The sequence below is a fragment of the Enterococcus sp. DIV0546 genome (assembly GCF_051712785.1).
Classification (GTDB): domain Bacteria; phylum Bacillota; class Bacilli; order Lactobacillales; family Enterococcaceae; genus Enterococcus; species Enterococcus faecalis.
This window is the reverse complement of the sequence record NZ_JBIOPO010000001.1, coordinates 335,344-393,014: the sequence shown is the minus strand read 5'-3', so window position 1 is coordinate 393,014 and position 57,671 is coordinate 335,344. Positions and strand designations below refer to the sequence as shown.

Genomic DNA, 57,671 nt, shown 5'->3' with positions numbered 1-57,671 from the left:
CAGTATCAACTTAGCCCTTTCCACCATTAACGGCAAATGGAAATTATCATTAATGGATGAATTATTCCAAGGAACCAAGCGCAACGGTGAATTGATGCGTGCGCTCGACGGAATCACTCAGCGCGTCCTGACAGATCGCTTGAGAGAAATGGAAAAAGATGGCCTAGTCCATCGAGAATCCTTTAACGAACTGCCCCCTCGTGTGGAATATACGCTCACTCCGGAAGGATATGCTCTTTACGATGCCCTCTCTTCACTTTGCCATTGGGGCGAAACATTTGCCCAAAAAAAGGCGAGACTTAACAAATAAGTCTCGTCTTTTTTTATCTATTTTGGGTATTATGGGTAAACTTAAGATATTTTTGAAGTCCTTCTTGAATTGAATAAACGGGTGAAAAACCTAAGCCTTTCAAAGCAGAACTATCTGAAAGAGAATATTTTATATCGCCATCTCGTTCCTTTTGATAAGAAACTGGCAAAGAAAGTCCCACTAATTGGTTCATTTCTTCAATTAATTGATTAAGGGAAATGGCAACTTCGGTACCCACATTATAAACATGTCCCAACGCTTCACTTTTGGTTGCTACTAAATCTAATGCAGTTAGGACATCCTCAATGTAGATAAAGTCACGTGTTTGCTGACCATCTCCAAATATTTGAAATTGGCTCGCTTGCCCTTGCTCTAACTGGATATAACGATCCATCAAAATGGACAGGACACCAGAATAGGGTGAAGCAGGATTTTGATTGGGACCATAGACGTTAAAGAAGCGAACTGCGCTTGTAGGTACCCCATGTAAATGGTATTCATTGAGAACATAACGTTCAGCAGCAAACTTATCAATAGCATAGGGACTCAAAGGGCAAATCACCGAAGTTTCTCTTTTAGGCAACGTTGGCTCTGCACCGTAAACGGCTGCTGACGAAGCAAAAACAAAACGTTTGAGCTTTTTTTGATATTTTTTTATTGATTCCAGTATTTTCAATACACTTAAAAAATTGACCTCGTGGGTCTCTAGAGGCTGTGCCACAGAACTTGCCACGCTTGCCACGGCCGCAAGATGAAAGATATACTCAAACGAATGCTTTGAAAGTACTTCGTCCAATAATTGCTGATCCGTCACACTTCCTTTAATAAAAACCAACTGCTCATTTTGTTGCAAATTTGACACTTGCCCCATGGACAAATCATCAATCACAAAAACTTGATACTGTTGACTATAAAAATTAGCCAAATTAGAACCAATAAAGCCAGCTCCTCCAGTAATTAATAGTTTCTTCACCTCTTTGCTTCCTCTCTTTTTTTAATTTAATTCCACTTTTTTCGTGTTATTTTCTCTTTGGAATAAAAAAATGCAATATCGAATGAACACATAACTTACAATAGCCACAGCTAATAAGAGTTCAAAAGTAGACAAAATATTTAACAGACTCGTTAGGCCTATCTTTTCTGCAAATAAAGGTTTAACTTTGACTAATGCTGTCGCAGAAATCACTAATGGGAATGTAAAGGCAGCATAACTTGGATAGAATGTCACTTGCATAATTTTATATAGATTCACAACTACAATCCCATAAATACATTGAGATAAAATTAGCAAGAAAACAACTAATGGCATATACAAATGACCACCCATTGAAATGTAGCCAGCTAAACATAACGAACCTGGCGCTGTCATAATCGTCAATAAAGGAATGGTCGATTCAGGCATTTCTTTCGACTTCGTAATTCTCTTGATTAAAATTGGTAACAAGAGTAAATAAAAGAACAACGCTACCCAAAAAACAATTTTTCCCAACTCATTGATAAACAATTGAGAAGTATTAGGAATAACGCCAATGCCGACAAACGTAATAAACCAGCTTGGATAAATATGTTCCAGTTCGATTTTTGTTGGAAAAATATGCACCGCTACAAAATAAATCATTAAAATAAAATGTAAAATCACTGCGCCAATCCACAACACGTTAATCCAAGCAGCATTGGTAAATATCCGATCTAAGAAAACACAGATAACCATTAAAGCCATTGTAAATGTTGGTGATACCGAAGCAATAATTGGATCATCTAAGGTGCTTAATGCATGTTTCATTGTAAAAATAATTTTTAAAATAACTAAAATCATTAAGAGACTGCCAAGTACACAATAAATGGTCCCAATTGTTGCATATCCCAAGGAATAAAGTAAATTCCCCAAAGAAACCATCCCTAAAATTAGTCCGCAAATGGGAATCGGGACTTTCCGCAAGAATTTTTTCGCACTTTCTACCATTATGTAGTCACACTCCGTCTTTATTTATTATTATTGATATTAATCAAAAGTATGTTATTATACTAAATGAAATATTTATATTTGTAAAATAAATATTTTCAATACCAACTATTAAGATAGTAAATAGAAAGAGGCGATTTTATGTTCGAATGGATCAAAACATTTATTGCTGTGTATGAAACCAAAAATTTTAGTGCGGCGGCCAAACAATTGTATATTTCTCAGCCAACTGTTTCTTTGCAAATCAAGAAATTAGAGCAACACTTTTCGATCAAGCTGTTCTATCGTAATGGAAAACAATCGGTTATTCCTACCAAAGAAGCTGATTTTTTATATCCAAAAATGCTCTCGATTATTGAAAGCTTAACTACTTCTTTTGCGCAAGCTGCAGAAAAAGAGAATTTTAAAGAAGACTGCATTATAGCCTCTTCAAATACAGTTGCTATTTATTTATTGCCAGATATTATGGAGAGTTTGGTTACCGCTTTTCCACTCATCAACTTTTCAATTCAACTGATGAATTCAAACGAAGTCGTGGATATGGTTCAAAATAATCATGCCCACATTGGACTAATTGAAAAACCCATTGAAACCAAAAATCTACACAAAGAAATTGTTTATGAAGACCAACTAGTTCTAGCAGGAGATGCCGCTTCAAAATTTTGGCTCTTAAGAGAAAAGAACTCTGGCTTACGTTTTTTCAATGAGCTTTATCTCAACGAACACAGCATCAACTTACCAATTATCGAATTAAACAACAACGAAGTCCTGTTACAATTACTAAAAAATAACATTGGGCAATCAATTGTTTCTCGATTATCTATTTCCGATGAGATCCCCTGGCAACCAATTGATCAGTCCTTTGCTTCTCGAAAAATTTTCATTGTCCAGACCGATCACCATGCCAACACTTCCTTCTCTGAAGTTTATAACCGAATCGTTGAAAAAATTCGTGAACGACAAGCCTAAAAAACAGGATAACGACTTAGCTTTCGCTAAATCGTTTTCCTGTTTTTTATTTATCAGTTTCCTCTACCAATTCAAATTCAAAAGGTTCTAACTCAAATAGTTGGTGTAAAATTTGCTGGGTTTCTTGGAACACTTGTTGTGGCTCTTTACACAAAAGAGTGCTTTGAATGGTCTGTTTTTTTGATTGAAAAAGAATTCTCGTTTCCTCTTCCTTGAATACAACTTGATGAGTTTCCCTTTCAAACACCGTATATTCTTCGAACATTTCCATAACTAATTTTTGACGAAACCCTTCTTTGAGTGCTAATAAGGTTACTAAATCTGCAACAGTTAGCGTTTCTAACGCAATTGTTTCATCTTCTACATGAACAAGATAATTCGTACACTTCACATTCGGACAGGCATTGCAGCCGCCATTAATCAAGTCTGAGGTAGTTGTTATTTTCACCTGTTTCATCTTAATCCTTCTTTCCTACTTTTCGAGAAAAACACAAGGGGTCTCCTCAAAAATATTCAATAAAATATGATTGACTTCTTGAAAGACTTCTTCGTGATTTCGGCATTGTTTTTCCATTACTAAACGCAGATCATTCACAACAAAAGTCAACGTCGTCGCTTGTTGGGAAACATGTATACAACGGTTGCCTTTAACAAAACATTCTGTTTGTTCTTCAATGAATGGTTCTTTTTGATAGCCATATGCTAAAGCGACACATTCCAGGATTTCGTAGATTTCTATTTTTGGAAGTTCATAGCTAAAGCTACCGATAACTAGTTGAAAACAGTTCGGCTGTTTTTCATTATTGCTTGCATAATACACTGTTGTCGTTGTCATTTTGCCTCCTTATCTTCTCTATTTTCCTACTCTTATCATAACAAAAAAAGCACGCTTCCCTTATTTAAATTGTTAATAAAGACTATTACAGATTGGTATAACCACACCTGAAAAGTTCGTGATATAATTCACTAAGAAAGAAATATTACAGAAAGAAGAGATGAACGATGAAAGTATTTAACAAAAAAGTCGCAATTATTGGTACTGGTTTTGTTGGCACAAGTATTGCCTATTCCATGATCAACCAAGGGATTGCGAATGAATTAATCTTAGTTGATATTGACAAAGCCAAATCTGAAGGCGAAGCAATTGACTTATTAGATGGTGTGTCTTGGGGTCAAGAAAATGTAAACGTCTGGGCTGGCGACTATCAAGACTGCCAAGATGCCGATATCGTCGTGATTACAGCTGGCGCTAATCAAAAACCTGGGCAAAGTCGTCTAGATTTGGTTTCAATCAATGCAGAAATTATGAAAACAATTGTTAACAATATCATGAAATCTGGTTTTGATGGAATTTTAGTGATTGCCTCAAATCCTGTCGATGTACTGACTTATGTGGCTTGGCAAGCTTCTGGTTTACCTGTTTCAAGAGTAATTGGAACTGGTACAACTTTGGACACAACTCGTTTCCGCAAAGAACTGTCTCAACGTTTAGCGATTGATCCACGCAATGTTCACGGCTATATTATTGGCGAACACGGGGATTCTGAAGTGGCTGTCTGGTCTCATACCATGATTGGTACCAAACCTATTTTAGAAATTGTGGATACGACAGAGCGCTTAACTAGTGACGATTTACCAATCATTTCTGATAAAGTGAAAAATACAGCTTATGAAATTATCGATCGCAAACAAGCGACCTATTATGGGATTGGTATGAGTACTGCACGCATTGTTAAAGCCATTTTAAATAATGAACAAGCTATTTTACCTGTCTCAGCTTACTTAGATGGGCAATATGGGCAACAAGATGTATTTACAGGGATTCCTGCAGTCGTTGGCAATCAAGGTGTGACTGACATTATTGAATTGAATCTGAATGCCGCTGAAAAAGAACTCTTCCAAAAATCAGTGACACAATTAAAACAAGTGATGGCATCGTTACAACCGAACGCTTAGTAATTTTTAACTAAAAATAACACTTCAACTAAATTATTCTCTACCAAAATAGATTCTAATTCCCCTTTATCGTTCTTTTTGGTACCATGAAAGAAGAACTTCAACTAAAGCAGAAATTAGGAGGACAAAAAATGGTAATCCAAGGAGATACGTTAGAAAATAGCGCACGTCGTTTATTGCAAGAACGTGGCGTAACAATGAATGATTTAGCTGAACTTGTGTTATTTTTACAAAAAGATTATATTGATAATTTAACATTAGATACTTGTTTAGAAAGTGTTGATGCCGTGTTAACAAAGCGTGAAGTACACAACGCGATTATTACAGGTGTCCAACTGGATATTCTGGCAGAAGAAAACAAGCTACTCTCACCGTTACAAGAAATTTTAACGGAAGATGAAGGGCTTTATGGCATTGATGAAATTATGGCGCTCTCCATTGTAAATGTTTATGGATCTATCGGTTTTACGAACTATGGGTATATCGACAAGGTAAAACCAGGCATTTTAAAAGAGTTAAATGCGCATGATGGCGAACATGTCCACACATTCTTGGATGATATCGTAGGTGCAATTGCGGCTGCGGCAGCCAGTCGATTGGCTCACTCACAATCAGATTTAAGTGATATTACTAAATAAAAAAACTTGCCTCTTCATTTTTATGAGAAGAGGCAAGTTTTTTTATTTAGTTTTATTTGCTGGACTTCTCACAAGCTTTCTACTTAACAGTAATTATTTGCCGTGTTATGTTACAGTCAAGAATAAACAGCTAAAGGAGGTTATCTAGAAATGAAAAAGTTTTTACGCGTATTTTTAATTTTTATTGGGGTATTTTTTCTTGCAAGTTGCGGTTCAAAAATAGAGACAAAAACCTTTGTAGGTTCGCCACAAGATGGGATTGATTCCACCTTAACCTATACGTACCAAGGAGATAAAGTCTTAACGCAAACGGCTAAAAACATTGTTTCTTATGACAAGTTGGGGATTACAAAAGAAGAGGCAAAAACAGCGTTGGAACCCGTTTCTAAACAATATGAGGACATCAAAGGTCTTGATTACAAACTGACCTATGAGGACAAACAAGCCATCGAAAAATTGACGATTAATTATGAAAAACTTGATTATGATAAAGCCAAAAAAGTGGATGGTATCCAGATTGATGGAGATTCTTCTAAGGGAATTAGCATGAAGAAAAGCCAAGAATTGGTGGAGTCACAAGGTTATACAGAACAAAAATAATAAAAAGAAAGCGTGCGACAATGTCCATTGTCGCACGCTTTCTTTTTATTAATTACATTGATGTTGCCATCTTCACTGCTTGAATTGGGTCAAAATGGTGGATAGAGTAAACGACTGTACCGGCTTGCCAAACTACTGAGTTTCGATTATAGTCAGTGGTTCCTGCCACGTTCAATGTGATTTGACCAACGGTATTCGGTGCTGGTAATGTTTCTTGTTCCAAAATATTGACAACATTTTTCGCTAAATCATCAGGCGATTCACCATTGATATTTGAGGCCCGTACGACTAAACTCCAATTGCCTTCTTGCCAAGATAAGTAACTAGAACCTGCCGCCCCTTGTTTATAACCAGTGATATTGTAACCTAAATCTACTGGTTGACCGCCATTGTCAATGATTTGGTTCACTGCATTTTTTGCTTCGGCATCAGAGCCATATGTTTTTTTCTCAAAAGAACTAATTGGCGTTAACTGATTAACACGTGCATCATTCACTGGAATCGCTTCTTTTTCTGCATAATATAAAACACGGAAATTGTTTTGATCTGCTTGTGATGTTGTCGCTGCAGTTAAAAAGTTATTCGTTTGACTCGTTAAAATTGCCTGCGGTAAGCCTTGACCAGGAAACATGTTTGCTAGCTGGTTAAGCACTTGGTTGGCTTGGTCATCTGGATTCGCATTTTTCGCTGGTGATTGCTTCTCTGCTGAGCCATTATTTGCCGCTTCCTTCGTAGAAGAAGCTGTTGCTTTCGAATCAGCTGTTGTTGTTCCTGACGGTTTCGCATCACTAGATTTCGTTGCTGCTTTGCTACTTGATTCTTTTGTAGCAGATGTTTTTGTACTCTCGACTGTGGTACTTTCCGCAGCACTGGAACGACTATCCGTATTTTCTGTACTTTTTCCGCCGCCACATGCTGCTAAAGCAAGGGTTAAAAGAAAAGCACTAGAAATAAGCCCTATCTTTTTCATAAGAATTCCTCCTTGTTTTCCCTACCCTTATTGTACCTTAATCATGTGTATCCGTCACTTGTTTGTGTTTCGTTCTAGTTGGTTTAAATAACAAAAGTGGACGGTAGGATTCGAACCTACACCTCAACATTGAGCAAGAATAAACTACTGTTAGTCTCTATGAGTTTAACACCACGTTCATCCACCTATTTGATTGATCCTTTGTATCATAACTTAGAATAATTAAATTGCCTTTAAGGAGCTTCAAAGATTATATGAAGAATTGTAAAAAATCTGTGACGAAAAAACGATTGAACCAATCAGTAGATACACTGAGGTTCAATCGTAACCAATTGTTTAATTATCTGAAAAAACTCACAATTCAACGTTAGTCCCTGGTGCTTTTTTGTTTTCCCCTTGTTGTTTTTTTAAGAATATCCCCAAAATGACGGTGATAATGGGACAAAGCAATGGGAAAAAGGCATACGGTAAGTATTCTAGTGCACCAACTTTTAACGTTCCCATAATGAAGGTACCACTAACTCCCCAAGGAATTAACGAGTTGACTGCCGCCCCAGCATCTGCCAAAGTACGAGTTAAATATTTTTTATCAATACCTAAACGAGTAAATGAGGATTTAAATGTTTCCCCTGGTAAAATAATTGACAAATATTGTTCGCCAACTAGTAAGTTAATTCCCACAGAACTTAAAGCAGTTAAAGCGATTAATTTAGCTGGATTATTCACATAGCCTTTAATTTTATCAATTAAAGTAGCCACGATGTTAAACTTAATCAACAAGCCGCCCAAACCTAATGCCAAAATAATCAACGCAGCAGAACCTAACATGCTTTCAATCCCACCACGAGATAAAAGTGTATCAATACTTTGGTCCCCTGTATCTGCCACATAACCACTCATTAAGATGGTAGAAACTTTCGCTAAACTTAGGTGATGATCATTTATAAAAGCTAAGATGACCGCCACTGTAGAGCCGACTAGTAACGTTGGAATAGCCGGTACCTTTTTCCAAGCGAATAAGAATAAAACCGCTACTGGCAACAATGTAATCGGTGAAATCCAGAATCCTTGATGTAACGTTTGGACCATTGCATCAACCGATTGTAAATCCGCCGAACCAGATTGATGCCCCAAGAAGATATAGCCGACAATCGAAATAATAAACGCTGGAATAACAGTGTACATCATGTTTAGTATATGTTCAAAAAGGTTCACGCCACCAATTCCAGCAGCTAAGTTTGTTGTATCAGATAACGGTGAAATATTGTTCCCCAAAAAGGCACCTGAAACAACTGCGCCAGCTGTCATCGCATTGTCGAATCCAAGAATATGTCCAATACCTAGAAAGGCAATCCCCATAGTTGAAACAGTCGTAAAGGAGCTCCCTACCGTCACACCAACTAGTGCACAGACCACAAAAACGGTTGGTAAGAAGAACTTCACTGAGATAATTTTAAAACCATAGACCATAATTGTTGGAATCGTCCCAGATAAAATCCAAGTAGCAACTAAGACACCTATCAGCAAGAAAATAATAATCGGAATGATCCCTGGTTTAATCCCTTCCACAATGCCCTCGTGGATCTCATCCCAAGAAAATCCTTTCCATTTGCCATAAAGCAACAACAACATGAATACAAAAAGAATCGGTATGTGAGGGGTTAATTTTTGACCAATAATTAAGTACCCGAGAATCGCTAACAAGGCAATCAAAATGCCTAAACTTTCAGCGAACGAAACAGTGGGTTTCGTTGATTTCATATGAAAACCTCCTTTTATGGAAAGCGAAAACTGAAGCAATAATCGAACTTGCTTCAGTTTCCAAACGACAATTTACTATAGTCATCAGGTGAAGAGGCACTCAGCAAAATAATTGCTGGCCTTTTTATTCACCTAAATCTTCTTTTACTTCCGTTGCCCAACTTGCTTTTTTAAAGCGATTAATGATTAACGGAATCACAAACATAACAATAGTGATTAATGCAACTAAGACTGCATCAGTCACGGTTGTTGTACCTAATGTGGCGAAAATAACAATGATAACACTAAAAATTAACATTGCTGCCACTAAATAAGCTAAGCCATTACCTTTTTTACCAATTCGGTAAGGACGTAGTGTATCTGGTTGAGATTTACGTAATTTAATTAGGGAAATCGCAATCAATACATACACAATACTATAAATAATTGTTGTTGCATTTGTTAAAGTTAAGAATACAGCGTTGACATCATCCATTACCCCATAAAGTAAAGCGAATAATGAGATAACTACAGATTGTGTTAACACAACGTTACGAGAAACGCCATATTTATTTTCGCGATGGAAACCAAATTTTGGTGGCAATAAGCCATCACGAGCAACTTGAATAATTGTTTTTGATGGTCCAGTAACCCAAGCAGATAATTGTAATAACACGCCTAAGAAGACCATGAAACTAAAGATATTACCAATAATTGTTGGTAAACCTAAAACGTCACAATAAAGCAAAATTGGTTGTGTAATGTTAGACAATTCCATTTTGCCATTTGGAACAATATTAGCAACAAACATTGCATTAATAACGTTTAATAAGACTAAACCAATTAATGAAATGAAAACGCCTTTTGTATAATTTTTTGTTGCATCTTTCAAACGAGGAATATAAACAGAAGACATTTCAATCCCAACAAAGATAAACGCAATCCCTGCTAGATATTTAAATGTGTCCATATTTTCTAAGTTTGGTAAAACTTTTGACCAAGAGAAGGCACCTAAATAGCCGCCAGGTGTTAAGCCTACTTTAATCATTGAAAGAAGACCTAAAACAAACATAACTAATACTGGGATGTAAACACCTAGCCAAACACCAATATTTCCGCCAACTTTCGCCATGTCAAATTTTAAGTTCAAGATTGTAATAATCCAGTAAATCACTAAGATACAACCTAATACGAACCAATGATTTTCACCTAAGTGAACATTACCAAATGTATTACCTAGCAAAGGGCCTAATGTAGAAGCAACCATTACCATTCCTGGGAACATTTGCACCCATAGTAACCAAGCGACAACAAAACCCCATTTGCTACCTAAGGCAGTTTTAACCCAAAGTTGAGGGCCACCTTCTTGAGGAAGCATCGTAGATAATTCACCAGATATCAATGCGATTGGACCAGCAAAGAATAAGACCGCGAAAATTGTGTAAGAAATTAATGTCCAACCAACAGCAGCAAGTGTTGGGATACTACGTACAGTTGCACACAATGCCATTGTTAAACCGATAAAAGTACCTAATTCAATTTTTTTAACTTGTTGTTTATCCAATTTTGTACACTCCTTATAAGATTTTGGATAAGGAGCATGAATGACTGTTATACGCTGAGTAAAACAGTCATTCGACTGCCTCTTACCCAGACAAAGAATTGGTTAAGAGGTTAGCCATCTGGTTGATTTATCTCTTGAATAAGTCAACCAGACCAACGTTCCCTCGTTCGGTTACCATTTCTTTTTTCCGTTTAAGATTCAATTATTTTACGTCGTAAATTTGTTCTAATTTTTCTTGTAAAGCAGCTTGAATCTTAGGAGCGTAAACATCAAATTCTTCTTTATCGTTCATGTATGGAGTCATTACAGCAGCACGTAACACAGTTACTTTACCTGCACGGTTCCATTCTTCGTCACTAAATCCTAAGCTGTTTACAAATTTTAATGGGCTGTTGCCATAATCTGGAATAGCAAAGTCAGTATGTGAAGTAATGAATTCGTTGTTGTAAATATTTCCTTTAACGTATGATGCATAGTCATATACATCATGGTTTAATTTGTTCATTGCTACTAAATCATCGTTGCCTTTTTCTTTAAACACATAGTCAACCATGTTGAAGTCTGGATGAGTTAATGTGTGGACTTCGATTTCTTTGTCGCCAACTTTGAATGTTAAATCATTCAAGAAGTTATAGAAATGATGTGATCCTTCAATTGAAGCACCAATTAATTTACCATAACCTGCAACGTTTAAAGGTAAAACGTGATGTGCAGCCCATACAGAAGCAGCTGTTGCACCAGCTTTTGAACCTTCAAGGATATAAGCACCTAGTAACGCAGGAATATCGGCACCTTTTTCAAATACGTAAGTTGCGAAGTAAGAAATAACGTCGCGCATACGGATATCTTGGATAACGATACCACCAGCTGAATAAGGGATATAACCCATTTTATGAGGGTCAATTGTTACTGATTCTGCTAATTCGATTGCTTTATATGCATCATACACTTCTCTTGAAATGTGTTCTTTTTTCTCTTTGAAGACACCGTATTCTTCGTGAACATCTTGTAAATCTTCGTAAGGGATGAAGTTGTTGTCTTCGTCTAAGAAGATGGCACGTCCATAACCACCATAAGCAGCATCAACGTGTACATAATAGTAAATACCGTCTTTCATTAATTCATCGCGTAAAGCAATAATTTTATCGATTGAGTCAACGGCACCTTCTTCAGTAGAACCAACTACACCGACAACACCTAGCACTGGAATTTGTTCTTCTGCTAAGCCACGAACGATTTTTTCTAATTCGTTGATATCCATACGGTAGTTATGGTCAACTGGTACTGGGATAACTTGATCTAAACCGATACCGATAATATCAGCAGCTTTTAACCAAGAATAGTGTTTAGTTTGTGGAACTAACCATTTACCGATTGCTTGTAAATGTTTACCTGAACGAGCTGAATGAGCTTTGATTTCATCAATTTCATCTTCAGCTGATTCTAATAAGTCCATAATTTCTTTTGTTGGCATGTTCAATAGTTCCCAATCTGATTTGCCAGCAACTAATTCTGGTTTTACTTCTTTCATAGCAAATGGTAATGATTTAATGTTACGGGCATACCATAAGCCTTCTAAGTTAGCTAAAGAACCATCAGCAACGATGTGTCCCCAACCATTTTTGTAGCTCATTAAGTGAGCAAATTCATGTCCTACTTCTTCTTCCATTTGAGAAGTTGCTGGAGATGATTCATAGGCAACGTTGTTCCCGTTCCATAGCATTGCAAAGTTGTAAGCTAATAGAGAAGGCATTAATGTTTCTGAGTTCATATGTCCCCAATATCTACCTGCTGTATGCCATGGAACTGAATGTGTACGCATGCGAGAAGAGATTTCATTCAATACATCTTTCATATGGTTGACAGTTTTTTCGTAGCTTTCAGATGTGCGTTCTTGAGAAGAGATAACTGGCATGTCTTGTGGCATGTAGTTTTGACGCCATCCTAAATGTTCATCTACTAAGTCGATCAACAAGTCTTTATATAATTGTCCGTTTTCGGCTTTGTCCCCAATGAATAGTGCATTAAGGTTCATTTCGCCTTTTGCTAATTTTTCGTTTTTCATACGAAAATTCCTCCTTACAAATTTTAATGAATTAGATTTTGCATTCACAACTTACACCCAAACGGCTAAAGTGTAAAGAAGAAAAATAACAATGGTTATCATAGCTCTTTAATTTTATAATTTTTTCACAAGGTGTCTTGTCAGAACCATTATATAAAAAAATAAGAGTGGGATTGTGTGTACAATCCCACTCTTATTAGGTGTATTAACGGTTTCACCACTACCTGTAAGGAGAAATAGAATTTTAACTTTGATCAAATAATCACACGTCTTCTCTTCGTGAAATTATTATCAATTTCTAATCCATTACTTTTGCTAAAAAGTAATTTTTCTTCCCTTTCCGTACAACAACGAATTTTCCATCGAAATGTTGTGTTGGATCGACTGCAAAATCTAAATCGGTAACTCGGTCACCGTTAATACTTATAGCTCCTCCGCTCACATCTTCGCGAGCTTGACGTTTTGATGGTTCGATTTCTGTGTCAACTAACCAATCTACGATGTTTTTAGCATCTTTGGTAATTTCAACAGTTGGCACATGTTCTAACCCTTGCTCGATTTCCTCAATCGTTAAGTCTTTAATGTTGCCTGAGAAAAGAGCTTCTGAAATTTTTTGCGCTTCTTCTAAAGCTGCATCATCGTGAACAAATCGTGTCACTTCTTCAGCTAAGCGTCTTTGTGCTTCACGTTTACCTGGTTCTTTTTCAACTTTTTCAGCTAACGCATCGATTTCTTCTTTATCTAAGAAAGTAAAGAATTTCAAGTATTTGATGACATCACGATCATCTTGGTTTAACCAGAATTGGTAGAATTCAAATGGTGAGGTTTTCTTAGGATCTAACCAGATAGCGCCACCCGCTGTTTTCCCAAATTTTGTACCATCTGCTTTTAGCATTAAAGGAATAGTTAACCCGAATACTTTGGCTTCTGGTCCTTCTTTTTTACGAATCAAATCTAATCCTGCAGTGATATTGCCCCATTGGTCAGCGCCACCAATTTGCAATTGAATATTATGTTTTTTATGCAATGTGTAAAAGTCAATTGATTGAAGAATTTGGTATGTGAATTCTGTAAAGGAAATGCCACTTTCTAAACGACTAGCGACAATGTCTTTTGCCAACATCGTGTTGACATTAAAGTTTTTCCCGTAATCTCTTAAAAAATCTAATAAAGATAGTTCTGATAACCAATCGTAGTTGTTCACCATTGTTACCTCAGCATCTTTACCAAATAATTTTTTCATTTGGTTTGAAAGACTGTCCACATTATGTTGCACAGCTTCCATCGTTTGTAAAACACGTTCAGTTGTTCGTCCACTTGGGTCACCAATAGTTCCAGTTCCGCCACCAATTAAAATGTATGGGTGATGACCTGCTAATTGGAATCGTTTCATCATCATAAAAGGAATTAAATGTCCAATATGCATGCTATCTCCAGTTGGATCGACACCGCAATATAGCGAAATGCTCGTATTTTCTGTAAGTTCTCTTAGTCCTTCTTCGTTTGTTTGTTGATTAATTGCATCACGCCATGCTAGCTCGTCAATGATATTCATGTTATCACCCTCCATATTTATAATTATCTCTTTATAGGAAATCGTTCATTTAACGAAACAAACGATTAACACACTTGTTTTTACACGATATCCCGTGTTTATTTCTATGTATACACGGGTTCACGAAATTTTCTTTGGTCTGCCACGTATTCAAAAAAAGAATACAAAAAATCCCTAAGCCGTCGAAACGACTTAGGGACGAATTTCTCGTGGTACCACCCAAATTTATACATAGTTTAGTTTATTTAAAATACTATATACCTCTTAACAAATAACGCTGTTACCCGTGCCCTGTAGGCAGAAGCTCAAGAATGTAATTCGATAAATAACGTGTACTAGTTTCCAGCGCCACTAGCTTTCTGTAACAGTGGTTATTTCTCTACTGCTTTTCTGTCATTGCTTTGTATTTAACTTGTACATGTAGCATATTCCTTTTCGTTTTTTTTGTCAACACTCTTTGCTTAATTTTTTTTACTTTTATAAAAGATGTCCCTTTTTCACAAAAATAAAATAACAAATTCAAAATAATATTTATTTGTTTTAACAGCAAATACAGATAAAAAAATAACGAAAAAATTTAAAAAATATTCTTTAAAATTTTTTTGACTTTTTTTGTGATTTTCTATACTTTTATAAAATTTCCGAAGAAAAATGACGAACTTCTGATCCGAAGTTCGTCATTTTGTGAAAAACAGTTTTAAAGAATTGGTGAAAATAATCGTGAAATTTGTTGTTTAAAAATCAACCATTTTGACATGTCGCGAACAACTTCTGGAGTCATTGTTGTACATTTTTTTCGATCTTCTAAGAAAATTGCTTCTAATTGATCAATGATTTTTTTATCATATAACACAGCATTTGCTTCAAAGTTTAATTTGTAACTTCGGATATCTTGATTGGCTGAACCAACTGTGCAGACTTCATCATCCATAATCATTGTTTTCGCATGTAAGAAACCACCGTTATAAATTAAAATTTCAATATTTTCTTTCATCAATAAGCGGCCGTAATACTGTGTTGCTCGATAAATAAACGGATGGTCGGGCTTATCTGGAATCATAATTTTAACATCTACTCCTGAAGCCGCAGCAACCTTTAAAGCAGCCAAGACACTATCATCAGGAACTAAATACGGCGTTTGAATCCAGACTCTTTTCTTGGCAGAAGTAATCAATTTAATAAAGGCCAATTTAATTTGTTCACGGTCACTGTTAGGACCACTGGCAATCATCTGAATGGATGTATTTGCCTCTGGCACCAATGCTTCAAGTTTAAAGAAATAATCCAATTGATACGCCACACGATTTTTCTCGGGGGAAGAGACGTTCCAATCCATTAAAAAACGCATTTGCAGTAATGAGGCTGCTGGCCCTTGAATCCGTAAATGCGTATCCCGCCAATAGCCAAACTTTTTAGTCGTTCCGGCATATTGATCGGCAATATTAAAGCCGCCAATGTAGCCTACTTTTCCGTCAATAACAACAATTTTCCGGTGATCATGATAATTCAAACGAAACTTCAAAAGTGCTTTTTGAGAAGTAATAAATGTTTGGACAAAACCGCCGTTTTTTTTCAATTCATTCAAATGATGAACCTTGGTGCCCTTTGAGCCAAAGGCATCGTAAAGCAACCGCACTTCAACCCCTTCAGCCGCCTTTTCTTCTAATAAGTTCAAAATTTTGGTGCCGATATGATCCGTTACAAAGGCATAATATTCAATATGAATGGAGTGCTGAGCTTTTTTTATGTCCGCCATCAACGCATTGAATTTTTCCGTACCATCCGTAAAAATTTCAACATCATTTTTCTTAGTCAGAGGCATCCTATTTAACGAGGAAAAAAAGTCTGTAAACTGTTGTTGCTCCTCCGTCGGCATCTTTTGACTATAAAGTTCAAAACTTTCTTCTTGGAAATTCTGAAAATTCTCTAATTCCCGCAAATCACTTTGTTGCAAATAAAATTTCTTTTTGTCGGTTAAACCGCGCCCAAAGAATAAATATAAGAAAAAACCAAAAACGGGTAGAGCAATCAGTACGAGTAGCCATGCCCAAATTGCTGCTACATCTCGAGGTTTTAACAAAATGGTAATTCCCGCAATAATTGCATTAATAAAATAAATAACTGTTAAGACGCTAAGAATCAATTGTCTTCCTCCTTTATTTGTTACGTTTTAGTATACCATCAATTACGGATTTGGAATATCTTTTCTTTAGCGACTTCTGTCTCAAAAAATAAAAAGAACCCCTCATTCTAGTATCAGTAACTAGAATGAGGGGTTCTTTTTGATGTTTGTTTGAAAGTCTTTTAACTTAATTTCGTGTAAATGGACCTTTAGGAGCAATCAATTCTAAATTTGTACCATCTGGATCGGTAAAGTAAGCAACCCCTGTACCAAAACCGCTCTTCAAGCCATCTTCTTCTTGGAATGTAATCGGCTCTCCATCAGGTTCTACGCCAATCGCTCTTAAACGTGCAACAGCTGCATCAATATCTTCCACTTCGAAACACATATGCATTGCACTAATTTGTTCGTTGGAATAAGAAGCTTTTTCTGATTTTGGTTTAACATATTCTAATAAATCAATATTGATGTTTTCTAGATGCACATTGGCATACTTGATTAATGTATCATCTAACCCTTGTGTTTGGGCCATCCGTTTTCCACCAATTTCATCACGATTTGCGATTTTTGTTCCTGTTAATGCTTCATAAAACTTTACTGATTCATCCAAATTACTGACTGTAATCCCCACGTGGTTGACTACTGAAAAACCTTTAACTGCTTCACTCATTGTATCTCCTCCTAGTTAATTTTTAGAAATCAAACGTGTCTGGATCTGGTCCCACACGTAACGATTCATTCAATTGGTTAATTTGTGCCATTTCTTCTGCACTTAGTTCAAAATCAAAGACCGCTGCATTGCTAATCATCCGTTCTTTGTGGACAGATTTCACGGCTAATAAGATATCTTGTTGAATATCCCAACGTAAAATCACTTGCGCTGCTGATTTATTATGGTTCTCAGCAATCGCCAAAATGGTTTCATTCGATAATAATTGGCCTTGCATCAATGGTGACCAAGCTTGAACTTTGATATCATGTTTTTCACAGAAATCACGCACTTCTTTTTGATCCAATTTTGGATGTAGTTCCACTTGGTTAATTACCGGAACAACTTTTGCATAAGAAAGTAAATCTTCTAAATGATGAACTTGGAAGTTGCTGACACCAATTGCTTTCACTTTTCCTTCAGCATATAAAGTTTCTAAAGCTTGCCATGATTCTTTGTAAGAATTATTTCCTGGCCAATGAATTAAATACAAATCTAAATAATCTAAACCTAAACGTTCCAAACTATCATTGAAAGCTTGAATTGTTTCATCATAGGAAATATGCGCGTTCCAAACTTTCGAGGTAACAAATAAGTCCTCACGGTTCAAACCAGTTACCGCTAAGCCTGCTTTAATTCCTGCTCCTGTGCCAGATTCATTGCCATAGATTTGCGCTGTATCGATTAAACGATAACCATTGATAATCCCTTCTTCGACCACTTTTGCTGTCTCTTCATCTGGTATTTGGAATACCCCGAGACCCATTCCTGGAATTTTAGTGCCGTTGTTTAATGTTACTGTATCTGCTAGTGATGTAATCATTTGATTCGCTCCTTTAACGTTTTCTGATATCATCATATACCGTGCCGTACATGCTGTATAGTACGTACTTTTTCGTTTCATAGGAACCAAAAAGTGCGCTTTTTGGTAAATTCGCTTTTTTAGCCTGAAAAATTTTTAACTTTTTTTATTACCTGAACTGCCAGAAACAAAATATACTAGTTTTTTATTAGTTTTTCAGGTATCAGCAATAAAGTTACTAACTGATTTTGGTAGCTTTCCCATTTTTTAGCTTCAATGAAGTTCCATTGATTAATTTTTCATATAGCTAAAATCTAGCCTTACTCCGAGGAACTTGCCATAGGCTTCTTTTAATGTCCAAAAAAAGAAGAATCTTTCAGTTTCGCTAACTAGGAAGCTATAATTGCTAAAAATGACTTTGTTTTTAAAAATAAAAAAAGAAGTTACTACATTAGTACAATTTAAAGTTGTAATTCTCTGAATATCTACTTCTAACAGATAATCTGAAATTACAATAATAAATTTGTTATAAGAATACAACACACTAAATTCTGTTTATTCCAACAAAATTTATTATTGAAGGCGTACATTTATAATACCCAGTTCAATTGCTTTAACAACTGAAGCAATTGCAGAATTTGTTTCTAACTTTTCATTGATGGAATAAACATAGTTACGAAGAGTTCGGTCAGTAATATTCATTTTGGAAGCTATTGCTGATTGTTTTACTCCTTGCGATAAAATTCTTAATACTTCTTTTTCTCGAGGAGTAATTAGGTTGTGCTTTAAATCATGTCTACTTGTTTGAGGAAATATTTTTTTGTCTTCATAGCTTATTTTTTTCAAATTCTCAATCAAAGAGTCAACCGCTATATGTTTGTCTAAAAAACCATTAGCTCCGATACCAATTGCTTTATCTCTATACTCTGCTAAATCAAATCCAGATAAAAAAACTAATTTTGTTTTTGTTTTTCTCAACACTTCTTCTCCCAATTCCAAGCCATTGAACATACCCATGTGAATATCCATCAAAATTATCGATGGTCGATATGTTTCAATCATTTCAAAAACCGTGATTGGATCTGAAATATATCTAAACTCTTTAACATCTGCATAGTTTTTTAAAGTCATCCCGAGACTTTTCCCAATCAATTTATGGTCATCAACTAGTAATATTTTCATATTGCTCTCCCTTCATACAAGGAATAGTGACCCAAACTTTCGTACCGCTGTTTGGACCTGGTAAAGACAACATCTTAAATGAACCATTCAGCCAATTAATGTCATTTTTTATCGAAAGTAGGCCGATGTGATCATTCGTCTGAATTAACGATTTTTCAAACTCTAAAATATTGCCAACCCCTACTCCATCGTCTTCTACTATCAACTGAATCTCAGCGTTGTCTATTTCAACTGTTACTTTTCCTATTTCAGCATCTGCGTGTTTTCCAATATTTTCATTTAACTCTTTCACGATCCGATATAGTGGAGCAATAACATGCTGTGGTATTATTTCCTCAATACTATAATCCAATATAAACTCTGTCTTCGGATATTTTTTGTTAAAATCATCAATTAATATTTGTAAGTTTTCTTTAAAAGTAAGATGGTAAAGCGTTGATGGATACGTGTTAAAGATTTCAGAACGTATGGAACTAACTAATTTTGAAAACTCCTCATTAATTAAATCCGTAACCATGACATCTCCTGACAAATTTGATATTAAAGTATGGAGTCCAATAACAGACTGGAGTATGTTATCGTGAAGATAATTAGCGTAATTTTTCTTCTCAATCTCCATACTATTAAACAGCTTGATTCTTAACAATTGACAGACCTCTATTGGATCTTTCACATAACTTTTGCTATTTAAGTGAAGTAATCTTACGGTAATTATCAAGGTTCCATGTTGTTCTACAGTTTTATGTATAGATTTCAAATCAATATCATTGTCATTGTTTTCAAAGAAAATCCAAACTGTATATCCAGAGATTATTATGGGTATACAGGTATATTCTTTTTTTCGAAACTTAATTTTTTGTTTTTGTTTTTTTAGTGAATGAATCTCTTTTTTTAGTGAATTAAAAACTGTTTCGCCTTTTTGACATAGTAAATAACACCCTTCTTTTGATTCAACAAATACAGCTAGTCTTTGGCTCGCAGTTAATTCTTCTAATTTGTCGAGCAATAATTCAGATACATTATTGAGAAATCGCGAGTATGTAACTTGATCTAGTACTTCTAACTTTTCGTTATTTAAATTCCTAAAATTATTTTTTAATTGTTTTACTTTATTTGAACGTATTGCATTTATTGATAGATGAGTCAAATAACATACTAGGGTAAAAAGAATAGTCAAAATGAAACTTTTCCAGAGAACAATACCAATTACTTCTAGAATTAAGAAGAAAAATGCACTATATACTAAGATACAAAACGCTAACAGAAATTTTTCAGATAATATAATCTCTCTTTCCTTAACGAGAATATAAACTACACCAGTTGGTAAAATAGTAACTAGTATGGTAATTTTATCCCAGTTATAAAAAGATAACTCTGGGGAAAGCAGGCATATAAAATAAAATAAGATAAGTAGTACAAAAGAGAGTAGTAATGAAGTAATCAAAACTTTATATTTTAGTGCACTAAAAAAAAATTTCTTTTCTTTAATAATTGTTAAATAATTGACAGTAATTGACGAAATCATTAACAAGATCAAAGTAGGTCCTACATAAAAATCAAGTAACAGAGCCAAATAGCTGTATAGTGAAACACAACATAGAAGAATACGATTTTTATTAAGTTTTTTCTTATCATCTATATGTATAAAGGAATACAAAAACAGATAAAGGGTTAATGGATGGCAACATAAAAGAAATAGTCCTACTAGCTTTAGAACCCATATATCCGAGTAAACCAATAACACTGTCCAACCCAAATAGAAAGTTAATGAAAAAAAAGATAATGAATATAGTTTTTGGGGGAGCTTTATATAGACAAAACTTCCTAAAAAAATGATATATATACTGCATAGTAAACTTAGGAAGCTCATTTCTTTTTCCATAAATGCTGAGTAAATAACAATATATGATATGGTAACCAACCATTTCAAACCAATTCCAACTTTCTTTCGCTTATCCACCAAGTACTTTCTCCTCGTAATATATATTTTGAGAGAATGCTTATCCCTTCATTCTATCTTATGAACTATCCCCCAATTTTTTTAATAAAAATAACGGTTTTTACTTAGATACTGTGTAACATTCCTGAATAACAAGTCTTAGAAAAAACTTACGAGAAGATGTTAGCTCTCCTTGCAGCTAGTCTGTAATATAAAATTTGCCTAGATCATTGGTATAGCCTCCAACAAATTAGCTGAGTCCACCTCTAGTAGAGATTAGGCGGCTAGCCTAATGAGAGAAACTCAATGAATTCGAGCAAAGCTGTCGTTAAGCAACGAAATTTCGAGGTATCTTACAGTACCTATGCACATTCCGAGTAAATAATGATAAGAGCCCTTCACAAGGGACTTTTTTTGGTTTAGATGTTAGGTTCCGAGAAATTAGATATTCACTTTATGACAGACAATCCAACGTTGTCTGAGCTAAAAGAAGTGTCATTTTAAAATAATCAAATTGGCGCAATTCAAATAAAGAAGTTGATTCTTTAACCGTTTTTCCGATAAAACCAAGTTAGCGAAATATGCTGATTTTTATTAACGACTAAATCAATTAAGTAACTCTGAATACGGAAACACACCTATAGTCAAACAAAGTACTCGTTATCTCCACCATTAATTAGTTAAGTCTAACCAAGTCCATGGAGAGATTTGATCCTAAACGCAATATGTATTGTAAGAAAAACTACAAGAAAATAATCGGATATAACATATTTTTTAAGTACTTAGCATATTGACCAATCTTCTACACCAAAAAACGCTTACATCAAATTATAATAACATTCTCTACTTCAACTAAGATAATTATTCTTACTTGAAGTAGAGATCAGACCGAACTTATTCAAAAATCATCACTCTAATATCTAAGTGATAAAAAGTAATGAAGATTAAAAAATGACCGGAATTTCACTAACATTCTGCGAGCTAAATCATAAAACAGGAATACATAGTACATTAAGTTCTACTATATTCTATTTCTAATTCATCTGAGCAATTCAATCTAAGTCTTATTTATACTATACATATTAACACACACTGCCGCTCATTACTAATTAATTTAATACTAATTAGTTGACAAATAATCTTTTTTAGTTTCATGTCTAAAGAATAGATAAAACTTTGACAAGACTATTCGTCTATTATTTTTCTATAACTTCATTTTTTTTATTTAAAAAGACAATATTAAAAGGGCCAAGAAGAACACTCCTAAGCCCTCGCAAAAATTCAAATTTCTAGCAACAAGTTACTGAACCTTTATTTGGTGTAATAACTTCTTCAATACTGTCCAAATCTTCGAAATCAAAATCATGTAAAAGCATTTTTTATCCCTACTTCCTTCTTTTTTTGATATCTCATAAAAAATTAAAATATCCTAAGTTATGATTTGTCCTTCTTCCAATTTAAAAACTTGATCACAGAATCGCTCTACAGATTCATCATGTGTTACAATAATGAAAACCTTGTTTTCCATAAATGGAAGCGTTCGAATCAGTTTCAAGAATGCATCTGTATTTTTTTTATCTAAATTACCTGTAGGTTCATCAGCCAAAATAATTTTAGGTTCCATTAGTAAACAACGGGCAATTGCCGTACGTTGCTGCTCACCACCAGAAATTTCATTTATATATTTTTCTTCAATCTTCTTAATTCCTAACCAATTGACTAGCTGTTCATAATTATCTGAATGATTTTCAATCTTTTCACCTTTTAAACGAAGCGAGAAAAGAATGTTTTCTTTTACATTTAGAAAGGGAATCAAATTAAAATCTTGGAAAATGAATCCAATATCATTAGTACGTAATTCAGCTAATTGATTACTATTAAATTCTGTGATGTTCTTATCCCCTATTTTCACTTCCCCTTTAGTGGGATGAATTAACCCACCAATAATGTTCAGCAAAGTAGATTTACCTGAGCCAGACGGTCCCACTAAAGCATAAATATTACCTTTCTCCAAAGTAATTGTTATACCATTTAGAACTTGCTGAGAGTGTCCATTTATTCCGTATTCCTTTTCGACAGACTTTAGTTCAATCATATTTTCACCTTCCTATTCAGATTCTTACTTCCTATTTTTTTCTTTTAAAATAACTCTAGAAATTAAAATAATCCCCAAGACAAGTATCAAATAGATAACAACTAATATTGAACATACTTGCAAGTAAGGAATATTAATGACAGGTTCGAATACAATAACTTCTTCCATCATCTTAATCCCACCTTCAGCAAATGTAAGCCCGAAAAGCCAACCTAAAACAACACCTAAAATATAGATAATAGACATTTCTATTAACATACTGATTAGCAAAGCTTTTCTTTTCATCCCCATAATTAACAATCCTTTGTATATTCTTTGTCTAGAACTAATTGAAAGAATAAACATATTTAATATGATTGCTCCACTGAAAAAGATCAGCGCATAAATAAATGCTTCAATCATTTCAGTTTGTTTAATTGCTTGATTTTTGTATTTATCTTTTAGATCACCAATATTCATTAAGTTATAATTTTCAATAGATAAATACTTTGTGAATTCTTTTATTTCTTCATCACTCAGCCGATTCAAATAGATTGTGTTGTAAATTCCTTTAACATCCTTTCCAAATAAATACTCTGTTAAAGCAGATTTGGATGTAAACACTTGTTGTAGATCCAACGGCTGATAAAAATCTTTCGGACTAATTTTTATAGATTTGTCTTTATCAAAGGAATAATCTATGACTTGATTACGTTTGATCTTTGATTTTTCAGCTAACTGTGACGGAAATAATACATTCAAACTATCATTATTTAAATCAAAATCTTTAATATTAAACTCTTTTTCCATTTCTAACACTTGAATATTTTTGAAGTTAGAAGAAACGCCTGTCAAAATCAAAGTGTTTTCATTATTTTCTTTTTCAATCTCCATACTTAAAGCAATCTCAAAAGTTGCATGTGGATATAAGTTCTGCAAATAAGCCTTAACTTTTTCTTCTTTGACCTCAGATAATTCATTCATCACAAGTATATGTTCAAATCTATAGGTCTCATCTACCTTTTGTACAACAGCTTCCTTGACAGAATGAAAAAAGGTTAACATTCCTACTAGAAGCATAACTGAAAAGGCCAATGTAGATATTAATGAGCTGATTCTTTTAATATTCCAGCAATTTTCTTCCACAGCAACGAACAAAGAAAGTCGGTTAAAACGGAGCGACAAAAAACGAAGAGACGCCAAGGTCCCTGCTATTAACGGATCAAAAATCAAGATTAAACCTGTAAATAGTAAAATTATTTTCATAGTTGTGTATCCACTAACAATTGAAACAATCAAAAGGATAATACCTAAAGCTAACTTAATTCTAAATAAAAATTTTTCTTTAATAGTAGATTGAAACTTAAACGTGCTGCCTTCTTTCTGTTTACTTTCTACTTCGATATTCATACTTTTTAGATTTTTTGAACCGCACCATATAAAAAATAAAATTGCAGAAACAATAACTAGTAGATAAATATAAATTGGAATATGTTCGACCTTCATGTCTTGATAATTAGACAAAAATACTCTTGAAAACACTATGCCTGTGAAAAGTCCAATAACGGCTGTAACAGAACTTAGCAGAAAGCTTTCAATACTTAAAATCTGCTGAATTTTTTTGTATTTCATACCTAACTTATATAGCAGTTGGAATTCTTTCTTTCTCCCTTGAATAACAATCGAGTATGTATTATAAATAATAAATAAAGAAAAACCTACAAGAACTCCCGTCCCTAATTGTAAAAATAATTTCATATTTTTAAAGTCTTTTTTTAATAAATAGTCTGCTAACTCATTTTCAATTCTGTAGTTTATTGTATAAATAACTCCTAAAGAAAATGTCAATAGCAGCATTGTTACAAAAAATATCAATATGATGAAAAGAAACTTACTACTATTTTTTTTTAAATTTTCTCGAATATATATCCACATATTTCTCACATCCTTCATAATGTCTTCAAAAAGATTTTAATGCTTTCTTAAAAGAAAGAAGTACTTGTATTAGACTTATAAATGCCATTACATAGACGAAAATGCTTAGTACTGTTGAACTAAATCCAAATACGTTTAGATAATTCAATGTTATACGTATAATAGAAAAAATCCCTGCAATACCAATAACATATGAAAGAATAAAATAAAGAAACAATCCAATCATTTTTTTGTTTTGAAATTTTTTTAAAATTGAGGTCTCTTTTTTTATTACTCCTGCAAGAAGCAACAATAACTGCCATCTTGTCCCTTCACTACCATATATGATTGTAAAAATATGGTATCCATCACTCGTTGATAGCGGTAATAAACTACTAAAAAGATACCCTATATTAAGAAGAGCTATATAACCAAACCACCAATTATTTGTAATGATAAATAAGCATAATGAGAAAAACATCAGTATACAGTAGTCACATTTAAAGTTGAAAAATTTATCTGGCTTATGTAAGAATCCATTAGTTGAACTGGAAATTTAATAATAATTGGAAATCCAATTAACATTACAGCTATCAACAATAAATTTAAATAATATATGCCTTTAGTCACTCTCTCAATTCTTTTTTGAATAGCAAATAAAGGAATTTCAAATAGTTTCCGACTATTCAACTCAAACACGATATTACTTTGACTATTTGTATTTGGGTATGTACACAAATTATGCTTACTTAATATGGTTCTCATTTTTTCGTAGCTAATCGTACTATTTTCATGTAAAAATTCTTTTACTTCTTCAATTTTTTCTTTCTTAAGCAAAGCAATATGTACAATCGAAATTACATATTCTAGCAGACATAAATGTCAACACAACAGTCCCTCTACCTGGAACTTTATCTACAGCTACATCCGAACTATTTTCCTTTTTAAATTTCTCTTGATCACTATTTATTAAATACACCTGATTCTGCATGCTTTTCCTCCTTATATATTACTACTCGCTTCATAAAATCATTTTAAATTTACAAATAATGAAATACCATGTATATAGTTTAAAGGAACAGGAATGTAAATTAAATAAGTAAAAGCGGAAAATTGTTATGACTCCATAGACAAATTTTTAGTAATGTTTACACTTTAAATGTTATAAAATAAAATAACAGGTAATATGAAATGCCTACAACTTTTTTAAATTATTTTGTCTAGAGATACACCTGTTCATAAAATAGCAAGGAGAAAACAAAGCGTTGCTTAACTCACACATTCTTTCACTAAAGTTGGAGTCCAACCCAGTTTCCAAAAAGCTTATTATTCCCTATCGCTTTTCTTAGCGAGCGTGAACAACATATTTGTAATAGTTATCGTAATCTCAACAGAAAAACGACCTATCAAATAGGTAGATATGCAACAAAAACTGTTATTTCTCTCAGTCTATTATTTAATATCAACCATTCAGCATGCAGGGATTCTCGCTGCTTCATACAAAAAATACAACAATCGTACCTGAACCACCTGCATAGCCGGTGGTTTTCAATACATACAAAAAAATCCAGAGGATTTTCTCCTCTGGACTCGACAGGATTCTACAATTTCTCTTTACCAACATTATTTGACAAAGCGCAAAAAAAGAGAACGCGTACTCCGTCTTCGAAACGTCCTAAGACGCCGACAGAATACCGTTCTCGTGGGTTTGGCACCCAATGGGGGCATAGGGATTCGAACCCTAGACCCTCTGATTAAGAGTCAGATGCTCTAACCAACTGAGCTATGCCCCCGTTGTATAAAATGGCTTTTCAGCTACCTCAATATTGTAGCACTCCGCTATTATTTATACAAGAGGGAATTTTTTTCAGTTGTTATTCTTGTGAAGCTTGTTCTTTTTTTACAGGACAAGCTGTTTGACAATCTTCACAACTTTCCCCTTTTTTGATTCGTCGATAGGTGATGATTCCTGCTGTTCCAAAAATTAAAATGGATAAAATAATTGTTGCCATCCGTTATTACCCTCTTTCTAAAGAAGTGATTGCTTGGACACTTTCTTTGCCTGGCTTTGGTTTTCTTATAAGGAAATAAAATCCAGCTAAAACAACACCCATCGCTAAAAAAGTCCCCAGAGTTAGTGTGCCTTTTTCGACTAACACATGGCCCAATTGATAAATCACAAAACTAACCATATAAGCCAAACCGCATTGATAACCAATGGCTCCTAATGTCCATTTGAGGTCTCCCATTTCACGGCGAATTGCGCCAATTGCAGCAAAACAAGGTGCACATAATAAGTTAAAAGTTAAGAACGAATAGGCCGCGACTGGTGTAAAGGTGTGTTGCAGTGCGCCCCAGACTTCTACCCCGTTTTCAGAAACATCTTTCACATTGCCAAATAAAATGCCTAAGGTACCAATAATATTTTCTTTCGCTATCAATCCTGTAATTGTAGCAACTGCCCCTTGCCAATTCCCCCAACCTAATGGGATAAATAGCACCGCCAACCCTTTACCTAGAAATGCTAGAATACTTTGACTTTCTGGAACGGGTTGAAACGTCACAGAATAATGGGACATGAACCAAATGAGAATACTGGAAACAAAAATAATCGTGCCTGCTTTTTTTACAAATGAGCGACATCGTTCATAGGCATGTCGAACCACACTTCTAAGCTGTGGCAAATGATAGGCGGGAAGTTCCATAATGAATGGTGCTGGATCTCCCGAAAAATGCTTGGTCTTTTTTAAAGCAATCCCTGACAACACAATGGAAGCAACCCCTAAGAAATAAGCAGAGGGCGAGACCCAACTTTGGTTAGGAAAAAATGCACCTGCAATCAGAGCGATAATTGGCAACTTCGCCGAACATGGCATAAAAGTCGTGACCATAATAGTCATTCGCCGATCGCGTTCGTTTTCAATCGTTCGACTAGCCATCACGCCTGGGACCCCACAACCTGTCGCAATTAACATTGGAATAAACGACTTACCAGATAGGCCGAATTTCCGAAACAAGCGATCCATGACAAAGGCAATCCGTGCCATATAGCCACAATCTTCTAAAAAACCTAAACATAAAAACAGGACGGCCAGTTGTGGTAAAAAGCCTAACACAGCCCCAACCCCTGCAATGATCCCATCTAAAATTAAACTTTGCATCCATGGCGCTACTTGCCATTGCGCCAACCAATTTCCTACAAATTGAGGAACCCATTCCCCGAAAAAGACATCGTTTAACCAGTCTGTCCCCATTGTACCAACCGTTTGAATAGACAAGTAATAGACCAACCACATCACAAACGCAAAGATTGGCAACGCCAACCACCGATTGGTTACCACTCGGTCAATCTTATCACTGTGAGTAAATGTCATTTCTGTTTTTTTCGTCGCACATAAAGCAATTAATCGAGCAATAAAGGCATAGCGTTCATTGATGATAATCGCTTCACTTTCATCTTGAAAGATTTTTTCAGTAATTTGAATGACTTCTTCAATTTCTTTTTCTTGAAAAGAACTCAATAATAATTGCTCTTTGGTTCGAACATCTCGTTCAAAAAGTTTTAAACTATACCAACGCTGTTGCGTTTCAGGAACAGTATTCCCTAAAATATCAACAATTTCAGCAAGTGCTGCTTCTAAGCGATTATCATAAGAAGGATAAATAACCTCTGTCTCTATGGCATTCGCTCGCTGCTTACTTTGTTTTAAAGCATGATCCAACCCACGATTCTTCAAAGCACTAATCTCAACGACAGGCACGCCTAAGCCATAACTTAACTTTTCACTATTCAATGTTTGGCCGTTTTTTTCCAACAAATCCATCATATTTAACGCACAAACAACCGGTAATCCGGTTTCAATTAATTGTGTTGTTAAATAAAGATTCCGTTCCAAATTGGTCACATCGAGAATATTCAAAATCACTGAAGGTTGGTCCTCCAAAAGATAATCTCGTGCCACAATTTCTTCAGGCGTATAAGGAGAAAGAGAGTAAATCCCTGGCAAATCTTGAATAATGAGTGTCTTATCTTTCTTTGCCACCCCCTCTTTGCGTTCCACAGTCACCCCTGGCCAGTTTCCAACATATTGGTTGGCTCCTGTTAACATATTGAACGTTGTCGTTTTACCGCTATTAGGGTTGCCGGCTAGTGCAATTTGCTGAGTCATTCGCTTTCCTCCTTTTCAACCAAGATTAGTTCCGCTTCACTTTTTCGTAACGTTAGTTCGTAGCCACGTACATTGATTTCAATTGGATCAGCTAAAGGAGCTACTTTGCGAATAAAAATTACTGTTCCTTTTGTTAAGCCCATGTCCATCAACCGACGTTTCACCGCTCCTTGTCCGTGGATCCCTACTATTGTAGCGCGTTCTCCAACTTTCAAGGTATCCAAGGAGACCCAAACTTTCTCATTCGCCGAGCGCTCCTCCACATGAATCGCTTGTAAAATCGTATCTGTCAGCGCAATTCGACTATTATGTAATAAAACAATACCATTTTGATTCTGATAATTGATAAGGACAACTGCTTGGCCTGCAACGACACCTAAATTGTTCAGATGTTTCTTTGTCTGAACATCTGCTTGGACGCTTTCGACTGTATAGACTTTCCCAACTTCTGCCTGCGCTAACGTAATCATTTACTTTCCTCCATGTGAAAAAGTTTCAAACGAAAATGAGAATCGTTCTCAATTAAAAGAATACGCTTGCTTACACGGAAAGTCAATGAATTTCTGGATGTATCTCCTGTTTTCTTCTATTTTCCTTCTATAATAGAGACACTTTTTTCAGGTTACCATTTTTGAAAAAAAGTCAGTTCTTGTTTTTTATGTTACTAGCTACTATAAAATTCCACTCATTCAATAACAAATCCGCTTATTTTTTCTTCTTGTGCCTAACTCAAATGTCAACACAATATTTAGTGTTTTTTCACTAAATGTTCTCTTTCAAAATTTTAATTTTTTTGTTTGTCAAACACTGACCAATGTGTTTTTTCTCCCAAAAACGAGGATTCACGTGTTTTCATTTTTCTTTCAAAAACACAAAAACTAGTATTATGAGAAAAACGCACCACAATATATAGTGTTAAAGTGTTGACTTTTTTCTACATAGATTTATACTAGTCTATGTAGAAAAAAAGAGGAGGAACTTTCAATGAACGTAAAAATCTTTTCAAAAAATAACTGTATCCAATGTAAAATGGCGAAACGTTTCCTAAGTGAAAATAACATCGCTTTTGAAGAAATCAATATCGACGCACAACCAGATGCTATCGACTGGTTAAAAGAACAAGGGTTCCAAAGCGTACCGGTAATCACATCTGAAGCAACAACCGTTGTTGGTTTCCGTCCAGACCAATTAAAACAATTGGCTAGCTAAGATGAAACTTGTTTATTTTTCAGTCACCGGTCAAACAAGGCGCTTTATTAAAAAATTGGATTTGCCTGCTTATGAACTTGAGCCAGCGAATCCTTTTTTTGAAATAAATGAGCCTTTTATTCTTGTCATTCCTACCTATGATGCAGAAATTACAGAGGTAGTGAATGACTTTCTTGATTATAAAAGTAATCAAGAACTGTTAGTTGGTGTAGCTGGTGGGGGCAACCGTAATTTTGCTGAATTATTTGTCTATACCGCCAAAGATATTGCCCGCGATTACCACGTTCCGCTTCTATACTCCTTTGAGTTTAGCGGAACAGACGAAGACGTGGAGACCTTTAAGAAAGTAGTGGAAGAAATTGAGTCTAAAAGAAATTAAAGATGTCAGCTATTTCAAACTGAATAACGAGATTAACCGTCCTGTTGATGGTCAAATCCCTTTAAATAAAGATAAAGAAGCACTCGCAGCCTTCTTTAAAGAAAATGTAGAACCGAATACACGTAAATTCAGCTCTGCTGAAGAAAAAATCAACTTTTTAATGAAAGAAGATTTTATTGAAACTGAATTCATCGAAAAATATTCAATGGACTTTATTGAAAAATTATATGCTTTCTTAGATGAACAACATTTCCAATTCAAGTCTTTCATGGCGGCTTATAAATTTTATTCTCAATACGCTTTAAAGAACAACGCCGGAACAGAGTATTTAGAAACATATGAAGATCGGGTTGCCTTTAATGCCTTGTATTTTGCGGATGGCGATGAAGAGTTGGCTTTAACATTGGCGGATGAAATGATCCATCAACGGTATCAACCAGCCACACCTTCTTTCTTAAACGCTGGACGTAAACGTCGAGGCGAATTGGTTTCTTGTTTCTTAGTTCAAGTAACAGATGATATGAACAGCATTGGGCGTTCAATTAATTCTGCCCTTCAATTATCACGAATCGGCGGCGGCGTAGGAATTACTCTTTCCAACTTACGTGAAGCGGGCGCACCAATCAAAGGTTATGATGGCGCAGCAAGTGGTGTTGTCCCTGTTATGAAATTATTTGAAGATAGCTTTAGCTACTCTAACCAATTAGGTCAACGTCAAGGTGCTGGTGTGGTTTATCTAAACGTCTTCCATCCAGATATTGAAATGTTCTTATCTGCTAAAAAAGAAAACGCTGATGAAAAAATCCGTGTAAAAACGTTGTCTCTTGGTGTTATTGTTCCAGATAAATTTTACGAATTAACACGTAACAACGAAGATATGTATTTATTTAGTCCTTATAGTGTGGAACGTGAATATGGTGTGCCTTATTCCTATGTAGATATCACCAAAGAATATGATAACCTAGTGGCCAATCCAAACATACGTAAACGTAAAATTAAAGCCCGTGACTTAGAAAATGAAATTTCTAAATTACAACAAGAATCTGGCTATCCTTATATCATCAATATTGATACAGCTAACAAAAACAATCCGATTGATGGCAAGATTATCATGAGTAACTTATGTTCTGAAATTCTTCAAGTTCAAACGCCTTCTGTTATTAATGGGAAACAAGAATATGAAGTTTTAGGAACAGATATTAGTTGTAACTTAGGTTCAACTAACATTGTTAATTTAATGGAAAGTCCTGACTTTGGAAAATCTGTTCGCGCTATGACGCGTGCGTTAACTTTTGTAACAGATGCTTCTGAAATTGATGTCGTGCCAACTATCCAAAATGGAAATCGTTTAAGCCATACAATCGGGCTAGGCGCAATGGGCTTACACACCTTCTTCGCTAAAAATCATATGGAATACGGCTCTGAAGAATCATTAGACTTTACAGACATTTATTTCATGTTATTAAATTACTGGACTTTAATGGAAAGTAACCAAATTGCGAAAGAACGTAACCAAGTCTTCCACAATTTTGAAAAATCAGATTATGCTTCTGGTGCTTACTTCGATAAATATATTGAAGGCAACTTTACACCAAAATTTGATAAAGTGAAAGAAATCTTCAAAGACATTCAGATTCCAACAGCTGAAGATTGGGCTGCGTTACGCGATGCTGTGAAAAAAGATGGTCTTTATCATCAAAATCGTTTAGCCGTAGCGCCAAATGGTTCAATTTCATATATTAATGATACTAGTGCCAGCATTCATCCAATTACTCGCATGATTGAAGAACGTCAAGAGAAGAAAATTGGTAAGATTTACTATCCAGCGCCTTATTTAGCTAATGATACAATCCCTTACTATACTTCTGCTTACGACATGGATATGCGCAAAGTGATTGATGTCTACGCAACAGCGCAACAACACGTTGATCAAGGAATGAGTTTAACCTTGTTTATGCGTTCAGAAATCCCTGAAGGCTTGTATGAATGGAAAGAAACACCAAAACAAACAACCCGTGACTTGAACATTTTACGTCATTATGCGTTCAACAAAGGGATTAAATCAATTTACTATATTCGTACATTTACAGATGATGCTGAAGAAATTGGCAGCAATCAATGTGAGTCTTGCGTGATTTAATGAAAAGTACTTAAATAAGGCGTTCTGCTTGAGCGTCTTATTTTTTAGGAATGTTCTCTTTTTAAACAGGACATTTTCAGATATACTGAACAAAGAAGAACGGCTGCACGCTCCTATTTGGACTCTGTAGAACGTTTTAAGCGAAGAAACGAGACAACTAGTCAAACAGACTGCTGTCCCAGCATACAGGAGGAATAACCATGGCAACGTATTATGAAGCAATTAACTGGAACGCCATTGAAGACGTCATTGATAAATCCACTTGGGAAAAATTAACCGAACAATTTTGGTTAGATACACGGATTCCGTTATCCAATGACTTAGATGATTGGCGGACTCTTTCCGATTTAGAAAAAACTACTGTCGGCTACGTTTTCGGCGGTTTAACTTTATTAGATACTGTTCAATCAGAAAGCGGCATGGATCAACTGAGAAATGATGTGCGGACGCCCCATGAAGAAGCCGTCTTAAATAACATCCAATTCATGGAATCTGTCCATGCCAAAAGTTATTCTTCTATCTTCAGTACATTAAATACAAAAAAAGAGATTGATGATATTTTTGAGTGGACAAATACCAACAAACATCTGCAATATAAAGCAGAACGGATTAACGAAATTTATAAAAACGGTACTCCGTTAGAGAAAAAAATTGCTAGTGTATTTTTAGAAACGTTTTTATTCTATTCTGGGTTTTACACTCCTCTTTACTATTTAGGAAACAATAAACTAGCGAACGTCGCTGAAATTATTAAATTGATTATCCGTGATGAATCAGTGCACGGCACGTATATTGGCTATAAATTCCAATTAGGATTTAATGAATTACCAGAAGATGAGCAAGATAAACTAAAAGACTGGATGTATAATTTACTTTACGAATTGTACGAAAACGAAGAACGTTATACAGAAGAATTATATGATGACTTAGGTTGGACCGAAGAAGTAAAAACCTTTTTACGTTACAACGCCAACAAAGCTTTAATGAACTTAGGTATGGATCCCTTATTTGCGGATACAGCCAATGATGTGAACCCGATTGTAATGAATGGTATTTCGACAGGAACTAGCAACCATGACTTCTTCTCCCAAGTAGGAAATGGCTATTTACTAGGAACAGTTGAAGCCATGAAAGATGATGACTATCTTTACGGTTTAGATAAATAGTAAAAAGCTAGAAACGATTAACGTTTCTAGCTTTTTATTTTACCAACTTCCTGAGGCACCGCCACCGCCGAATGAGCCGCCACCGAATGAACCACCACTGCTGCTACCAGAACTACTATGATTAGACGGATTGTATTGTGAGTTTAAATAAGCATACGTCAAAACACTACCATCATAACTATATAAAGTATCTCCTACTAATAAACGCCCAAAAGATTGTTTTTTTGCATTTGGATATATACTTAGTAAAGAACCACGCTTAGTGGCACGTCTTATTTTCCCTTTTGTGGCAAATAACGTTGCTCCATTAAGATATAAACAATAAAAAGAAGTCTTTTTCATCTTATTTAATACTTTCTTTGTCTGTTCTGAGTTATTTGGGACAGCCTTTGTTGGTAAACAATTCAAATAATCTTGATACATTTTTTTAACAAGTGTTCTTGTTCTTAAAATTTGTAAAATATAAACAGCACAAATGAGCATCCCAGCAATACTTGCCATTAAAAGAACATTTCTTTTCGTTGTGTTAGTGTTTAACTCTGTTTGTATATTTGTTAATTCATTATCCACTTGTGCGGTTTTTGAATTGATTACAGCCGATACTTGATCAATAATTTTATTGAGACCTGTATTATAATCCTCGTCTCTAAAAGCCTCTTTTACTTCTTCATTATTAATAATATCATCCGCATAGCTATCCGTTAAAATACTCTCTAAGCCATATCCAACTTCCAAGCGAGACTCGCGATCCTCAATTGCCATTAGAAAAACCACACCATTATTTTTTTCACGATCCCCTACACCTAATTGATTAGCAATCTTATTGCTGTAAGATTCAACAGATTCCCCACTAGGTAACGCAGTAACGGTAATAAGCATAAATTGTGCGCCATTCGCATTTTCCAACAATTGTTGATTCAATTGAAACATTTTCTGTTTAAGTTGATTTGAGACAATACCTGCATTATCTGAAACATAGATATTAGCATCATTAATGTTCAACTGCCCATTCGTTCCAGTAATTGTCACTAATTCATTTTCACCAGTTATTTCTTGTTTAGAAAAGTTATTTATTGTTGTCTGGGTTGACGCTTCAGTCATTTTCCCTGCTAAAATATCGTCTCTCTTTTTTTGTAAGGTATGTTGCTTCTCTCTCAGTGCAGTTTGTTTTGCTTCATAGGAGATTCCCTTTCCTTCATACCAAGCAGCCATTCCTAATATTAAAATCATACTTAAACTAATTACCACAACAATCGCTGTATTCCGCTGATGCTTTTTATAAAACAAACGAACTTTTTCTTGAATTTTTTCGACTTTTTTATCCAACCTTCCTCACTTCTTTCTTTTTAACCCAAATTTTCTACAAATTTTTTATTTAAATTCCACTTGTGGCACTTCTTTTCCCTGCTCTGTCGCAACATAGTTAGTTTTCTTCTCAAATCCTAAAAGTTTTGCAATTATTTTATCAGGGAATTTTGAAATCTGTTGGTTATATGTTTCAACAGCTTGTATATAGTTACGGCGTTCAACAGAAATTCGATTTTCAGATCCTTCTAATTGAGTCATTAAGGTTTTGACATTTTCAGAAGAAGCTAACTTTGGGTAATCTTCATTCAATACTGTAACAAAATTACCTAATCCTTTTTCAATTTGCTCATTTGCTTGCCCTTTTTCAGAAGAAGATTTTGCTCCTGCGTATGCTTTACGTGCTTCCGTTATTTCTTTTAAAACTTCTTTTTCTTGAGTCATACTGCCTTGAACACTACTGACAAGATTCGGAATTAAATCAGCCCGTCTTTGCATTACATTCTCTACTTGTGACCATTCTGCTTCGACTTTATTATCTAAAGTAATCAATTGATTATAAGCTTTCATCACAAATGCACCAATAATCACAACGACAACAACAATAATACTAAGAAATTTATTTTTTTTATTCATCTTACTTATCACCTTTCTTTCTAACTCGTAATACAATCATAACTCTTTTGTAATCTTTTTGAAATATTAAACTTAAAAAATCAGTCCTAGGCCCTAGAAGAAAACCGCCATAAGCATTTTAACTTATAGCGGTTGTCATTAATTATAAATAGATGTTTCTACACATTAATCAATCGTAATTTTGTTACATTATTTGAAACAGATAGATCTTCGATAACATCGGCATACGTTAGGCCTTTAGGCAAATCAATAGTATAGATATTCGTATAGATTTTTGTATCATCCACCCAAGAAACATTGAAATTCACATCATAAATTTCAATATGTTTTTCTTCAAAATACTGATTAATAAATTCTTTGGTTTCTTGTTTATGTTGATAGCGAATTTCTAATTTTTTGATTGTTGGTACGTGAATAATTCGTTTGACAATGGTTAAGGCAAATAATACACCGATAAAACTTGTTAAGGCAATCGTATAGTAGCCCATGCCCACCGCGATCCCTAAACCAGCAACGGTCCATAGTGACGCTGCTGTCGTCAATCCTGTGACACTTTGTTTCGTTACAATGATGGTTCCAGCACCTAAAAAGCCGATTCCACTTACAACTTGTGCGATCAATCTTGCTTGATCTGAACGAATGACCCCCGTCAAAGCCGGATTAGCTAACGCATCTTTCAATGCATTGATTGCAATTTGCGACTGAATTAACGCAATAATAGCCGCGCCCATACAAACTAAAATGTGAGTGCGCATCCCTGCTGGGCGATTCTTATATTGTCTTTCAAAACCAATTGCGCCACCCATCACCATCGCTAGGACTAACCGTAAAATAATTTCTGGAATTGTTAGCTGTAACATCCTTTTCACCTCTTCTTCTATTACTTCCAGTATAACAAAAAAAGAACTTGAAACATAAGGAAATCCTTATGTTTCAAGTTCTTTTTCATCAACGATTATAATTTACTTGCAGCTGCATCATCAATGATTACAACAACATCTTGATGGTTTTGTAATGCACTTGCGGGCATGTCTGTTGTTACTGGTCCGTCAATCATGCCTTTAATGGCCTCTGCTTTTGCTTCGCCATAAGCCATTAAAATCATTTTTTTACCTTTCATGATTGAGCCAATCCCCATAGAAACAGCACGTGTTGGGACATCTTCTACTTTGTCAAAATAACGTTTGTTTGCGTTGATTGTTGATTCAGTCAACTCAACGACATGTGTTAAGCTATCTAGAGGTGTGCCTGGTTCGTTGAAACCAATGTGTCCATTTTGACCAATACCTAAGATTTGGATATCTACTGGATGTGCATCGATAATTTTTTCATATTCTGCGGAAGCAGCATCTAAATCTTCTGCTTTACCATTTGGTACAAATGTTTCTTTAAATGGTTTTTTGTCAAATAAGTGTTTGTTCATGAAATAACGGTAACTTTGCTCATCTTCGCCACCTAAACCAACATATTCATCTAAGTTTACAGAAGTCATTTCTGTAAAGTCAACATCACTTGCTGTCATTTCTTTATATAATGTTTCTGGTGTACTACCTGTTGCTAAGCCTAAAACTTTCGCACCATTGTTCATACCTTCTTTAATTAATTCAAACGCTTTTTTGCCGCCTTCTTCTGCATTTGCTACACGGATAATTTGCATTTTGACACGCTCCTTACGGTTTATTTTGGTATAGTCCAATTATAACACCTTCTGAAAAAAATTTCTAGAATAAAAGAAAAAAACTTCTATTTCCCATCAGAAATAGAAGTTTTCGAGCTTGTTTAACAGATTAATATTGTGGTGCGTTGGGATCCACATACGTATTTGGATCAGCATAAGCGTTTGGATCTGTGTACGCATTTGGGTCAACGTACGTATTCGGATCGTAGGCTCCTTCTGCTGCTTGTTGCGTATTGCCGTTGTATTCTGTTTGTCCGGCTGTGGTGTCCGCTGTGCTACTCGAACTAGTAGAGCTATTGGCACTTGAATCACCAGATTCACCAATCAGTGCAGTATCTGTAACAGCATAGCTAAACTGATTATAAAAGGCTAAATCTTTTTCACGTTCAGAAGCATGTTCTTTTAAACCAAGTTGTTTTCTAAGCGTTGTTTGTGTTTTGTATAAGCTATTTGGATCTAGGACTTGATAATAAATATCATCAATGGTTGCACTGTATCCTTGTAATTGCTCAGATTCAATTGTTTTAAAGGCAGACAAATATTTTGATTGGATGTCCATCATGTCATCCCAAGTTAAGTCTGTTTTTACATTGGCTTCAACAGCATCAAGAATTTTTCGATATTTTGAAACACCATCAAAACTCATGACTTTGCGCACGATTTTCTCAACAACTTCTCGTTGGCGGCGTTGACGACCCACATCTCCTTCAGGATCTTCGTGACGCATCCGCGCATAAGCCAAACCTGTCGTGCCATCTAACTTGATTTTACCTGCTGGAACAGTAATACCGTCCAACGTAAATTCACCAATCGTATTATCTACTTCAATACCGCCTACCGCATCAATCAGGTCTTTTAACCCTTTCATATTGATGGATACATAGTGATGGATGGGAATATCCAGTAATTCTTGGACTGTATTAATCGCCATTTCGGCGCCACCAAATGCATAGGCATGGTTCAATTTGTCTTGTGTGTCATTTCCAACAATATCTGTTAGAATATCTCTATCCAAACTGATCATTGTGGACTTGTTTTCTTTCGGGTTGATGGTTACAACCATTGTAGTATCTGAACGACCTTGTTCTGTTCGGCCTAAATCGCCTGTGTCAATCCCCATTAAAAGAACAGAGAATGGTTCTTGCGCATCAATATTGGCCGTGGCTCCTTTATTGGACTTACGGTTAACTGATTGATAGATCCCATTAATTGTTGAATTGGCATCTGAATACATCTTAATCCCGTAAGCACATACCCCAGCTACTACCACTAGCAAGACGCTCAAGAAGCCCAGTACTACTTTTTTCCATAGTTTCATAAGACACTTCCTCGTTTATCTAAGAATAATTCTTAATTCATGCCCTTTATTTTCTCATAGTTTGCTTATTCAAGCAATATTTTTTATTTTTTGGAACAAGAACTTAACACAATTGTAAAATAAAAGAGCGCTTTATCAAGGAACAATTGTTATTTTTGAGAAAGTGTTTGCAGAAATTCTTGATAATATTTCTGTTCATTCGTTTCAGTGATAGTTATTTTCTCAAATGCACCGTTTAGTAAATCAGTCAGTGATCCTTCAATCAAATGCGTAATCGTGGCATTCCCAATTAATTCCATCCAATAACTGCCATCAGACGTTTCGTGGACGACTGTTTTCACCATACCTCCAGCATTTTTGACGGTTATTTCTTCATAAAAAACACCATCTTTCAATAACGTATAAAGTAAACTACTTGCGCACATAGCTGTCCCACAAGCACTTGTAAAACCTACACCACGTTCATACGTTCGAACAAATAGTTGATTTTTGCCAAGAATTTCAACAAAACTCACATTTATCCCTTCTGGAAAATATGGATTTTCATTATTTACATAGGAAGCGATTCGTTCAAATTCTGGACCATTTAAGGTTTCGTGATCCACAAATGCTACAAGGTGCGGATTAGGCACTGCTACCGCTGTAAAGCGAATGGTTTTAGATAAGGCTGGTACAATTTCATCAATTAATGTTTGGACCCCTAAATGCATTGGGATAGTGACTGCTTCAAAACTTACTGGCGAAATTTCCACTTGGTAAGTCGCTACTTCTTCAGCTAAATTGGGGGCTTGACGTACTTTCAAATCTGCAAACATTGTTTCAACTGTAAATGATTTTTCTTGGTTTTTTTCAGCTAAATAACGGGCAACCGTACGCAAGCCGTTCCCGCACATGCTTGCTTCACTACCATCGCTGTTAATCACTCGCATTCTAGCATTGGACGTGCCATGAGTCCCTTCTCCTACCAAAAGTAACCCATCAGCTCCCGCCAATAATCCTGTTTCCCGCGAACATAACTGGATGCGCAACTGCTCAATTTCCTCAGCGGTTAAAGAACGCTCAAACTGTGTCTCATCCAATAAAAAGAAATCATTTTCTGACCCGTGTACTTTTTGCATCATAACATTCATTTTTTTAGCTCCTTCTTTATGTATCCGTTATCTTTCCCTACTTACTTTAGTATGCCATAAACGAACAACTATTTCGACCCTGGATTTGTAAAAGGAAAGAGTCAAATGACAGCCGTCATTTGACTCTTTCCTTCACAATTGGCAAACTTATTTTGCTGCAGCAAAAAGTTCGTTTACTTTATCCCAGTTAACAACGTTCCAGAATGCTTCAATGTAATCTGGACGAACGTTTTTATATTTTAAGTAATACGCATGTTCCCAAACGTCAAGACCTAAAACAGGTGTTTGGCCATCCATTAATGGTGAATCTTGGTTTGGTGTTGAAGTGATTTCTAATTTACCGTTATTCACAACTAACCAAGCCCAACCTGAACCAAAGCGGCCAGTTGCAGCTGTTTTGAAAGCAGCTTTCATTTCATCAAAGCTACCAAATGTTTCATCGATTGCTTCTTTAATAGCGCCAGTTGGTTGTCCACCAGCATTTGGTGCCATAATTTCCCAGAAGAATGTATGGTTTGCGTGACCGCCACCATTGTTACGAACGGCTGTGCGGATATCTTCAGGAATAGCATTCATATCTGAAATTAGGTCTTCTACAGATTTTTCGCCTAATTCTGGATGTTTTTCAATTGCTGCGTTTAAGTTAGTCACATAAGTGTTGTGGTGTTTATCATGGTGTAAGTGCATTGTTTCCACGTCAATGTAAGGTTCTAATGCATCATAAGCATATGGTAATTCTAGTAATGTGTAAGTCATTTTTTAAATCCCCCTATTTTTTAGTATGTAACATACGTCTTTCATACAACTATTATGATAACAGAGTGAACCGCTTTCTACAAAATAGTTTGCTTGCCAAAAGAAAAGTTTTACAAAAGAGGGAGATTACCTTGTGTTTCCCTCATAAATTCGCTAGAATGACCTGTAGAAGAATGATGTGAGGAGTAAATAAATGAATACATTGCAATTATTTAAGCAGGCCTTTTTTTCAGTTTCAGAATTACGGCATGCGAAAAAAATGGCGTTTTGGAAAGTAATTCTCTATGCTGTTTTTTTAAGTGCTATTTTAGCACTACCTATTACCAAACAAGTCTTTTCTGTGCTACAAGAGGTGCAACAAGATGGCCAAAAAATTGCAGAAAAGTTGCCTGACTTTTCTATTGAAAATGGCACGTTGCAAACAAAGGCCAAAGAATCTGGTTTTATTTATCAAACCGACTCGATTATTTTTACGTTTGATCCAGATGGAAAGCGTACAGCTGCTGATGTCCAAAAGGATTTAATTGGTAATGCGTTTGGTTTAGCTTTTTTACAAGATGAATTTGTAGTCGCCTTACCAAATTCAGGAGCAACTGAATCAATTCTAGGCACCGACCAATTTATCTTCCCCTATAGTAAAGGAACCTTAGATGGCGTTAATGCTCAGAGTATCAAGACTGCGCTAAGTGAAGCAGCGATCCCCTGGTGGACAAAACTCATTGTCTTTTTAGTGGCTATCTACCCTGTTCTAATCGGTTTAGTTTTAGACTTACTGATTGCCGCTATCGGTGCATCTCTCTATTCAAAATTACGTTTTTATTCTTTACGTTTGATTGATTGTTTAAAAATTATTACGTATTGTGCTACCGTGCCAGTTATCTTAAGTGCTATTTTAAACTTCGTAAATCCGATGTTTAACGATGGCATCCTAGTTATTTTACTAAGTCTGTTCTTTTTCTTTGTCACAACCAAAAACGAACCACGGAATATCCCTGGTTCTTAAAAAAAGAGCCTGGGACAAAAATCACTTTGGATTTTTGTTCCAGGCTCAAAACCTGATAAACGGCGGGAACAGAACCAACTCCTTCGGAAATAAGCCGAAATTCTCCAAAAATTAAAAAGCAATTTTCGGAAATTCCTTCTTATTTCTCGGAGCTAAACGGTTCCGTCCCGACCTCTTTCTATTCTTCAAATTCTTCTTCATCTGTTAATTCAGGTAAGTCAATCGTGGTCACCGCAGATTGGCCAATTTGCGTTAAATATGCAGCTAATTCATCCACATTTTCCACAGGTGACACGGCTGCTTCAATTGCCATTGCTAAATTAAGTCCAGCGACTACTCGCAATTGCGGATAAGTGCCCATGGCCATCATAGTCACATTACAAGGTGTTCCTCCTTTTAAATCAGCTAATACAAGCGTCGGGACATTGCCAGCTTCTTTTAAGATTGCTGCCAGTTTTGCTTGCGTGCCGCTCAAGCCATCTTCTGCGGTCATTGACACAATCGCAGCATCTGCTAATTCCCCGACAATCATTTGAGTAGAAGCTAAGGTTTCTTCTGCCATCCGTCCATGGCTCATTAAAATTAATTTTGGTTTCATCATATCCTCCTAAAAATACTGCTGATAAATTTTTGTTCGCGCTTTCAGAAAGCCACGTTCTTCACGAGTGGGATGAATCCGATTCGTCAACAAAATTAGGGCTTCTTTGGTCTCTTTTTTCATACCAATCGCCGTTCCAGTAAAGCCAGTATGATACAAATAGTCTGCCCCTGCTTGCGCCTTTTTCACTTCCCAACCAAATGTACGGCCCCCTTGATTCATAGACCAGAGAGCAGTGAACATTTTTTCAGAAAATAATGGTTTGCCAGACGGGTAGCGATTGTTCATAAAACACTGAACAAAAGTGAGTAAATCTGGTAAAGTTGCAAATAAACCTGCACTGCCAATTGGCGCTTTCAGTTGATAGGCTTTCGAATCGTGGACCACCCCCTGAATAACGCCGCGTTGTTTTGTAATCTCTGTGGGCACTGCCTGGGCAAAATCGCTGACTGTAAAACTTGTATGCTGTAGGTTCATTGGTTGAAATAAGTATGTTTGAAAGCTCTCTTCTAATGAGCAGCGATCCAATACTTGAATAATTTCTCCCAATAAGTAATACCCTAAATCAGAATAAGTGGTTTTCCCTCGTTCAGATAACGAATGCGTTAAAATGATTTCTTGCAAGCTTTTTTTTGTGACATTTTTCTTATTGACAACATCAGCTGGCAGTCCGCTCTGATGCAGTAGAAGCTCCCCAATCGAACAAGATAGTCCTTGATAATCAGGCAGGATTTCCCCCACAGTGGTTGAAAAAGCAAGCTGATTTGTATCGATTAATTGTAACATTCGATTTGTTGTCCCAATAACTTTCGTTAAGGACGCTAAATCATACAGGCTAGCTGATGAAATCTTTTGTCTTGCAAATGGACCAGTATTACCTAAAAAGCCCGTATACTGTTCTGATAAGCTATCTTCTGTGATCGTCCCCCAAGCGACACCCGGAACGACTTGCTGATTAATCAGTCTCTGAATTGTTTCTTGAATTGCGATTTGATTCATTGTTCACCACTTCTATGCTAAAACTTCTGAAATCCGTCCGTCATGTTCTGCTAATAGTTGTTTGGCTTTTTGAAAATCAACGTGGGCTTTCGCCATTACAATGGCTGGTGCCACTTCTAGCTGTGCTGCCTCCAAGTATTCTTTGGCTTGCGATTCCTCGATTTCTGCTGCTTCTTTAATGATATTCGTGGCACGTTGAATTAATTTTTCGTTCGTTGGTTGTACGTTGACCATCAAATTTTGATAGATATTCCCTACTTTAACCATAATCCCTGTTGAAAACATATTTAACACCATTTTCTGTGCTGAACCCGCTTTCATTCTAGTTGATCCTGTAATGACTTCCGGTCCTACAATTGGCGCAATCCCAATTTCCGCCAATTGATTCATCGGACTTTGATTATTACAGGTAACTGAAATGGTTAGAGCGCCCACTTTTTTTCCGTATTCAATTGCGGAAACAGCATATGGTGTCCGACCACTAGCAGCAATCGCAATTACGACATCTCGGGCGGTCAATTGATGTTGCGTTAAATCTTCGATAGCTAATTCTTTCGAGTCTTCAGCGCCTTCAATTGCTTGATACATTGCTTTTTCACCACCAGCTAAAATACCAAATGCGCGTTCTGGCGACACACTATATGTGGGCGTTAATTCAATCGCATCCAAAGCACCTAAACGTCCAGACGTTCCTGCACCACAATAGATTAAACGGCCCCCTTTTTTAAATCGTTCTGCCGCTGCATCAATTGCTGCAGCGATCTGCGGAAGCACCTTTTCAATTGCTTGTGCTACCTTTTGGTCTTCTTGATTTATTAAAGTCACCATCTCTAATGTTGACACTTGGTCAATCTTTTTAGTCGCTTCATTTCTGGCTTCTGTCGTTAATCCTTCTAAGTTCATTTGCTTGCACACCCCTACTTCTCTTTTAGACGGCTGACAAGTTGACTCGTTTCAATCATATTGCGTTCAATTTCTGTGTCTAAATCATCTTGAATTGAACCTAAATACAGAACATCGCCAATTGCCATTGACGAAGCAATCGATGAAATAGCCCCAACTCGAATGAGGTGCTCATTATTGGGGACTAAAAGAACTTCATCGCTCAATGATCGCACGTTTTCTCCATCGTTACTGGTAATAAAAATAACCGTTGCACCTCTATTTTTGGCAATTTCACAGGCGATTAAGGCTTCTTTTGTCAAACCACTATAGGAGACCGTGATCAAAATGTCTTGTGCCGTTGCATAATTTAAAAACTCCAACATCATGTGACTATCATAATTAAAAATTGCTTGGCGACCAGCGCGGTTAAACTTGTGATAAAGATTATAAGTCGTTAAAGAAGAGGCACCAATTCCAACCAAATGAATTTTTTCCGCTTTTTTAACATGCGCGATTGCTCGTTCCAAGGCTTGTTTATCCACTGTATAAAATAAATCCTCAATCGTAGCATTTAATAAAGATTCTACTTTCATACAAATAGTATCCACCGAATCATCCGCCGCTACAATTGGATCAATATCTTTTTTACCGTTACTGGCAGCTTGTACCGCTGCAATGGATAGTTTTAACTCTTCCCAGCTGTCAAACCCTAATTGTTTAGAAAAACGGGTAACTGATGCTGGAGAAGTTTCGCTATTGCTAGCAATTTCGTTTGCTGTTAATGAGAGAAGACGGGTCGGATCCTTCAGTATATAGTCTGCGATTCTCTTATTTACTTTGGAAAAGTCCTTATATTTTTGTCTGATTGAACGGATTGGCTCCATCTTCTCATCTCCATTTCTATTTTATGAAAGTTAAAATTGCTTCGTTTGGTTCAGAAGGGATCATCTGTGCGGTAATAGTCACCCCATTATCTGTTAAACGACGAACGGTTTGAATATCTTCATCGGTTAATGCAACAGATTTTTTAATTACACGACTGCCTTCTTTTTGAGAAATATTGCCGACATTGAAGCTCTGTAATGGGACACCGCCATCAATTAAAGCCGCCATATCTGCAATGTCTTTCGTAATTAAAAAGACTTTTTCTTCATCATAATTGCCTGCTAAAATTTTTTCAATCGCTTTACGTTTTGATAAAATGGATAATTTAACTCCTGCAGGCTTAGCCATTTTTAAGGCACCAATTTGTAATTGATCTTTGACAGCGGCATCATTTACTACCATGATTCTTTGTGCTCCAACCGTATTCGTCCAAACGGTTGCAACTTGTCCGTGAATTAAACGCTCATCTACTCTTGCATGTACAATTGTCATAATAAATCTCTCCTATTATATACTATTTTTTTAAAATAAACCGCCAACCCAAGCCAACATTGGTTGTAAATTGCCTAAAACCATGCCAATTAAAATTAAAACAAAGATTAGCCGTGTTGAATTCATTTTCTTTTTCCCTAGTAACCAATAGGATAAAAGAACAATCCCTAAAGGAATTAATGCGGGTAAAATTTTATCCAACATTTCTTGAACAGATAATGTTACATCTCCCATTTTATAAGTTAAATCTAATTTGTAAGTAATTACCGAAGGAATCAAACCGCCGACCACCGTTAACCCTAAAATAGCTGCACCTTGCGTAAACAATTTCATTTTATCCGCAAATTCTGTCGCAATTTTTTTCCCTTGATGGTAACCAATCCAAGTGAATTTATAGCGAACCCATAGGACCACTGCTCCGGCAATTAACGGGATCAGTAACCCAACAACCTGGCCCCCTTGCGCCATGTAAGCTGCAATCGAAAAAACAATCGCACGATAAATCGCGATAAAAATGGTATCACCAACACCAGCAAACGGACCCATTAGACCTGTTTTCAAACCAGTAATGGCCGTTTCATCTTCAATGCCAACTTCTTCTTCCAAAGCCATATCAGCTCCGACAATTAAATGCGACATGGCTGGCGTTGTATTCATAAAGCCAAGATGTGTCTTCAAGGCTTTCTTCATAGCTACTGGATCTTCACTGTATAGTCGCTTTAATGCAGGCATCATCACCCAAGCGTAACCAAGTCCTTGCATTTTTTCATAGTTCCAGCCCCACTGATAGCCAAAAAGATTACGGACGTAAACTTTATTAATATCCTTTTTTGTTAATTTGTTAGTCATCAATCTCAACCTCCTCATCATCTTCGTAAATAACCGTGCCACTTGTTGTAGCTGCGCCGCCTTTGTTATGATTCATCACATAAATCGCTGCTAAAGCCAAGCCAACCAGTGCGACACCTAAAACTGAGAAGAATTGGGCCCCATAAGCAAGTAACACGAACCCAATAATAAAATAGGGCCAGTATGTTTTAATTGGCAAGTAACGCATTAAAATAGCAATCCCCATCGCTGGTAAAATAGCACCTGCTGCTTTTAACCCATTCATCACCCAAATAGGAATCCAATTATTGATAGCGTTTACAACTTGTTCACCAAAAGCTAGGCCAATAAAAACTGGGATGACACGAGAAATCGTCCAAGGAAAAATTCCTAAAACATTGCAACGCTCGACCCCTTTATAATTTCCTTCTTCCGCATAGCGATCTGCTTTGTGTTGGAAAAACGTATTAGCCATTCTGCCTAAAATATCTAGTTGTGTTAATAATAACCCAATCGGAACCGCAACTCCGATACCATACTCTGCCCCTTTCCCTGAAATGATTGCATAAGCCGTTCCCATAATGGCCCCCGAAAGAAAGTCTGGGACTGTTGCTCCTCCATAAGTCGCTACGCCTAATGTCATCAATTGAAGCGTTGCCCCAATCATCAAACCTGTTTGAACATCTCCTAAGACTAGGCCAGTAAACGTTGCAGCAAACAATGGTGTATATGGACCAATCTGAATAGAAATTTGGTCAAGTACACCAACAACTGTGTAAAGACATAAAATCAAAATAATACCAATCGATACTGTCATGCTTTCTCATCCTCCTTGAATGCGTTTTCTTTTTTGTATTTGTAGAATACCATTAAAGAAATGTCATTTCAAGTTCTTTTTAAAAATATTTTCAAATGAAATTACATTTCTTATATAATTTTTATGCTATACTAAAAGAAAACGGTTTAGGAGTGATTATGTGCGGGTTTTGCTGATTTATTTCATAACTATTTTTCTATCCAATACAGTTGGGGCGCTCTCTGGGATGGGTGGAGGTGTCATTATTAAGCCTGTTTTGGATTTTCTTGGGTTCCATTCGTTAAATAGTATTGCGTTCTATTCAAGTGTCGCTGTTTTTGTCATGTCCATTTCTTCGACTTATAAACAGTATCAAAATGGTGTCCAAATTGAATGGAAAAAAGCCGCGAGTATTTCGTTTGGTTCCTTAGTCGGCGGCATGTTAGGTGATTTACTTCTTAATCAGGCGATTGCACTAGCGCCAAATGAAGAAAAAGTACAGCTAATCCAATATATCATCATGTTGCTGACCTTGGTTTTGGTTCTTCTCTACAATCAATTTTCCAACTGGCACTTACACCTCAACGGATTGAGCATTTTTCTGATTGTCGGATTAGGCTTAGGGATTCTATCAACCTTTTTAGGCATCGGTGGCGGTCCCATTAATGTAGCTTGCCTTATTCTCTTTTTTGGAATGGATATCAAATCAGCAACTGTCTATTCCATCATTACTATTTTTTTCTCCCAACTCGCCAAACTTGGCAATATCGGCTTGACCACAGGGTTTGCGGTTTTTGATTTGACAATGCTTTGGGCTATTATTCCTGCCGCTTTATTCGGTGGTTATGTCGGCGGTCTTTTCAGTAAAAAATTATCCCAACAACGGGTCGCCCAAATTTATAGTTTAGTTGTTTTTTTAGTTATTTTGTTAAATATGTATAATTTGTGGACTGTTATCTAAAAAAGAAGCGCTTTGTCTATACGACAAAGCGCTTCTTTTTTTAATTAAATCACTGTTAATTTAACGTCTATATTATTTCTTGTTGCTTTAGAATATGGGCAAATTTCGTGGGCTTTTTTAACAAGTTCTTCTGCTTTAGCTTGATCTACCCCATCAATATGAACTTCTAATTCAGCACCAACGCTAAACCCATCTTCTCCTTGGAATAAGGATACACGTGCGGTTACTGTACTTTTACCTTCGACTTTTTCTTGATCCATCACTAATTCTAATGCACCGTTAAAGCAAGCACTGTAAGCCGCTGCGAATAATTGTTCTGGATTTGTTGTATTTTCTTTCTTGACACCTGGCGAAGCAACCGCATAAGAAAATGATTTATCCGGTGAGTGAACTTCTCCTGCACGTCCACCCGTATTAATGATAGTTGTTTCATAGATTTTTTTCATGTAAATTCCTCTCCTTTGTAAAGTTTTACACTTCTGAGAACTTTTTACTTACATAATTATTGTAGGAAACTTTGCCAGATACAGCAAACGTTGTGCTTGTGAATAATTAAAAATAACATTTAACGTTGTATTTTTGACGTAGAAAAAGAATCCATTCTATGATAGGATAAAGTGAACTTGTACATTTGTACACAAACTATTTTACAAAGGAGACTTTCCCTTGACACACTTACTTGATTATCAACCATTAAACCTCTACACAAACTATCAAGAAGCCGCAGAAAAAACACCAACTGTTCCAATTATTTTTGATGAATCTTTGCCTGCTTTTCCTGCACTTGGCTTAGAAACAACTTATGGTGAAAGCCATCAAGAAATTTTGAAACGGGCATATCAATTAGCCGCTTTAGGTGTAAAAAAAGGCGACAAAATTATTATTTATAAAAGTCCTAAATTCGACACGTATTTACTAGCTGTTGCAGCCTCATATCTAGCAGCCGTTCCTGTAATGGTTTCATACCATTTACCTTTTGAAACAATTGAAGTATTCGTTGATCGTTTAGAAGATCCTTATATTTTATTTGATGATGTGACTGCTGAAAAAGTTCAAGCTGTTCGTAACAGCTCTGCCAATAAAAAACTTTCGGTTGCTTCTCTTTTAGAAGCTGATGCCACGGAAGTTCCTCAAGACGAACTGACTAAAGACGAAATTGCCTACATGACTCACACCTCTGGAACAACAGGTATTCCTAAACTTATCTGTCATTCCAATCACTCTATGGGTTGGCGTACAAAATGGCAAAAAACCATTTTTACAAAAATTGCTGAAAAGAAATTAGTTGGCTTTCATATTTCGCCAGTTCATTCTCGTTTTAACATTGGCGTGTCTTCTTTAATGGCCATGGGCTTCCCTATGATGCCTTTAGCAAATGCTTCGAGCGAAAAAGTCGCTGAAATGTTCAGCACCTATCAACCAATCGCTGTAGAAACACACCCCAATAACTTCGTTCAATGGGTTCGTTTGGCCAAAGAAAAACCTGAAGCCTTCGCTAGTGTCCATTATTATCATTCTACTTTTGATGCAATTAACAACGCTACAATGGTGGCTTTCTTAAAAGCATCTGCTGCCAATGAACCAATTTTCCTACAAGTTTATGGACAAAGTGAATGCGGGCCAATGATCTTACGAGCGCATACTTTAGAATCCCTAAAAGATTCAGACGCTCGTGACATGGGTGTTGGTTTAGAGGATTTAACACAAGCTCGAATTACCGATGAAAAAGGACAAGTTTTACCTGCGATGACGGACGGCCATATCCAATTCTTATCCAAAGGACGGGCCTTAACATATTACAAAGAAGATGCCCGCTTTGCAGAAAATGTCTACGGCGAATGGTGGGACAGCGGCGATTACGGGATGTTAGATGAACGCGGCCACTTATTCTTGAAAGATCGCCAAGTAGATCTAATTGAAAACATCGACAGTAATTTAGCTATTGAAGATCATTTATTGGATGCATTAGATTTCTTAGAAGAAGTGATTATTGTCCGTGGCAAAGAAAATGAACCACAGCCAATTTTAGCGGTTGTCCCTGGGGAAGAAATGGATTGGGACGCTTGGTGGACACAAGTAGCCGATTTACCACATTTAAACGAACCTATCATTATGGCTTTTGATGAAATCCCTCACACAGCTACTATGAAAGTGCAACGTTTACAACTAGAAAAATGGTTAAAAGAACAATAAAATAAGGTTCTTTGTTAAACAATGTTGGTCAAAAGAACGTTTAGACCAGCGTTGGAGAAAGTGGAACAGAAAGCTAAAAAGTTAACTCGTTGTAGGTTATCTTAAGTTTTAAAAAGAGGGGCAGTCGTCGTTTTGACGGCTGCTCCTCTTTCTTTTGCCTACCGTTAATTAAATCCTTTTTGTGAAGAGCTTGACATGGGATGGTTCCCACAAATTATACTTAGCTTATTCAAAGAATGGAGTGAGCAAGTATGAAAATTTTAATTAAACAAGATTTCGACGCGATGAGCGAATGGGCAAAAATGTTACTTCTAAGCACGATGAGCCAAGATAAACGAGTGAATTTATCAATTACCGCTGGCAAAACGCCAACACTTGTTTACCAAAAATTAGCCTCGATTGTGAAAAATTCATCTGACTTTTATAATGTTCATTATTATAACTTTGATGAAATCCCCGTTCCTCATCAAAAGGAAGGCATTACTCTGACAGATTTGCGGACGCTGTATTTGACACCTGCAGAAATATCCGAGCAAAACATCCATCCATTAACTGTTGAAAACTTTCAACAACAAGAACAACGGATTGCTGACGCAGGCGGCTTAGATTTGATGTTAATTGGCTTAGGAGCAGATGGTCATTTTTGTGGGAACATGCCCACTACCACTCATTTTAAAAATGAAACCTATCAAGTGACCGTCACTGGTTCAGAGCCTTGGTTTGTTCCTGAAATGATGCAGCCAGGCATGACCTTTGTTACGATGGGGCCAGCCAGCATCATGAAAGTTAAGCACCTTGTCCTAATTGTAAATGGTGAACAAAAAGCTCAAATGGTCAAACAAGTACTCCAAGGACCTGTCACAGAAACGTATCCTGCCTCTATTCTTCAACTCCATCCAAATTTAACGGTTCTCTTGGATGAAGCCGCAGCAAGTCAATTAGAAAAATAAAAAATTGCGCCTAGATTATGCTTCTCTGCATAGTCATAGGCGCAATTTTGTTATCATTACATGATTTTTTGATACTGACTGTATTTTAGCAAATTCGTCTGGGAAAGTGTAACACCAATACCAAGTCTCTGGGGCACGGTCATTGTCCCTTTCTCTAAAACAAAAGGTTCAGTGATGATATCTTCATAAAAATAGCGTTCCGTGGCTGAAATATCACCTGGAAAGGAAAAGGTAGGCTGTGACGCAAATTGCAAATTCAATGCGCGTCCAACACCAGACTCAAACATGCCACCTAACCAAACCAATAAATCATTTTCTTGGCAAAATGTGGCAATCTTCAACGCCTCGTGAATCCCACCTACACGAGGAATCTTCAAATTGATACTACGGCAACTTCCCAATGCTAACGCCACTTGGCAGTCTTTGAGACTACGAATATTTTCATCCAAACAAATTCTTGTCTTCAGTTCTCTTTGTAATTGTGCGTGATCTAAAAAATCATCTGCAGCAAAAGGCTGTTCAATCATCGCTAATTGATAGTGATCTAAACGTTGCAATTGAGGCAAATCAGCCAATGTATACGCTGAATTGGCATCGACCATTAAAGGCAAGTTAGGAAAATGCTGACGAATCAAAGCAACGGGTTCCACATCATAACCGGGACGAATTTTCAGCTTCACTCGTTGATACCCTTTTTCTACAGCTAACTGAACTTGTTTAAGCAATTGAGGTAAGTCTTTTTGAATCCCTAAACTAATCCCTACAGGAATTTTCCTCCGCGTTGGTCCAAAAAATTCAGTTAAACTCTTCTGTTGCCGTTTGGCATATAAATCCCAGATGGCAGTTTCTAACGCAGCTTTTCCCATCCAATGCCCTTTAACTTCTTCAAAAATTGTTGAAACCTCTTGCGGCTGTTCAATCGCTTCTGTTAAAAGTAACGGAATTAAATGCTGTTGGATGATGAAGCGTTCGGTTACCAACGTTTCTTGCACATAATCAGGTTGCTCAAAAGCCACTAATTCGCCAAAACCTTGATTTCCTTGCTCATCCGTTATTACAAATAGATCAAACGCTTTTTCTTCCAAGCGACCATAGCTCGTGACAAACGGCGTTTTTAAAGGCAAACGAACCTGATAGGTTTCAATTGATTGAATGTTCATTCAGACGGCTCCTTCCAATAACGCTGTCACCTTTTCATAGAAAATCGTTGGTTGTTCTAAATGGATACAATGTCCTGCTTCAGGAAAAATTGTCAGCCTCAACAACGGTTGACGTGCCTGCATTTTTTTCGCAATTCCAATAAATTTTTGATCTTCGCCGCCTACCAATAAATCGGTAGGAATCGGCTGCAATTCTGCTAGACGTTCCCAGTAACTCTCTTGCGCTCCTGTACCCATATACCACAAACTACTAGCCAACCCAAAGGCCGATTGGCTCAAACGTTCCTGACGAATGGCCATTTGCTGTGCCACAGGCAAGGCTTTTTGCGTTTGAAATAACGGTAATTCTTGCCAGAAATCAATAAAATCCACCAGCGGTTCCTCTAAGAGACGTTCCGCCAAACGATGATCTTGACAGATACGAGTCTGACGTTCTGCGGCGGTGGCCAAACCTGGCGATCCACTTTCCAATAAAAGATGCTGTACCTTTTGTGGATAATGTAATGCAAAACCTAAAGCTGTTCGTGCGCCCATTGAATAGCCTAATAAACAAAAGCAAGGCAAATTTAGCGATTCGGTTAGTTCAGCAAGATCATGGCAAACCTGTTTCATGGTATAACGCTCTGGTGCTACCAAACTAGCAGTCGCGCCATGCCCAGGTAAGTCAATTCCTAAAACGTTATAAGGTGTTTGACTGGGAAAAACGGCTGCAAACGTGGCTAACGTTCCTGTGAAACCATGTAAACAGACTAGTGTCGTTCGCTTTGCATCAAAAGGTGTTAACCATTGATAATGGTACTGCATCCCCCGAATTAACCGTTCCATGAAATCCCCTGTCTTTCTACTCGTCTACCAATTTCAGCTAAAATTGATTCGTACAAATGAACATTCTCTTGACGATTTCCTTTGACTTCGATCACTTGAAATTGTGGTTCTTCAGCCGCTGCTTGTAAAATTTGCTTAAGCTCCACGATTGTTTTGACTTCTTGGTACGAAGCACCGTAAAGTTCAGCAACTAACGAAAAATCTAAATCAAGCGGTGTTCCAAATAAAGGCTCGAAATCGTCCTCACGTAAAGTTCGTTGAGATAGAAAAGAGAAAATCCCGCCACCATTGTTATTTAATAAAACAATTGTTAACGGCAACTGATAACGTTTAGCCAAAAATAAACCATTCATATCATGATATAGTGCTAAATCACCAATCAGTAGAACGTTTTGCTGTGTCGGTGCTACGGCACTCATTCCTAAAGCAGTTGAAACAATCCCATCAATCCCGTTGATGCCGCGATTTCCAAACATCCGATAAGGGCGACTATCCATAAATCGATCTAAGTAGCGGATAGCCATACTATTAGATACAAATAACTGACCGTTCTCTTTCATCGTTTGGTGAACAGCTAAGCTGGCTGTTGTTTCATTTAATTCTGTCGCGTTCAGCGTTTCTAGAAGAACTTCAGAGACCGTTTTTTCCAGCAGGAGCCATTGTGCTAACCAAGTCGCTTCTGTTGGTTTGACAACCGTTAGTAGTTGTTCTACAAACGTGGTTTCCTTTGCCTGAATAACGGTTTGTGATTTTTTCAATTGCTCTTGCCATTGCCCATTTTCGTCCACAAAATAAAAAGTAGTCTCTGTCGTTGCTAAGCGTTTCAACCATAACATGATGTTTTTAGAAATTGGCAGCGAACCAAAGCGCACTACCACTTCTGGTTCTTGTGGCAAGGTCGCCACATTTAGAAACAGATCACTATGTGCAATAACAACTTCACTATTTTGCCCATGTGTCACAATGTTTGCTAAAGGATCCGCTAGTAACGGCCATTGCAAAGCTTCGGCTAATTGAATAAATAACGCCGCTTCTTCCTCTGTATGACTGCCACCGACAACCAAAACGCCGTTTTTCTGGTACCATTGATCCGCTAGCTGTTGCACTTGTTCTGTAGAAAGGATTGATTGACCAGCGAATAAAGCCGTTTGTTGAGAACTCTTTGTTTTTCTCTCTAAGTCAGGTAATAATGGTTCCCGCAAAGGAAAATTCAAATGAACAGGTGCTGCAGGCGTTTGTTGCGCGAATGCTGCTCCTTTAGCGCCTTGCCAATAGGCGTAATTCAACATCTCTTCTGTTGCTTCTGGCAAAGCCATTTCAACAAATAATTTCACGTGATTTTGATACATTTGTAATTGGTCCATGGCTTGAGGAGCACCAACTTGACGTAACTCATGCGGCCGATCCGTTGTTAAAACGACTAAAGGCACATGGCTAATATTGGCTTCACAAATTGCTGGATAATAGTTTGCAGCTGCTGTTCCAGAGGTACAAAGTAAGACCACTGGTTTTTGACTCGCTTTACTTAATCCTAAAGCAAAAAAAGCAGCGGAACGTTCATCGACATCGACAAAAGTTTGGATTGCGGTTTCCCGATGAAGTAATAAAGCCAGTGGTGTGGAACGGGACCCTGGACTAATGACTGCTTGTTCAACCCCACTATTTTTTAAGCCTTCAATAAAGGCCATTAAATAATCGGTCATTGTTTCTTGATGATTCATTAAACCTTCCCTCCAATTCCTCGTAACATCGGTTGAAATTTTATTTTCGTTTCTTCTCTTTCTAGCTCTGCTTGGGAATCCGCAACAATACCACAACCTGCATAAAGAACGCCTTGCTGACCAGCAAAGACACCTGAACGCAAGGCCACAGCAAACTCGCCACTATCATCATTCCCTGAAATCCAACCGATTGGCGCACCATATAACCCACGACTCCTTGGCTCATATTGTCGAATCCATTCGACTGCCAACTCTTTGGGCTCACCGCCTAAAGCTGGCGTTGGGTGTAGCTGCATCACACTTTCCAAAAACGAAATTCCCGGTTTACGTTGACCTGAGATTGGCACATAAAGATGTTGTACATCTCGATTTTCCAAAATAATGGGTGCTTGAATACTGTTTTCAGAAGTCGTCATCTTTGCCAACTCTTTCGCTAAACGTTCCACCACAATTTGGTGTTCTCCGGTATTTTTGCGGTCTTGTAAAAGTTGTGCTCCTAAAGCTTTCGTTTCTTCTGATGTTTGACCCGTTTTAATGGTTCCTGCAATACAAGCGGTCGCAAACGTTTCTCTAGTACCCAACAGAAGTCGTTCTGGTGTTGCACCAATGAAACTTGTGTCATTGGCTTCCAAAGCAAACAAATACGTATTTTGTTGTTGTGCCATTAAATTAACGAGCACTTGGTTACTTCGAATTTTTTCAGGACTGCTCACAGCAAGTTGTCGAGCCAAAACCACTTTTTTTAAAGGGCCATCTTCTCTTAAGACTGCTACTGTTTCGTTGACAGCTTGTAGCCATTCAGTCACGGCAACTTCTTCCTTGTCAATCTTTGTTTCCGCTACAGCTGGCAACTCCTCACAGGTAGCTAACAAGCGATCAAACTGAGCCACCAAAGTCGACCAACGTTCCTCGACTTCTTGTTCACTAGAACCTGAAAAGTTCAGCGTTCCATAAATACGTGAACCTGAAAAAGTAAATAGAATACTTGGTAGATAAAACCAACCTTCCCCTAACTCTCCCCAGGCCTCAGTAGGCGTTTGTTCTGTATCAAAAGGCAAACCGCCAAACAGAAGAGCCCCCGTACCAGAAATAGACATATTTTGAAAACGAGTTGCCGCCTCTTTTTTTAAAAAGTTGTTCAATTGCTGCGTTTCTGTTTCTGCGCCTTTTAAGATAGTTTCATATCCGAAGCCAACCAAAGCAAAATCTTTTTTCGGCGTTTGCCAAAAAAAACGTTCTCCTCGGTATGCCTTTTCACCAGCGGCAAAAATTGCCAAGGCTGTTTGTTCTGTTTCTAATGGAAAAACCCAACTGAACTGACGGGCATTCTTCTGATAGGCTTGTCGTAATTCATCAGGCAATTTCATCTGATTAAAAACGCCTCTCTTTCTTCTGTCATGAAACGATGTTTGGCAATCTTTCCACTTGCTGTTTGTGGGAAAGAATGACAAAAATAAATGCGTTTCGGTCGTTTATATTTTGCCAGTTTTCGTGAACACTGGTCTTGAATTTGCGCTAAGGTGAGTTCTTGGTCACTAATCACATAAGCAACTGGAACGGCTCCCCATTGCGCATCTGGTTCTCCTACAACTGCCGCTGCTTTAATTCCTGTTATCGCCTGTAACACCTGTTCAACCTCAGTGGGGTAAATATTTTCACCACCAGAGATAATGAGTTCACTTAAACGACTAACCAAATACAGGTAACCTTGTGCATCTAAATAGCCCATGTCGCCTGTTTTAAACCAACCATCTGCTGTCCATTTTTCAGGTTGACGATGGTTAAGGTAACCTGAAACAACGTTTGGTCCCTTAAGTAAAATTTCCCCGACTTGCTTTTCTGGCTGTTCTTGTCCTAGTTCATCAACAATTTTGATCTGCATATCTTTTAACGGTTGCCCAGCAGAGCCGATTTTCAGCGCCGCATCTTCAAATTTCAAGGCAACAACTTGCGAACACGTTTCCGTCATCCCGTAAGATTGAATGACTGGAATCCCTTTTTCCTCACACTGCGCTAATTTATCCGGTGCAATCGGTCCGCCGCCCAATAACATTCCTTTAAAGCTGACGCTGTAGCCAGCTTCAGGATAGACAGACAATAATTGTTGTAACATTGTCGCAACCACTGAAATGACGGTTCCACGGCCTTCTTGTAAATCTTGTGTCACTTGCTGTTCATCAAATTTATCGTAAAGGCGAATACTACAACCTAAGACGAGTTGTCGAACAACAATCGACAATCCGCTAATGTGAAATAATGGGACTGCACACAACCAACAATCTTCAGCAGTAATCCCCATATTTTCTTGAGTGCCTCTAGCACTGGCCAAATGATTTTTAAACCGTTGCAAAACCCCTTTAGGCTGTCCTGTAGTTCCAGATGTATACATAATAGAAGCCACCGACTCTAAGTCACTT

Annotated in this window: 53 protein-coding genes, 1 tRNA gene and 1 other annotated feature (2 of these 55 only partly in view); of the genes, 13 read left to right on the top strand and 41 right to left on the bottom strand. The window is 36.6% G+C overall.

Annotation, left to right across the window (positions count from 1 at the left end; all coding sequences use genetic code 11):
* Window positions 1-310, top strand: the 3' portion of a protein-coding gene (locus IGJ24_RS01960; protein ID WP_002355464.1) for a winged helix-turn-helix transcriptional regulator. The gene continues 38 nt to the left of window position 1, outside the view; only the last 310 of its 348 coding nucleotides appear in the window; the start codon falls outside the window, past its left edge; its stop codon occupies window positions 308-310.
* Between the two features lie 13 nt (window positions 311-323).
* On the opposite strand, the gene IGJ24_RS01955 is transcribed toward IGJ24_RS01960, so the two are convergent.
* Both IGJ24_RS01955 and IGJ24_RS01950 read right to left on the bottom strand, forming a co-directional pair.
* Window positions 324-1,283, bottom strand: a complete 960-nt coding sequence (locus IGJ24_RS01955; RefSeq protein ID WP_002367973.1) for a GDP-mannose 4,6-dehydratase — start codon at window positions 1,281-1,283, stop codon at window positions 324-326.
* A gap of 21 nt (window positions 1,284-1,304) precedes the next feature.
* Window positions 1,305-2,273 (bottom strand): TDT family transporter, encoded by a 969-nt coding sequence (locus IGJ24_RS01950; protein WP_129193915.1) that lies wholly within the window; start codon window positions 2,271-2,273, stop codon window positions 1,305-1,307.
* 141 nt (window positions 2,274-2,414) lie between these two features.
* On the opposite strand from IGJ24_RS01950, the gene IGJ24_RS01945 reads away from it, so the two are divergent.
* A complete protein-coding gene (locus tag IGJ24_RS01945; RefSeq protein WP_002355461.1) occupies window positions 2,415-3,242 on the top strand; it encodes a LysR family transcriptional regulator in 828 nt (275 codons plus the stop codon).
* Between the two features lie 46 nt (window positions 3,243-3,288).
* Here IGJ24_RS01945 and IGJ24_RS01940 read toward each other — a convergent pair whose 3' ends face one another.
* Both IGJ24_RS01940 and IGJ24_RS01935 read right to left on the bottom strand, forming a co-directional pair.
* Window positions 3,289-3,699, bottom strand: a complete 411-nt coding sequence (locus tag IGJ24_RS01940) for a DUF4809 family protein (RefSeq protein ID WP_002375889.1) — start codon at window positions 3,697-3,699, stop codon at window positions 3,289-3,291.
* A 15-nt stretch (window positions 3,700-3,714) separates the two neighbouring features.
* A complete protein-coding gene (locus IGJ24_RS01935) occupies window positions 3,715-4,077 on the bottom strand; it encodes a DUF4809 family protein (RefSeq protein WP_002375886.1) in 363 nt (120 codons plus the stop codon).
* Between the two features lie 167 nt (window positions 4,078-4,244).
* On the opposite strand from IGJ24_RS01935, the gene IGJ24_RS01930 reads away from it, so the two are divergent.
* The 3 genes from IGJ24_RS01930 to IGJ24_RS01920 all read left to right on the top strand — a co-directional run bounded on the left by IGJ24_RS01930 (window position 4,245) and on the right by IGJ24_RS01920 (window position 6,436).
* The gene (locus IGJ24_RS01930) at window positions 4,245-5,198 is read left to right on the top strand and encodes an L-lactate dehydrogenase (RefSeq protein ID WP_002358635.1); all 954 of its coding nucleotides are present in this window, start codon (window positions 4,245-4,247) and stop codon (window positions 5,196-5,198) included.
* A 131-nt stretch (window positions 5,199-5,329) separates the two neighbouring features.
* Complete coding sequence (locus IGJ24_RS01925; protein ID WP_289865504.1) at window positions 5,330-5,836, top strand: phosphatidylglycerophosphatase A family protein; 507 nt, start codon at window positions 5,330-5,332, stop codon at window positions 5,834-5,836.
* Window positions 5,837-5,986: 150 nt separating this feature from the next.
* The gene (locus IGJ24_RS01920; RefSeq protein ID WP_002355456.1) at window positions 5,987-6,436 is read left to right on the top strand and encodes a YehR family lipoprotein; all 450 of its coding nucleotides are present in this window, start codon (window positions 5,987-5,989) and stop codon (window positions 6,434-6,436) included.
* Between the two features lie 52 nt (window positions 6,437-6,488).
* Here IGJ24_RS01920 and IGJ24_RS01915 read toward each other — a convergent pair whose 3' ends face one another.
* The 17 genes from IGJ24_RS01915 to IGJ24_RS01835 form a co-directional block, all read right to left on the bottom strand.
* On the bottom strand, window positions 6,489-7,406 hold the full coding sequence (locus tag IGJ24_RS01915; RefSeq protein WP_129193913.1) for a hypothetical protein: 918 nt from the start codon (window positions 7,404-7,406) through the stop codon (window positions 6,489-6,491).
* A 354-nt stretch (window positions 7,407-7,760) separates the two neighbouring features.
* On the bottom strand, window positions 7,761-9,167 hold the full coding sequence (nhaC, locus tag IGJ24_RS01910) for a Na+/H+ antiporter NhaC (protein ID WP_002363118.1): 1,407 nt from the start codon (window positions 9,165-9,167) through the stop codon (window positions 7,761-7,763).
* 124 nt (window positions 9,168-9,291) lie between these two features.
* The gene (gene tyrP, locus IGJ24_RS01905) at window positions 9,292-10,710 is read right to left on the bottom strand and encodes a tyrosine-tyramine antiporter (RefSeq protein WP_002355453.1); all 1,419 of its coding nucleotides are present in this window, start codon (window positions 10,708-10,710) and stop codon (window positions 9,292-9,294) included.
* A 202-nt stretch (window positions 10,711-10,912) separates the two neighbouring features.
* The gene (gene tdc / locus IGJ24_RS01900; protein ID WP_002355450.1) at window positions 10,913-12,775 is read right to left on the bottom strand and encodes a tyrosine decarboxylase; all 1,863 of its coding nucleotides are present in this window, start codon (window positions 12,773-12,775) and stop codon (window positions 10,913-10,915) included.
* A 298-nt stretch (window positions 12,776-13,073) separates the two neighbouring features.
* A complete protein-coding gene (tyrS, locus tag IGJ24_RS01895) occupies window positions 13,074-14,330 on the bottom strand; it encodes a tyrosine--tRNA ligase (RefSeq protein ID WP_002355444.1) in 1,257 nt (418 codons plus the stop codon).
* A 191-nt stretch (window positions 14,331-14,521) separates the two neighbouring features.
* Window positions 14,522-14,736: a binding site (T-box leader), on the bottom strand.
* A gap of 291 nt (window positions 14,737-15,027) precedes the next feature.
* Window positions 15,028-16,473: a cardiolipin synthase gene (gene cls, locus IGJ24_RS01890; RefSeq protein ID WP_289865502.1), complete on the bottom strand. Its 1,446-nt coding sequence runs from the start codon at window positions 16,471-16,473 to the stop codon at window positions 15,028-15,030.
* A 166-nt stretch (window positions 16,474-16,639) separates the two neighbouring features.
* Window positions 16,640-17,122, bottom strand: coding sequence for a VOC family protein (locus IGJ24_RS01885; protein WP_002355441.1), 483 nt, complete (start codon window positions 17,120-17,122; stop codon window positions 16,640-16,642).
* Between the two features lie 22 nt (window positions 17,123-17,144).
* Complete coding sequence (locus IGJ24_RS01880; protein ID WP_033921793.1) at window positions 17,145-18,020, bottom strand: aldo/keto reductase; 876 nt, start codon at window positions 18,018-18,020, stop codon at window positions 17,145-17,147.
* Window positions 18,021-18,536: 516 nt separating this feature from the next.
* Window positions 18,537-19,145, bottom strand: coding sequence for a response regulator transcription factor (locus IGJ24_RS01875; RefSeq protein WP_289865501.1), 609 nt, complete (start codon window positions 19,143-19,145; stop codon window positions 18,537-18,539).
* The gene (locus IGJ24_RS01870; RefSeq protein ID WP_129193910.1) at window positions 19,126-21,105 is read right to left on the bottom strand and encodes a sensor histidine kinase; all 1,980 of its coding nucleotides are present in this window, start codon (window positions 21,103-21,105) and stop codon (window positions 19,126-19,128) included. Before IGJ24_RS01870 ends, IGJ24_RS01875 begins: the two co-directional genes overlap by 20 nt.
* Before the next feature lie 1,408 nt (window positions 21,106-22,513).
* Window positions 22,514-23,179: an ABC transporter ATP-binding protein gene (locus tag IGJ24_RS01865; RefSeq protein WP_002361207.1), complete on the bottom strand. Its 666-nt coding sequence runs from the start codon at window positions 23,177-23,179 to the stop codon at window positions 22,514-22,516.
* 24 nt (window positions 23,180-23,203) lie between these two features.
* The gene (locus IGJ24_RS01860) at window positions 23,204-25,111 is read right to left on the bottom strand and encodes an FtsX-like permease family protein (protein ID WP_438775346.1); all 1,908 of its coding nucleotides are present in this window, start codon (window positions 25,109-25,111) and stop codon (window positions 23,204-23,206) included.
* Between the two features lie 790 nt (window positions 25,112-25,901).
* The gene (locus IGJ24_RS01855) at window positions 25,902-26,063 is read right to left on the bottom strand and encodes a hypothetical protein (RefSeq protein WP_164980804.1); all 162 of its coding nucleotides are present in this window, start codon (window positions 26,061-26,063) and stop codon (window positions 25,902-25,904) included.
* A gap of 728 nt (window positions 26,064-26,791) precedes the next feature.
* Window positions 26,792-26,865, bottom strand: a tRNA-Lys gene (locus IGJ24_RS01850).
* Between the two features lie 81 nt (window positions 26,866-26,946).
* The gene (locus IGJ24_RS01845) at window positions 26,947-27,084 is read right to left on the bottom strand and encodes a hypothetical protein (protein WP_033591464.1); all 138 of its coding nucleotides are present in this window, start codon (window positions 27,082-27,084) and stop codon (window positions 26,947-26,949) included.
* A gap of 6 nt (window positions 27,085-27,090) precedes the next feature.
* Window positions 27,091-29,241 (bottom strand): ferrous iron transport protein B, encoded by a 2,151-nt coding sequence (gene feoB, locus IGJ24_RS01840; RefSeq protein WP_002355363.1) that lies wholly within the window; start codon window positions 29,239-29,241, stop codon window positions 27,091-27,093.
* A complete protein-coding gene (locus tag IGJ24_RS01835) occupies window positions 29,238-29,711 on the bottom strand; it encodes a ferrous iron transport protein A (RefSeq protein ID WP_289865499.1) in 474 nt (157 codons plus the stop codon). Before IGJ24_RS01835 ends, feoB begins: the two co-directional genes overlap by 4 nt.
* A gap of 514 nt (window positions 29,712-30,225) precedes the next feature.
* Here IGJ24_RS01835 and IGJ24_RS01830 point away from each other — a divergent pair.
* The 4 genes from IGJ24_RS01830 to nrdF all read left to right on the top strand — a co-directional run bounded on the left by IGJ24_RS01830 (window position 30,226) and on the right by nrdF (window position 34,135).
* Complete coding sequence (locus IGJ24_RS01830; RefSeq protein WP_002355360.1) at window positions 30,226-30,450, top strand: redoxin NrdH; 225 nt, start codon at window positions 30,226-30,228, stop codon at window positions 30,448-30,450.
* Between the two features lies 1 nt (window position 30,451).
* Window positions 30,452-30,829: a class Ib ribonucleoside-diphosphate reductase assembly flavoprotein NrdI gene (nrdI, locus tag IGJ24_RS01825; RefSeq protein WP_002355359.1), complete on the top strand. Its 378-nt coding sequence runs from the start codon at window positions 30,452-30,454 to the stop codon at window positions 30,827-30,829.
* The gene (nrdE, locus tag IGJ24_RS01820; protein ID WP_002355358.1) at window positions 30,810-32,969 is read left to right on the top strand and encodes a class 1b ribonucleoside-diphosphate reductase subunit alpha; all 2,160 of its coding nucleotides are present in this window, start codon (window positions 30,810-30,812) and stop codon (window positions 32,967-32,969) included. The genes nrdI and nrdE overlap by 20 nt, the downstream gene beginning before the upstream one ends.
* 200 nt (window positions 32,970-33,169) lie before the next feature.
* Complete coding sequence (gene nrdF, locus IGJ24_RS01815; protein WP_002355357.1) at window positions 33,170-34,135, top strand: class 1b ribonucleoside-diphosphate reductase subunit beta; 966 nt, start codon at window positions 33,170-33,172, stop codon at window positions 34,133-34,135.
* A 39-nt stretch (window positions 34,136-34,174) separates the two neighbouring features.
* Here nrdF and IGJ24_RS01810 read toward each other — a convergent pair whose 3' ends face one another.
* The 7 genes from IGJ24_RS01810 to IGJ24_RS01780 form a co-directional block, all read right to left on the bottom strand.
* On the bottom strand, window positions 34,175-35,461 hold the full coding sequence (locus IGJ24_RS01810) for a TPM domain-containing protein (RefSeq protein WP_289865498.1): 1,287 nt from the start codon (window positions 35,459-35,461) through the stop codon (window positions 34,175-34,177).
* Between the two features lie 45 nt (window positions 35,462-35,506).
* The gene (locus tag IGJ24_RS01805) at window positions 35,507-36,076 is read right to left on the bottom strand and encodes a LemA family protein (RefSeq protein ID WP_002386098.1); all 570 of its coding nucleotides are present in this window, start codon (window positions 36,074-36,076) and stop codon (window positions 35,507-35,509) included.
* A 158-nt stretch (window positions 36,077-36,234) separates the two neighbouring features.
* A complete protein-coding gene (locus tag IGJ24_RS01800; protein ID WP_002355354.1) occupies window positions 36,235-36,936 on the bottom strand; it encodes an MgtC/SapB family protein in 702 nt (233 codons plus the stop codon).
* Window positions 36,937-37,031: 95 nt separating this feature from the next.
* Window positions 37,032-37,733, bottom strand: coding sequence for a glucosamine-6-phosphate deaminase (nagB, locus tag IGJ24_RS01795; RefSeq protein ID WP_002355352.1), 702 nt, complete (start codon window positions 37,731-37,733; stop codon window positions 37,032-37,034).
* A gap of 130 nt (window positions 37,734-37,863) precedes the next feature.
* A complete protein-coding gene (locus IGJ24_RS01790; RefSeq protein ID WP_289865497.1) occupies window positions 37,864-39,072 on the bottom strand; it encodes an LCP family glycopolymer transferase in 1,209 nt (402 codons plus the stop codon).
* 149 nt (window positions 39,073-39,221) lie between these two features.
* Window positions 39,222-40,202 carry a diaminopimelate epimerase gene (dapF, locus tag IGJ24_RS01785; RefSeq protein ID WP_129193907.1) on the bottom strand — a complete coding sequence of 327 codons (981 nt, stop codon included), beginning with the start codon at window positions 40,200-40,202 and terminating at the stop codon, window positions 39,222-39,224.
* Window positions 40,203-40,349: 147 nt separating this feature from the next.
* The gene (locus IGJ24_RS01780) at window positions 40,350-40,958 is read right to left on the bottom strand and encodes a superoxide dismutase (protein ID WP_289865495.1); all 609 of its coding nucleotides are present in this window, start codon (window positions 40,956-40,958) and stop codon (window positions 40,350-40,352) included.
* 193 nt (window positions 40,959-41,151) lie between these two features.
* On the opposite strand from IGJ24_RS01780, the gene IGJ24_RS01775 reads away from it, so the two are divergent.
* Window positions 41,152-41,961 carry a DUF1189 domain-containing protein gene (locus tag IGJ24_RS01775; protein ID WP_002355344.1) on the top strand — a complete coding sequence of 270 codons (810 nt, stop codon included), beginning with the start codon at window positions 41,152-41,154 and terminating at the stop codon, window positions 41,959-41,961.
* A 178-nt stretch (window positions 41,962-42,139) separates the two neighbouring features.
* Here IGJ24_RS01775 and IGJ24_RS01770 read toward each other — a convergent pair whose 3' ends face one another.
* From IGJ24_RS01770 to IGJ24_RS01740, 7 genes are read right to left on the bottom strand one after another with little or no spacing between them, the layout of a single operon-like run.
* Window positions 42,140-42,559, bottom strand: coding sequence for a PTS sugar transporter subunit IIA (locus IGJ24_RS01770; RefSeq protein ID WP_289865494.1), 420 nt, complete (start codon window positions 42,557-42,559; stop codon window positions 42,140-42,142).
* Between the two features lie 9 nt (window positions 42,560-42,568).
* Window positions 42,569-43,558, bottom strand: coding sequence for a serine hydrolase domain-containing protein (locus IGJ24_RS01765; RefSeq protein ID WP_129193906.1), 990 nt, complete (start codon window positions 43,556-43,558; stop codon window positions 42,569-42,571).
* A 12-nt stretch (window positions 43,559-43,570) separates the two neighbouring features.
* Window positions 43,571-44,461: an N-acetylmuramic acid 6-phosphate etherase gene (gene murQ / locus IGJ24_RS01760; RefSeq protein ID WP_002355340.1), complete on the bottom strand. Its 891-nt coding sequence runs from the start codon at window positions 44,459-44,461 to the stop codon at window positions 43,571-43,573.
* Between the two features lie 14 nt (window positions 44,462-44,475).
* Window positions 44,476-45,327 (bottom strand): MurR/RpiR family transcriptional regulator, encoded by an 852-nt coding sequence (locus IGJ24_RS01755; protein WP_002355339.1) that lies wholly within the window; start codon window positions 45,325-45,327, stop codon window positions 44,476-44,478.
* A 16-nt stretch (window positions 45,328-45,343) separates the two neighbouring features.
* Window positions 45,344-45,820, bottom strand: a complete 477-nt coding sequence (locus tag IGJ24_RS01750; protein WP_002395405.1) for a PTS system mannose/fructose/N-acetylgalactosamine-transporter subunit IIB — start codon at window positions 45,818-45,820, stop codon at window positions 45,344-45,346.
* Window positions 45,821-45,850: 30 nt separating this feature from the next.
* Window positions 45,851-46,669 (bottom strand): PTS system mannose/fructose/sorbose family transporter subunit IID, encoded by an 819-nt coding sequence (locus tag IGJ24_RS01745; protein WP_002355336.1) that lies wholly within the window; start codon window positions 46,667-46,669, stop codon window positions 45,851-45,853.
* Window positions 46,662-47,465 carry a PTS mannose/fructose/sorbose/N-acetylgalactosamine transporter subunit IIC gene (locus IGJ24_RS01740; RefSeq protein WP_002358431.1) on the bottom strand — a complete coding sequence of 268 codons (804 nt, stop codon included), beginning with the start codon at window positions 47,463-47,465 and terminating at the stop codon, window positions 46,662-46,664. The genes IGJ24_RS01745 and IGJ24_RS01740 overlap by 8 nt, the downstream gene beginning before the upstream one ends.
* A 169-nt stretch (window positions 47,466-47,634) precedes the next feature.
* On the opposite strand from IGJ24_RS01740, the gene IGJ24_RS01735 reads away from it, so the two are divergent.
* Window positions 47,635-48,405, top strand: coding sequence for a sulfite exporter TauE/SafE family protein (locus IGJ24_RS01735; protein ID WP_225581367.1), 771 nt, complete (start codon window positions 47,635-47,637; stop codon window positions 48,403-48,405).
* 44 nt (window positions 48,406-48,449) lie between these two features.
* Here the strand turns inward: IGJ24_RS01735 and IGJ24_RS01730 are convergent, their stop codons facing one another.
* Window positions 48,450-48,851 carry an organic hydroperoxide resistance protein gene (locus tag IGJ24_RS01730; RefSeq protein ID WP_002355332.1) on the bottom strand — a complete coding sequence of 134 codons (402 nt, stop codon included), beginning with the start codon at window positions 48,849-48,851 and terminating at the stop codon, window positions 48,450-48,452.
* A gap of 220 nt (window positions 48,852-49,071) precedes the next feature.
* Between IGJ24_RS01730 and IGJ24_RS01725 the strand changes: the two genes are divergently transcribed.
* Entirely contained in the window at window positions 49,072-50,598 is a 1,527-nt protein-coding gene (locus IGJ24_RS01725) for an AMP-binding protein (protein ID WP_002361196.1), read from the top strand.
* A 251-nt stretch (window positions 50,599-50,849) separates the two neighbouring features.
* Complete coding sequence (locus IGJ24_RS01720) at window positions 50,850-51,548, top strand: glucosamine-6-phosphate deaminase (RefSeq protein WP_174090817.1); 699 nt, start codon at window positions 50,850-50,852, stop codon at window positions 51,546-51,548.
* Between the two features lie 56 nt (window positions 51,549-51,604).
* Here the strand turns inward: IGJ24_RS01720 and menC are convergent, their stop codons facing one another.
* The 5 genes in view from menC to IGJ24_RS01695 are tightly spaced (each overlapping or abutting the next) and all read right to left on the bottom strand, a layout consistent with a single transcriptional unit that may run on beyond the window.
* The gene (menC, locus tag IGJ24_RS01715; protein ID WP_129193904.1) at window positions 51,605-52,708 is read right to left on the bottom strand and encodes an o-succinylbenzoate synthase; all 1,104 of its coding nucleotides are present in this window, start codon (window positions 52,706-52,708) and stop codon (window positions 51,605-51,607) included.
* Complete coding sequence (gene menH, locus IGJ24_RS01710) at window positions 52,709-53,533, bottom strand: 2-succinyl-6-hydroxy-2,4-cyclohexadiene-1-carboxylate synthase (RefSeq protein ID WP_002367895.1); 825 nt, start codon at window positions 53,531-53,533, stop codon at window positions 52,709-52,711.
* The gene (gene menD, locus IGJ24_RS01705; protein ID WP_002367893.1) at window positions 53,521-55,254 is read right to left on the bottom strand and encodes a 2-succinyl-5-enolpyruvyl-6-hydroxy-3-cyclohexene-1-carboxylic-acid synthase; all 1,734 of its coding nucleotides are present in this window, start codon (window positions 55,252-55,254) and stop codon (window positions 53,521-53,523) included. Before menD ends, menH begins: the two co-directional genes overlap by 13 nt.
* On the bottom strand, window positions 55,254-56,621 hold the full coding sequence (locus IGJ24_RS01700) for an isochorismate synthase (RefSeq protein WP_194178192.1): 1,368 nt from the start codon (window positions 56,619-56,621) through the stop codon (window positions 55,254-55,256). The genes menD and IGJ24_RS01700 overlap by 1 nt, the downstream gene beginning before the upstream one ends.
* On the bottom strand, window positions 56,618-57,671 hold the 3' portion of the coding sequence (locus IGJ24_RS01695) for an o-succinylbenzoate--CoA ligase (protein WP_129193940.1). The gene runs 404 nt beyond the window's last position; only the last 1,054 of its 1,458 coding nucleotides appear in the window; its start codon lies off the right edge, out of view — the gene reads right to left on this strand; it ends in the stop codon at window positions 56,618-56,620. The genes IGJ24_RS01700 and IGJ24_RS01695 overlap by 4 nt, the downstream gene beginning before the upstream one ends.

What these genes read in the sequence shown, in the direction of transcription:
- IGJ24_RS01950 (WP_129193915.1), bottom strand. Translation starts at nt 2,273, where the DNA reads ATGGTAGAAAGTGCGAAAAAATTCTTGCGGAAAGTCCCGATTCCCATT.
- IGJ24_RS01945 (WP_002355461.1), top strand. Translation starts at nt 2,415, where the DNA reads ATGTTCGAATGGATCAAAACATTTATTGCTGTGTATGAAACCAAAAAT.
- IGJ24_RS01940 (WP_002375889.1), bottom strand. Translation starts at nt 3,699, where the DNA reads ATGAAACAGGTGAAAATAACAACTACCTCAGACTTGATTAATGGCGGC.
- IGJ24_RS01935 (WP_002375886.1), bottom strand. Translation starts at nt 4,077, where the DNA reads ATGACAACGACAACAGTGTATTATGCAAGCAATAATGAAAAACAGCCG.
- IGJ24_RS01930 (WP_002358635.1), top strand. Translation starts at nt 4,245, where the DNA reads ATGAAAGTATTTAACAAAAAAGTCGCAATTATTGGTACTGGTTTTGTT.
- IGJ24_RS01925 (WP_289865504.1), top strand. Translation starts at nt 5,330, where the DNA reads ATGGTAATCCAAGGAGATACGTTAGAAAATAGCGCACGTCGTTTATTG.
- IGJ24_RS01920 (WP_002355456.1), top strand. Translation starts at nt 5,987, where the DNA reads ATGAAAAAGTTTTTACGCGTATTTTTAATTTTTATTGGGGTATTTTTT.
- IGJ24_RS01915 (WP_129193913.1), bottom strand. Translation starts at nt 7,406, where the DNA reads ATGAAAAAGATAGGGCTTATTTCTAGTGCTTTTCTTTTAACCCTTGCT.
- nhaC (WP_002363118.1), bottom strand. Translation starts at nt 9,167, where the DNA reads ATGAAATCAACGAAACCCACTGTTTCGTTCGCTGAAAGTTTAGGCATT.
- tdc (WP_002355450.1), bottom strand. Translation starts at nt 12,775, where the DNA reads ATGAAAAACGAAAAATTAGCAAAAGGCGAAATGAACCTTAATGCACTA.
- tyrS (WP_002355444.1), bottom strand. Translation starts at nt 14,330, where the DNA reads ATGAATATCATTGACGAGCTAGCATGGCGTGATGCAATTAATCAACAA.
- IGJ24_RS01885 (WP_002355441.1), bottom strand. Translation starts at nt 17,122, where the DNA reads ATGAGTGAAGCAGTTAAAGGTTTTTCAGTAGTCAACCACGTGGGGATT.
- IGJ24_RS01880 (WP_033921793.1), bottom strand. Translation starts at nt 18,020, where the DNA reads ATGATGATATCAGAAAACGTTAAAGGAGCGAATCAAATGATTACATCA.
- IGJ24_RS01875 (WP_289865501.1), bottom strand. Translation starts at nt 19,145, where the DNA reads ATGAAAATATTACTAGTTGATGACCATAAATTGATTGGGAAAAGTCTC.
- IGJ24_RS01865 (WP_002361207.1), bottom strand. Translation starts at nt 23,179, where the DNA reads ATGATTGAACTAAAGTCTGTCGAAAAGGAATACGGAATAAATGGACAC.
- IGJ24_RS01860 (WP_438775346.1), bottom strand. Translation starts at nt 25,111, where the DNA reads ATGAAGGATGTGAGAAATATGTGGATATATATTCGAGAAAATTTAAAA.
- IGJ24_RS01855 (WP_164980804.1), bottom strand. Translation starts at nt 26,063, where the DNA reads ATGCAGAATCAGGTGTATTTAATAAATAGTGATCAAGAGAAATTTAAA.
- IGJ24_RS01845 (WP_033591464.1), bottom strand. Translation starts at nt 27,084, where the DNA reads ATGGCAACAATTATTTTATCCATTTTAATTTTTGGAACAGCAGGAATC.
- feoB (WP_002355363.1), bottom strand. Translation starts at nt 29,241, where the DNA reads ATGACTCAGCAAATTGCACTAGCCGGCAACCCTAATAGCGGTAAAACG.
- IGJ24_RS01835 (WP_289865499.1), bottom strand. Translation starts at nt 29,711, where the DNA reads ATGATTACGTTAGCGCAGGCAGAAGTTGGGAAAGTCTATACAGTCGAA.
- IGJ24_RS01830 (WP_002355360.1), top strand. Translation starts at nt 30,226, where the DNA reads ATGAACGTAAAAATCTTTTCAAAAAATAACTGTATCCAATGTAAAATG.
- nrdI (WP_002355359.1), top strand. Translation starts at nt 30,452, where the DNA reads ATGAAACTTGTTTATTTTTCAGTCACCGGTCAAACAAGGCGCTTTATT.
- nrdF (WP_002355357.1), top strand. Translation starts at nt 33,170, where the DNA reads ATGGCAACGTATTATGAAGCAATTAACTGGAACGCCATTGAAGACGTC.
- IGJ24_RS01805 (WP_002386098.1), bottom strand. Translation starts at nt 36,076, where the DNA reads ATGAATAAAAAAAATAAATTTCTTAGTATTATTGTTGTTGTCGTTGTG.
- IGJ24_RS01800 (WP_002355354.1), bottom strand. Translation starts at nt 36,936, where the DNA reads ATGTTACAGCTAACAATTCCAGAAATTATTTTACGGTTAGTCCTAGCG.
- nagB (WP_002355352.1), bottom strand. Translation starts at nt 37,733, where the DNA reads ATGCAAATTATCCGTGTAGCAAATGCAGAAGAAGGCGGCAAAAAAGCG.
- IGJ24_RS01790 (WP_289865497.1), bottom strand. Translation starts at nt 39,072, where the DNA reads ATGAAACTATGGAAAAAAGTAGTACTGGGCTTCTTGAGCGTCTTGCTA.
- dapF (WP_129193907.1), bottom strand. Translation starts at nt 40,202, where the DNA reads ATGAATGTTATGATGCAAAAAGTACACGGGTCAGAAAATGATTTCTTT.
- IGJ24_RS01780 (WP_289865495.1), bottom strand. Translation starts at nt 40,958, where the DNA reads ATGACTTACACATTACTAGAATTACCATATGCTTATGATGCATTAGAA.
- IGJ24_RS01775 (WP_002355344.1), top strand. Translation starts at nt 41,152, where the DNA reads ATGAATACATTGCAATTATTTAAGCAGGCCTTTTTTTCAGTTTCAGAA.
- IGJ24_RS01770 (WP_289865494.1), bottom strand. Translation starts at nt 42,559, where the DNA reads ATGAAACCAAAATTAATTTTAATGAGCCATGGACGGATGGCAGAAGAA.
- IGJ24_RS01765 (WP_129193906.1), bottom strand. Translation starts at nt 43,558, where the DNA reads ATGAATCAAATCGCAATTCAAGAAACAATTCAGAGACTGATTAATCAG.
- murQ (WP_002355340.1), bottom strand. Translation starts at nt 44,461, where the DNA reads ATGAACTTAGAAGGATTAACGACAGAAGCCAGAAATGAAGCGACTAAA.
- IGJ24_RS01755 (WP_002355339.1), bottom strand. Translation starts at nt 45,327, where the DNA reads ATGGAGCCAATCCGTTCAATCAGACAAAAATATAAGGACTTTTCCAAA.
- IGJ24_RS01750 (WP_002395405.1), bottom strand. Translation starts at nt 45,820, where the DNA reads ATGACAATTGTACATGCAAGAGTAGATGAGCGTTTAATTCACGGACAA.
- IGJ24_RS01745 (WP_002355336.1), bottom strand. Translation starts at nt 46,669, where the DNA reads ATGACTAACAAATTAACAAAAAAGGATATTAATAAAGTTTACGTCCGT.
- IGJ24_RS01740 (WP_002358431.1), bottom strand. Translation starts at nt 47,465, where the DNA reads ATGACAGTATCGATTGGTATTATTTTGATTTTATGTCTTTACACAGTT.
- IGJ24_RS01730 (WP_002355332.1), bottom strand. Translation starts at nt 48,851, where the DNA reads ATGAAAAAAATCTATGAAACAACTATCATTAATACGGGTGGACGTGCA.
- IGJ24_RS01720 (WP_174090817.1), top strand. Translation starts at nt 50,850, where the DNA reads ATGAAAATTTTAATTAAACAAGATTTCGACGCGATGAGCGAATGGGCA.
- menC (WP_129193904.1), bottom strand. Translation starts at nt 52,708, where the DNA reads ATGAACATTCAATCAATTGAAACCTATCAGGTTCGTTTGCCTTTAAAA.
- menH (WP_002367895.1), bottom strand. Translation starts at nt 53,533, where the DNA reads ATGGAACGGTTAATTCGGGGGATGCAGTACCATTATCAATGGTTAACA.
- menD (WP_002367893.1), bottom strand. Translation starts at nt 55,254, where the DNA reads ATGAATCATCAAGAAACAATGACCGATTATTTAATGGCCTTTATTGAA.
- IGJ24_RS01700 (WP_194178192.1), bottom strand. Translation starts at nt 56,621, where the DNA reads ATGAAATTGCCTGATGAATTACGACAAGCCTATCAGAAGAATGCCCGT.